Origin of the sequence: Nocardioides sp., assembly GCF_030150155.1 — a bacterium.
GTDB lineage: Bacteria > Actinomycetota > Actinomycetes > Propionibacteriales > Nocardioidaceae > Nocardioides.
In genome coordinates, this window is sequence record NZ_JASLGR010000034.1 from 114,697 (window position 1) to 171,782 (window position 57,086).

Genomic DNA, 57,086 nt, shown 5'->3' on the forward strand with positions numbered 1-57,086 from the left:
GGTGTTCGGCTCGGTGAGCCGCGGCGAGGCCACTTCCGACAGCGACATCGATCTGTTGTACGAGCTCAAGCCCGGAACCATCGCGACCTGGGACTTCCTCGGCCTCGAGGACGAACTATCCCAGATCCTCGGACGGCCCGTGGATCTCGTCGACCGCAGTTCGGTGAACAAGTACCTCCGCGAGCAGGTGCTTCACGACGCACGGCCGTTCTATACGGCGTGAGGACCTACTCCTCCGGGAGATGATCGACGCTGCCACGACGATTCAGAATGTGATCGGCGATCTGGATGTCGAGAGCCTTGGCGTGGACACGCTCCGGCGCGATGCAGTCCTGTGGAACTTCATGGTCCTCGGGGAAGCCGCGAACCAGCTTCCTCGCGATTTCAAAGCCGCGCACCCAGAGATCGAGTGGTCCAAGCCCACGCAGTTGCGGAACAAGATCGTCCACGGCTACTGGAACGTATCGCTTCAGATCCTCCACGACACCGCGCGACAGGTCCTTCCGGCCTTCGTTGAACGGTTGACCGCCTCCCTCATGTTCCCTGACGCAGGAGCCGACGAACCTCACTCTGGGCATTGACGAGAGCGCACCCTGGCGCCGGCCATGAGAACCCAGATCACCAAGGGCGACTTCGGGTCGTGCGCAATCCGGTCGTAGTGGTGCCGAACAGCATCTGCAACTGCCCCCGAACGACTACCAAGGTCGGCCGAGTGCGCCAGCAACCCAAAGGAGAAACTCGCGTGCATGAGTTCTTCGCCCCAACCGCGAGCCCCGCCGCCAGCGCTCATAATCTGTCGCTTCTGCAGGATCGCCTCGGCAATGTCACGCGGCCGCATCGTCAACTTGCATGAAAAGGCAGCTGCGACACCGCTGACCAAGATTGCCGATTCGTCCATCAGATGGACCGGGTAGTCGGGCCGCAAAACAATGAGGTCTGTCTCACCGGTCTCGCCACCCGGGCCAACGATGTACCGTCGATTGACAACGGGCCAGCCGTTGCCCCAGCGTTCAAGCAGCTGCTTCCACGTCGCCTCGGCTTGATGGCCAGCGCGCTGAGGATCCCTGCGCCGCGCGGAGTCCCTAGCCTCCGCATAGTCTCGCTCCACGCCCTCGGCAAGCGATTGCACCAACCCATGGAAGCGGTTCCTCCGGGGAGTTTCCACTGTCGGCCACTCAGAATCGTCAAGCGCATCTCACTCCGCGGACCCCGGCATCATCTCGCCCATGTGCAAGCACCGTAAAGCGGCCCACCGACACTACGGTGGAGGCATGGACCTTCCCGTGATGCCGCCGCTCCTGCCGATGCTGGCCAAGCCCGCCGCGAAGGTCCCGACCACGGGTGGGGTGAGCTTCGAGCCGAAGTGGGACGGCTTCCGCTGCGTCGTCTTCCGCGACGGCGACGAGATCGAGCTGGCGTCGCGGACGGCGAAGTCGCTGACGCGCTACTTCCCCGAGCTGGTGGAGGCGCTGCGCGAGACCATCCCGGCACGGTGCGTGCTCGACGGGGAGCTGTTCCTCGCCCACGAGGGGCGCCTGGAGTTCGAGATGCTGCAGGAGCGGATCCATCCGGCCGCGTCGCGGATCGCGCGGCTGTCGGTGGAGCGGCCGGCGTCGTACGTCGCCTTCGATCTGCTCGCCCTGGACCAGGTCGACTGCCTGCCGCTGCCGTTCCGCGAGCGCCGGGCCGCCCTGGAGTCGGTGCTGAGCCACCTCGACGTCGGGGGCCGGATCCAGCTCGCCAAGATCACCGACGACCCGGCCGAGGCGCAGCGTTGGTTCACCGAGTTCGAGGGCGCCGGGTTCGACGGCGTGATCGGGAAGCGCGCCGAGTCGGCGTACACCCCCAACCAGCGCACCATGATCAAGGTCAAGCACGCCCGGACCGCCGACGTGGTGGTCGCCGGGATGCGTCCGCACAAGACGTCGACGCCGGAGCGACCGCTGCTCGGCTCACTCCTGCTCGGCCTGTACGACGGCACCGCACTGCAGCACGTCGGGGTCTGCGCGACCTTCACCGACGCCCGGCGTGCCGAGCTGTGGACCGAGCTGCAGGAGCTGGTCGTCGACCTGGAGGGCCACCCGTGGGACTTCCTGGGCGACACCGCCATCGCCAACCCCGATCGGGTGCCCGGCACGGTGTCGCGCTGGAGCGGCGGCAAGGACCTCTCGTTCGTGCCGCTGGCCCCGACGCGGGTGCTGGAGGTGGGCTACGACCACATGGAGGGACGCCGCTTCCGGCACACCACCCAGTTCAAGCGCTGGCGGCCCGACCGGGCTCCGGAGTCGTGCACCTACGACCAGCTGGAGACGGTCAGCGCGTTCGATCTGGCGTCGGTCTTCGCCGGGTGACTCCCCCGGCCTCGAACACCGCTAGATTGGGTCCATGACGTACGACGTGGTGCTCCTGGTCGAGCAGGCAATCTCCGAGGCCGACGCCGCACAGGTCCGCTCGCTGCACGAGGAGATCACCGACGAGGGCGAAGGCCCCGTCGTCTACCACGTGCTGTTCCCGATGGAGGACGCAGCGGCCCGGATCGAGGGCTCCTTCGGCACCATGTCCGGCGGCGGGATGATCGGTTCCCCCTCGCTGCTGCTGGACTCCGTGGACTTCGACGACGTCCGCAAGGAGTGCCTCGCCGAGGCCACCGAGGGGCTGAACACCTCCCTGGCCGAGCTGCGCAAGGTCGGCGCCACCGCCGACGGCCAGGTCGTCGACGTCTCCCCCGTCGACGCGCTGAAGGTCAAGGTCGCCGAGGTCGACGGTCGCGAGGCGATCGTGCTGACCCGCCCGCACGTCGTGGCCGAGTTCTTCCACATCGACTGGACCCACCAGGCCCGGCGCGCCCTCAACGTCCCGGTGCTGCACCTGCTCGAGCACGAGAGCTTCGACGAGCAGGCCGGCGAGGGCGAGGGCGTCTCCGGCTTCTGAGCCGGGCCCGCCCCACACCCTCACGCTCCACGCATCACCCGCACCACCGCATCCGCCAGGAGTCTTCGTGCCGCTCACGCGCACCCGTATGCCCTCGACCTCGCTTCAGCTCCCCCGCCGTCCCGACCTCGACCTCGATCTCTTCGGGGCCGGTGACGTCGCCGACCTGGACCGCAGCGTCGACCTGGAGTCCCTGGTCTTCGCCCAGCCCTCGGCCGGCGAGGTCGACCTCACCGACGCCCGCCTGGCCCAGGTCTCGATCACTCAGGCCCAGGTCGCCTCCCTGATCGCTGCCCGCGCGGAGTGGCACGACGTCGAGATCAGCGGTCGGTTCGGCAGCATCGACGGCGACGGTGCCCGACTGCGCTGCGTGCGGTTCGTGGACTGCAAGCTCGGCTACGTGAACCTGCGCGGCGCCGAGCTGCTCGACGTCACGTTCAGCAACTGCCTGATCGAGGAGCTCGACCTGCTCCAGTCCAGCCTCCGCCGCGTCCAGCTCGACAGCACCGAGGTCGGCACCCTCACCGTCCGCCAGGCCAAGCTGCGCGACGTCGACCTGCGCGGCGGCCGGTTCGAATCGATCGAGGGTCTGATGGAGCTCGGCGGCGCCACCATCAGCGCCGAGCAGGCCGTCGAGTTCGCCCCCGCCTTCGCCACCGAGCTGGGGATCCGGATCCAGGGCTGAGCCTAGGCTGGGGCTGCCGGCGAACGAAGGAGCTGACGGTGGAGCGACACGTGGGGCTGGAGGCCGAGTACTCCTCGACCTCCGTCGACGAGTTCAACCGCAGCATCAACGACAAGCTCATCTCCGCCACCGTCGAGACCCTCGACGCCCGGCCGTTCGAGATCGACGTCCGCACCGCGGTCGTCGGCCCGTATCTGATCCAGTCCTTCAGCGGGAGCGCCCACACCGTGCGGCGCGGCAGCCACGAGGTGGAGACCGACCCGCGCGACCTGATCTTCATCCTGCTCGTCCTCGACGGCACCGCGAGCTACTACTCCGAGGCGCACAGCGAGCTCGCCCACCCCGGCGAGGGGATCGTCTACGACCCGTGCGTGCCGTCGTCGATCTCGCTCAGCAACGGGATGCGGACCCTCACCATCGGGGTCCCCCGCGACGCGGCCGGTGCGACCACCGCCGTGCCGGTACACGCACGCCGGCTCTCGCTGCGCCAGCTCGAGCGCGCCGGGGTGGACGGCCCCGCCGCCCACCGGCTGCACCAGGAGTTCAGCCAGGGCCGGTACGGCGGCGCCGCACCGTTGGCGGCACGCCTGGCCGCCCTGGCCCGCGAGGTGTGCGTGCCACCACGCAGCGACCACGCCACCGTGGCGGCCGAGTTCGTCGAGCTAAGCTTCCCCGACCCGGGGCTGTCGGCAGCCGACGTCGCAGCGGCCGTCGGCCTCTCGGTGCGCCAGCTCAACCGGGTGCTCAGCCGCGAGGACCTGAGCATCGGCGCCCTGATCCTGCAGGCCCGGATGGCTCTGGCCCGCCAGCTGCTGCTGACGGGCCAGAGCGCGATCGCCGAGGTCGGGCGACGCTGCGGCTACAGCTCCGACGTCGCGTTCTCGCGGGCCTTCGCGAAGGTCCACGGGTGCAGCCCGAGCGCGTTCCGGGCCCGCGCCGGGGCAGGCTCGGGTCAGGAGAACTTGGTGCCCATGTCCCCGGCGGTGATGCCACCGTCGACGGCGAGGGCGTGACCGACCATGTAGGTCGACTTGTCCGAGAGCAGCCACAGCACCGCGTCGGCCAGCTCGGACGTCTCCGCCAGGCGCCCCGCCGGCGTACCGGCCCGCAGGTGGTCCACCACGGTGTCGGGCAGCTCCTCCATGAACTGGGTCCGCACCGCGCCGGGGCACACGCAGTTGATCCGGATGCCACGCTCGATGTACTCCAGCGCCGCCGACCGGGTCAGCCCGACCACGCCGTGCTTCGAGGCGTTGTAGGCGGCGTGGAAGTAGGTGCCCAGCAGGCCGCCGACCGAGGCGTTGTTGACGATCGTGCCGCCGCCGTTCTCCAGCATCAGGTCGATCTCGTGCTGGAGGCAGAGGAACTGCGAGGTGAGGTTGACCGTCAGGATCCGGGTCCACTCGGTCTCGGTGATGTCGTGCAGCGGCTCCACCCGGCCGTCGATGCCGGCGTTGTTGAACGCCAGGTCGAGCCGGCCGCTGCGCGCGCGGATCTCGTCGAACGCGGCGCGCAGGGCGGCGGCGTCGGAGACGTCGGTGACCAGAGCGTGGGCGGCACCGCCGGCGGCCTCGATCTCCCGCACCGCGGCGGTGACGGAGTCGCCGTTGATGTCGGCGGCGTAGACGGTCGCACCGGCGGCGGCCAGTGCCAGCGAGGTGGCGCGACCGATCCCGGACCCGGCACCGGTGACGAAGGCGATCTTGTCGGTGAAACTCATCGTGGACTCCCTGAGCAGTGTGCGTCGAACGCCGACCCGACGTCGGCGCCGCCACGCTAGGGCGGCCTCACCTGCTCCTGCCCGCACCGAACGGGACGCCCTCTGAACAGTTCGGGACACGGCCGTCCGCCGTGATCGGTGTAGTCGCACCGTCACCTGGTGACGGTGCGACTACACCGATCAGCCCTGATCAGGCCTGGTCAGCCCTGATCAGCTCTGGTCAGAGCCGGTTGCCCTCGTCGTCCCAGTGGTCGGCGCGCTTCTTGCTCGGCTGCACCCGCGGCGGCTCCCCCGGCATCTTCGGGTAGTCCGGCGGGAAGTTGAGCTCGACGCCGTCCCACAGCGCCAGCAGTGGCGCGAGGTCATAGGCGGTGTCGTTCATCTCGGCCCACGGGTCACGCTCGGCGGCCAGCGCCGGGACCGTGGTCAGGTTGTAGGTCCACGGATCCTCCAGGGCGTCGAGCTCGGCCCAGGTGATCGGGGTGGAGACGGGGCCGCCGGGGCGGGCTCGCAGCGAGTACGCCGAGGCGATCGTGCGGTCCCGGTTGTTCTGGTTGAAGTCGACGAAGATCCGCTCCCCGCGCTCCTCCTTCCACCAGTTCACGGTGGTGCCGTCGGGGTCGCGCCGGGACAGCTCCTGGCCGATCCCGATGGCGGCGTGCCGGACGTCCTCGAAGGAGTGCTCGGCCTTGATCCGGACGTAGAGGTGCAGGCCGCGCGACCCCGAGGTCTTCACGTAACCCGTCACGCCGTGCTCGGCCAGGAGCGCCTGCGCCGCGATCGCGACCCGCTTGGCGTCGGCGAAGGTGGTGCCGGGCTGAGGGTCGAAGTCGAGGCGCAGCTCGTCGGGATGATCGACGTCGGGACGGCGTACGGGCCAGGGATGGAAGGTGAGGGTCCCCATCTGGGCGGCCCAGACCAGGGCTGCGGCACTGGTCGGGCAGAGCTCGTTCTGGGTGCGTCCCGAGGGGAAGGTGACACGGGCCGTCTCGACGTAGTCGGGGGCGCCCTTGGGCAGCGCCTTCTGGTAGAAGCCGTCACCCGCCGTCGCCTTGGGCGAGCCGGGATGGCCGTCGCGGATCGGGGTGGCCAGCGTCATCGACTCCCGCCAGCCGTCGGGCCAGCGCTCGAGGGCGCAGGGGCGCAGCCCGATCGAGGCCATCATCGGGTCGCCGACGCTCGCGTAGTACTCGGCGACCATCAGCTTCGTGATCTCGGGAGTGCGCTCGGTGGCCTCGTAGATCACGCGATCAGGGCTCGACACCCGTACGTCGATCTCCCCGACCGTCACCATCGCTGCGGTGCTCTTCGCCACGACGCCACCCTACTGAGACCCGATCGCCCCGGAAAGTGTCGGCCGTTGGTCCCGATATTTGGCACTGCTGTGCCTGATGCGAACACTTTTCTTCTCGGTTTACTCTGGTAACTATGGGTTACGAGGTCGAGAAGTCCGACGAGCAGTGGCGTGCCGAGCTGAGCCCGGAGGAGTACAAGATCCTCCGGCACGCCGGCACGGAGCGGGCTTTCAGTGGTGAGTACACCGACACCGAGACGACCGGCACCTACGTCTGCAAGGCCTGCCGGGCCGAGCTGTTCGAGTCCGACGTCAAGTTCCACTCCGGGTGCGGCTGGCCGTCGTTCTACCAGCCGATCACCGACACCATCGAGTACATCGAGGACCACTCCCACGGCATGACCCGCACCGAGGTCCGCTGCGCGAACTGTGGCTCCCACCTCGGTCACGTCTTCCCCGACGGCTACGGCACGCCGACCGGCGACCGCTACTGCATCAACTCCCTCGCTCTGGTCCTGAACGAGAAGCAGGACTGACGCCTCTCCGCCAAAACGTTTAATATCTCCTCCGCGCACGCCCGTGCGCGGAGGAGAGAACGTGACCCACCACCACCTCGTCGGACGGCAGCGCCGCTCCATCGCCCTGATCGCGACCGCTGCCCTGACCGCCGCCCTGGTCCCCGTCGGCCTCGCCGTCGTGGCCGGCACCGCCAGCGCCACCCCCGCCAACGGCCCGGAGCGATCGGTGCAGGCGGCGGCCTCCAGCGCCGTCACCATCACCCGCGACCCGGACTCGGGCCGCGTCACGTTCGTCACCACTCGGGGCGACCTGGCCCCCGGCTCCTCGGCGGCGGCTGCCCGTTCGGCCACCTCGGCGAGCGCGAAGGCCACCGGCTGGCTCGACACCCACGCCGACCTCTTCGGCGTCACCGCCGACCAGCTCGTCGCCGGAGCCTCCACCTCCGACGCGGGCGGCCGCACGCTCTCCTTCTCCCAGTCGTACGACGGCGTGCCCGTCTTCGGGGCCGCCCTGAAGGTCAATCTCGACACGGGTGGGGACCTGCGCAGCGTCAACGGCTACGTGGTGCCCGACCTGACGCTGTCCACCACCCCGACCACGACGGCGGCCCGTGCCGAGGCCGCGGCGCTCGCCACGGTCAGGGCCGACCCGCCCACCGACGCCGCGGGCGAGCCCGCCGACGCGGCCACGCTGGCGGCGGCCACCGCCTCGGCCTCCCTGGTGATCTACGAGACCGGGTCGGTGCTGGGGCAGGCCGGGACGACGTACCTGGCCTGGCTGGTCTCGGTGACCTCGGGGCGGTCGCTGAGCGAGAACCTGATCCTCGACACGCACGCCTTCAAGCCGCTCAACCGCTGGAGCGGCACCCCGACAGCCCTGGACCGCGAGCTGCGCGAGACCAGCAACCCGGCCAGCAACACCACCGGTGACGGCACCACGGTGTGGTCCGAGGGCCAGGACACCTCATCGCTCAGCGCCAGCCGACAGAACCTGCTCGCCTCCGCCTCGGAGTCGTACTGGCTCTTCCGCAACGCCTTCGGGCGCGACTCCTACGACGGCGCCGGTGCCCGGATGATCAGCGTCGACGGACGCGGCACCGGCTGCCCGAACGCCTCCTGGATGGGCGACGTGATCTGGACCTGCCCCGGCGTCGACACCGACGACGTGATCGCGCACGAGTGGGGTCACGCCTACACCGAGTACACCTCCGGCCTGATCTACCAGTGGCAGGCAGGCGCCCTCAACGAGTCGTTCTCCGACGTCTGGGGCGAGACCGTCGACCAGATCAACGCGCGTGAGGACGACGGCGAGGACGACGCCGTCCGAGCCGACGGCACCTGCTCCCCTGCCAGTGCCGCAGGGGCGCGAGTCGCCGGCGTCGCCACCATCACCTCCCCCGCCGCGATCGCGAGCTCCTGCACCCAGGTCGTGATCGCGTCCACCGCAACCGGCATCACCGGTACCGCCCAGACGATCAGCGTGGTGGGCGGCCTGGACGCCGTGGATGCCTACGGTCCGACGAAGACCGACGGATGCTCGGCCTTGACCAATGCGTCTGCCGTCACCGGTCGCTGGGTCTACCTCGACCGAGGCACGTGCACGTTCGCCACCAAGATCACCCAGGCCCGCAACGCCGGCGCGATCGGGGTGGTCTTCGGCAACAACCTCGACACCACGCTCACCACGTTCACCACCGGCTCGACCTTCCCCGCCTTCAGCGTCTCGAAGGCCGACGGCACCAAGCTCAAGTCGGTAGCCACCAACGCCGTGATCACGATGTCGATCGCCACTGCCCCACTGACCGGCTCGACCCGGTGGCTGGTCGGCGAGCAGTCGACCGCGTTCGGCGGCGCGCTGCGCGACATGTGGAACCCCGACTGCCTCGGCGCCCCGTCGACCGTCACCGACGCGAACTACGTCTGCGACGACGGCGGCAACGACCAGGGCGGGGTGCACACGAACTCCTCGGTGCCCAACCACGCCTACGCCCTCTTCGTCGACGGTGGCACCGACAACGGCCAGGACGTCACGGGGGTCGGCCTCGACAAGGCCGCGGCCGTGTGGTGGCGTGCCAACACCTCCTACCTGACGCCGGTCGCCGACTTCGCGGACTTCGCCGACGCCCTGACCGAGGCCTGCACCACCCTGGTCGGACAGCCGCTCACCGCGCTCAGCACCAGCCCGAGCACCGCAGTGCCGCTCGGCAGCACGATCACCGCCGGCGACTGCGCCCAGCTGACGAAGGTGATCGCGGCCACCGAGCTGCGCACCGACCCGATCACGCGCTGCAACCTGACGCCGACGTTCAAGGCCGGCGAGCCGACGTACGACTGCGGCGAGGGGACCACCCCGACCACGCTGCTCGCCGCCGACTTCGAGCACGGCCTGGGCCAGTGGACGACCGAGCAGGTCGGCGCCACCCCGACCTCGACGGTCTCGCCGTGGACCGTCACCACCGCAGCGCAGGGCAACACCACGAAGGCGGCCTTCGTCGCCGACCCGGCCGGTGACTGCGCGACGAACCTGGCCGGGCGCTCCTCGCTGCTCAGCCCGACCGTGACGATCCCGGCCGACACGCTCACCCCGCAGCTGCGGTTCCGCCACGACGTCGCCCTCGAGCCGGGGTACGACGGCGCCAACGTGTCGATCAGCGTCAACGGGGGCGCCTTCACCGTGCTGCCGGCCGCGGCCTGGCTGTGGAACGGCCCGAACGCGACGATCACCGAGTGGCCGAGCGCCTGGGGCACCACCGAGAACCCGATGGTCGGCGAGCCGGCCTGGAACGGCCAGGTCCAGACCCTGAGCACCGGGTGGGGCACCAGCGTCGCCGACCTCGCCGCCGCGGGCGTCAGCCCGGGCGACACGGTCCAGGTCCGGTTCAACCTCGGCACCGACGCCTGCAGCGGCTATCAGGGCTGGTACGTCGATGACGTGTCGGTCATCGTCTGCGGGCCGATCCCGGCGCCGAGCCCGAGCCCGACGGCGACCGCGACCGCAACGGCGACGGCGACGGCGACCAGCAGCCCGACCAGCACCACCAGCCCGACGACCACCCCGACGACGAAGCCGACCACCAAGCCGTCGGCCGGCGCCCCCCAGGTGACGCAGAAGGCCACCCGGACCGCCCTGGCGCTCACCCCGAAGCGACCGAAGCAGAAGAAGCGGATCGTGCTCACCGCGACCGTCAGCCCGGCCAGCACCGGCACGGTGACGTTCTGGCTCGACGGCCGCAAGGTCGGCACCGCCTCGGTCCGGAGCGGGAAGGCGACCCTGCGGATCTCGGCCGCTGCCGCCAAGCGCCTGAAGAAGGGCAAGCACACCGCGAAGGCGACGTACTCCGGCAGCACCACGGCCCGCCCCAGTACGGGGACGGTCCGTTTCACCGCCCGCCGTTGACACACAACGAACCGCGGTACCCGACAGGCAGCCTGTGCCCGTCAGGTACCGCGGTCTCGGCGCTGACCTGGGTCAGTTGACCTTCCAGGCGTCGAGGTCGACCGGGTCCTTCTCCAGCTGGTGCGAGATCAGGAACTCGTTGGTGCCCTTCAGCAGGGCCAGGCCCTTCTCGGTGAAGGCCTCGCTGGGGTACAGGCTGACCGGCTGGGTCGCCTTGATCACGGCGGCGTCGGTGCCGGTCGCGGTCGCGGCGAAGGCGTAGTACTCGTCGGACTTGGCGGTCATGTCGGCGACCGCTGCGGCCCGGACCTTGTTCCAGGCGGCCGGGAGGTCGGGGTGGGCGGCCAACGCCTTCTCCGTGATCACCGTCAGGCTGCTGCCGAGCAGGTCGGGGTGCTGGGAGGCCTTGTCGATCACCGAGAAGCCCTGCTTCTCCAGGGCGGCGGTGAGCTGGCCGGCCGGAGCGGCGTAGGCGGCGATGCCGCCGGACTGGAGCGAGGCGAGCGCGTCGGTGGTGTAGACGTGGGTGACCTTGACCGAGTCCGACAGGCCGTTCTCCTCCAGCAGCGCGACCAGGTAGCGGTACATGTAGGAGCCCACCTGGGTGGCGACGGTCTTGCCCTTGAGGTCGGCCAGGGTGGTCGGGCCGCCCTTGGCGGCGAAGAGCCAGGCGTCGGTGCCGACCGAGCCCTGGTTGATCAGGCGGGTCGGGATGCCCGAGGCCTTGGCCGACAGCGCCGGGGTGTCGCCCAGGTTCGCCAGGTCGATCGAGCCACCCGCGATGGCCGCGGAGAGGTCGGGGCCGTTCTTGAACGGGACGAACTTCACCGCACTGATCCCGGCGTCCGTGAGGCCGGGCTCCAGGGTGCCGGTCTTCTCCGCCCAGCCCTCGGGGCCGGCCGGGGTCGCGGTGTTCGAGATGAACCCGACCCGCAGCGTCGAGCCGCCCTTGTCCCCCGCGGCACCGGAGTCGCTGGAGCCGCAGGCGCTCGCCCCGAGCAGGAGCGCGGCCAGGGCGGCGGCGACACCGACGGTGCGCAGTCGAGGGGTACGTCGGCGGGTGCCGGCTCCTGCGGTCGGGGCGGAGTCAGCGGGGGTGTGGGACATCGGGGTTTCCTTCGGGTGGGTGGGCAGGCAGCCGTACGGCGGCACCGGGGCGCGCCGGACGGCAGGACGGGTGCCACGGGGTGACACCGGGTGACACGGGGGCACAGGTGGTGGGACAGGAGCGGGACAGGGGTGCGGCAGGATCCGGCAGCGCCGGGAGCCGGGCGGCTACGCGGACGGCGCGCGCTGGGCGGCGTACGGCCTCACTGCACGGTGGCGCCGGGCAGGTGCTCGGCCATCAGCTCGGGCAGCCGGGCGTTGGTGTCGCGCAGGCTTCCCGGGCGACGGCCCTTGCCCCAGCCGATCCAGACCCGGTAGGCGCCCAGACGGCCGTCGGCGGCGAGGGTCTCCTCGTCGCGGTACTCCGAGCCGGCCGCGACCGGGAGCCGGTCGGGGGCGACGAAGAGGGCGTCGACGGGGCAGTACGCCTCGCACATGAAGCAGGACTGGCAGTCGCTCTGCCGGGCGATCACCGGCGGGCCGTCGGGGGCGGCGTCGAAGACGTTGGTCGGGCAGATCTCGACGCACTTGTTGCAGTCGATGCACCGGTCGGCGGACAGCAGCTCGATCATGAGACCAGCTCCTCGAGGTCGGTGTGGACGGCGTCGCTGAGCAGCGGCCGGTTCTCGTCGACGGCGACCCGGACGTGGTCCAGGCCCCAGGTCAGCAGCCGGTGCCCCTGGCGCGGATCGGTCCCCGGGTGGTCGTCGCGACGGTGCAGGCCGCGGGACTCGGGCCGGGCCAGGGCGGCGTGGTACATCCAGCGGGCGTGGGCCACCATCGCGGCGGCCTCCCGGGCACGCTGCGGGCTCTGGCGGGCGTCGAGGCCGGGCACGGCGACGTGCCAGAGGTCCTCGAGCCGGAGCAGCGAGTCGGCCAACCCAGCGGCGGTGCGGAACAGGTTGCGCTCCAGCGGCTCGACCTCGGCCTTGACCGCAGCGATCACCTCGCCCGGGTCGACGGTGCCCGCGCCGGTGCCGACGGTGGCGGTGCCCGCAACACCGGCAGCACCCGCAGCAGCACCGAGGCCACTCCGGCCCCGGGCGAACGCCGCCGCAGCGGCCCCGCTCCACGTCCCCGAGGAGATCGCCCAGGCACCGTTGTGGCTGCCGCCTCCGCTCATCGCGCCGGTGATCAGCTCCCGGGTGGCGGCGTCGCCGGCGGCGTACAGGCCCGGGACGGTCGTCTCGCAGCCCTCGCCGGTCAGCACCAGACCGCCGGTGCCGCGCACCGTGCCCTCCAGCACCATCCGGATCTCGAACAGGTCGGTGAACGGGTCGATCCGGGCCTTGTCGTAGGGCAGGAAGAAGTTCGGCTGCGCCCAGCGGACCTGCTCACGCAGGTGTTCGGGGACGAGGTCGAGGCGGGCAAAGACCCGCTCGGTGACCAGGGCGCGGTTGATCTGCGCCCGTCCGGCGAAGCCCGGCGCGACGTCGAACCGGGTGCCGTCCTCGCGGTAGTAGTGCGCGAACTGGTAGATCCGGCCCTTGGTCTGGGCGCCGAACACGGGCGCCATCCCGTAGGCGCTGGAGAACTCCATCCCGGAGAACGTCGCCCCTACCTCGGCGGCCATCAGGTGGCCGTCGCCGGTGTCGGGGTTGCAGCCGAGCGCCCCGGAGAGGAACGCGCAGCCCCCGGTCGCCACGATCACCGCTCCGGCCTCGACCCGCCACGGATCGTTCCCGCGCTGACGATGTACGCCGGCCGCGCCGCTGACCACGCCGTCGGCGTCGATCAACAGCTCCAGGGCGGGGCTCTGGTCCAGGATCGTGACCCCGGCGCGCTGCACCTGGAGTCGCATCAGCCGCATGTACTGGGGCCCCTGCAGCGAGGAGCGTCGTACGGTGCCGGCCGGGTCGGTCGGGAACGGGTAGCCCCAGGCGTCGAGCTGGCCGACCTGGCGCCAGGTGGTCTCCACCGTCCGCTCCATCCAGCGCCGGTCGGTGAGGTGCCCTCCGCCGACCTCCCGGGCACGGATGGACGCGTCCCGGGCCTCGCCCTCGGGGCCGACGTGCCAGACGTTGTTGCCGCCCGCCGCCGCAGCGCCGGAGGTGCCGACGTACCCCTTGTCGGCGAGCACGACGGAGGCACCGGCGCGGGCGGCGGCCACGGCCGCCCAGGTCCCGGCGGGCCCACCGCCGAGGACGAGGACGTCGGTGCGGAGCGTGGTCATGCGTGGACCCCCAGACGGGACAGGAGACGGGCGCGCAGATCGGCGTAGCCCAGGTCTTCGATGGAGCGGGTGGGGACGTCGACGTCGTCGACGTCCAGGTCGGTGACGATCGCGCCGGCGTCCATCACGAGGATCCGGTCGGCCAGCCGGATCGCCTCGTCGACGTCATGGGTGACCAGCAGGACGGCGGGGTGGTGGCGCTGCCACAGGTCGCGGACGAGGTCCTGGGCGGTCAGCCGGGTGAGGGCGTCGAGGGCGCCGAACGGCTCGTCGAGCAGCAGCAGCTCGGGCTTGCGGACCAGGGCGCGGGCCAGGGAGGCACGCTGCGCCTCACCGCCGCTGAGGGTCAACGGCCAGGCGTTGGCGCGGTGCCCGAGCCGGACCTCGGCCAGGGCCGCCTCGGCCTCGGCACGGGTGGCCGAGGTGCCCAGGGTGACGTTGCGCCAGACCCGCTTCCAGGGCAGCAGTCGCGGTGCCTGGAAGGCGACGGCCCGGTGGCGTGCCACCTGGACGTCCCCCTCGATCTCGGGGTCGAGACCGGCCAGGATCCGCAGCAGGGTGGACTTGCCGCAGCCGCTGGCGCCGAGCAGGGCGACGAACTGGCCCGAGGCGATGGTGAGGTCGAGACCGTCGATGACGCGGGTCGGACCGAAGCTCTTGGACAGGCCGCGTACGTCGACCGCGATCGGGCCGCTCATCAGCGCACCCCGGCCGGACGCCAGCGCAGCAGCACTCGCTCCAGGCCCCGCACGACCTGGTCGGTCAGCAGGCCGAGCAGGGCGTAGACGACGAGGCAGACGATGATCGTGTTGGTGTGCAGCAGCTGCTGCGAGGTGGTCATCAGGTAGCCCAGTCCGTTCACCGCACTGATCTGCTCGGCGAAGATGAGGGCCAGCCAGCTGACGCCGAGCCCGACCCGGAGGCCGACCAGGGCCTGGGGCAGGGCGCCGGGCACGATCACGTGCACGATCTGCTGGATCCGGCCCAGGCCCAGGCTGCGTCCGGCCTCGATCAGGGTCGGGTCGACGTGCCGGATGCCGGCGGTGAAGTTGATGTAGATCGGGAAGACCACGCCCAGCGCGATCAGGGCGACCTTGGGGGTCTCCCCCACGCCGAGCCAGACGATCAGCAGCGGCACCAGGCCGACGAACGGCACGGTCCGCAGCATCTGCATCGGTGCGTCGATCAGGTCCTCGCCGATCCGGGAGAGGCTGGCCAGCAGCGCCAGGGCGGTGCCGATCACGAGGCCGAAGGCGAGACCGGCCAGGACCCGCTGCAGGCTGACCCCGATCGCGGAGAACAGCGAGCCGTCGCGGAGCAGGTCGAGTGCCTCGGAGGCGACCGCGTGCGGGGAGCCCATCACCAGCGGCGAGAGCGTCCCGGTCGCGCTGGCGATCTGCCAGGCGGCGAGCAGGACGACGACACCGCTGAGCCGGGTGATCGCGCGCGGAACGGCCCAGCGCCGACGTCGGGCGCCTCCGAGCCGTTCGAGGTGGCTGCGGGCCGCGTCGGAGGGTCCCTCCCAGGCGGCGGAGCGGGCCGACAGGACTGTGCTGGTCATGGCGACCATCATGGCAGTATCTCGACTTAGTTACTGGACTTTATCAATCAGTGAGACAACTGCCTGCGGAGTGAGACGCCGATCACGGGAGCCGAAGCGGGGCGGGAAGCCTGGAGCCGGAAGCCGTCGACCCGCACAACGACGCTGACCCCGGAAGGAGCGACGCCACACGGCGCCGCTCCCCCCAGGGTCAGGTATCAGCGTGGACCCAGGTGAGTGAGGACCCAGGTCAGTGGGTGACCTTGAACCCCACGTTCCGCGTGCGGTGGTGGCCGCTCGCGTCGACGTACATCACGGTGTAGCGGTGCTGGCGCCCCGCCTTGAGGTGCTCGGTGGCGACCTTGATCACCGCGGTGCCGTCGGCGCCGGCCGTGACGTGCCCGACCACCGCCCCGTGCGCGTGCCGGACCACGACCCGCGAGGACGGGTGCGCTCCGACCACCGTGACGGCCGCGCGGCGCCCGACCCGGACCGAGCGCGGGGCGCTGACCGAGCTGGCCGCCGCGGTGGCAGCCGCCGAGGGCACCACCGCAGCCGCAGCCGCCGACCCCGAGCCCGAGGCCGAGGCCGACGGGGAGGCCGTCGCACTCACCACCGGGTTCTGGTGCGGCATCGTCTGCACCGCTCCGGGCCGCACCGGCATCGGCAGCGAGGAGGCGTTCAGCTGGGCCTGGTAGTTCGCCTGCCGGGTGGTGGCGGTCTTGAACTCGGTGTCGGCCGGGGCCGCCTGCGAGACCGGCTGGAACGCCCCGGCGAGGTCGTCGAACGTCTCCCGGCGCCACGCGGTGATGTCGGAGAACGTCACCGGACCGTGGCCCGACAGGCCGCCGGCCGCGGTGATCGCCTCGATCAGCTGGAGCGGCGAGGTGTGATCGGCGACCTGGGAGTAGACGTGGCCGCCCACCGTCCACGGCGAGACGATGATGCACGGCACCCGGAACCCGGCACCGGCCGGCAGGCCACCACCGGGCGTCCCCCGGGGCGAGGGCATGTCGACGTACTCCTCGGCATGCAGCGTCGGGTCGGGGACCGGCGGCGGCACGTGGTCGAAGAAGCCGTCGTTCTCGTCGTAGTTGATGATGAAGACGGTCGAGGCCCACAGGTCGGGGTTGGCGGCCAGGGCCTCGAGCTTCGAGGCCAGGAAGTACGCGCCGGCGGCGGGCGTGTTCGGCGGGTGCTCGTCGGAGGCGTAGGGCCCGTCGGGGAAGAGCCAGGTGACGTCGGCCAGGGTGCCGTTGGCGCAGTCCTCCTCGAAGCCGAGGTAGCCGACCTTCGCCTTGGTCGGGTTCGCGGGGTCACCCGCTCCCCCGACGGTGCCGTTGCCGAAGAGCGTCCCGGTGGTCATCACCCGGTTGTAGAGCGCGGTGGAGACCAGGTTCTCCTTGAACTTCTTCCACCACTTGAAGTAGTTGTACGACCCCGCGCTGGAGTAGGCCTTGACCGTGTAGCCGGCCGCGTCGAGCACCTCCGGCGCCGAGGTCCAGGTCAGGGTGTTGGGCGCGACCGTCTCCAGGATCGGACCACCGCGCTCCCCGGTCGGGTCGTTGGTGCCCGACATCCAGATCGCCCGGTTGGGGTACGTCGGCCCCATCACCGAGCAGTGGTAGTTGTCCATCAGGGTGAACTTCTCGGCCAGCGCCCAGTGGAACGGGATGTCGGCCTGGGTCATGTAGCCCATCGTGTAGCTGCCCTTGGCCGCGCCGTCGGAGGCGAGGTGGGTGGTCATCCAGCCGTCCATCTTGCCCTGGTTCCACGAGGCGTGCTGGTCGCGCCAGTCGTGCGAGAGCGACGGGATCGCCGCCGCCCCCGTGGTCGCGGTGTCCATGTGGAACGGCATCAGGTAGCCGTTCGGGTTGGCCGGGTCGGGCTGCTGGAAGACGGAGTTGCCGTTGGCCAGCGTCATCGCGTGCGGGTCGTCGAACCCGCGCACGCCGGGGAAGGTGCCGAAGTAGTGGTCGAAGGAGCGGTTCTCCTGCATCACCATCACGACGTGCTTGATCTGGGCCAGGTCGAACGTCGCGGTCTCGGCGGCCGCGGCGGCGCTGAGCCGCTCCGGGAGGATCCCGGACATGCCCGCCATCCCGGCGACGGCGGCGGCCCCCATGATCACCGTACGGCGGTTGGCCTGCGGGTTGAGAGGGTTGGTCTGCTCACTCATGAGTGCTGTCTCTTCTTCGTTCGTGATCGGGACGTGGGAGGAGGTCATCGGACCGGCCGGGTGCGGCCCGAACCGACGGTGACGGTGGTGTAGCCCGCGTAGGAGCCGGTGACGGTGACGGTGATCCGCCGGTGCTTGACCTTCCGTCCGACCTTGTAGGCGGCCTTGGTGGCACCGGCGATCCGCTTGCCGTTGGCGTACCACTGGATCCGCAGGTGGGTGCCGCCCAGGGCGACCGTGCCGGCGCGCCAGGTGCCGACGGTGACCCGCAGGGTGCGACCCACGCTTGCCTTGCCACTGATCCGGGGCTTGGCGGTGGTCAGCGCGCCCGCCGCGACGGCGTGCCCCGCGGACTGGACCGAGGCGGTGGTGAACCCCGGGTAGGAGCCGCTCACCCGGACCGCGAGGCCGGCACGCAGGTCGGTCGCGGTGAGGGTGTACGTCGCCCGGGTGGCGCCCGGGATCGCGACGCCGTTACGCAGCCACTGGTAGGTGAAGCTGGTCACCGTGGCCGCGTCGGCCTTCCAGGTGCCGGGCTTGGCGGTGAGCACCGAGCCGACCGTGTACCGACCGCTGATGCTCGGCGTGGCGGTGGTCAGGGTGGTGTTCACCACCGGCGGGACCGGGATGCTGACCGCGGCCGAGGTGACGCTGGTCGAGGCGTAGTCGACGTTGAGCGCGGTCACCGCGACGGCGATCACGTGGCCGCCGTCGGCACTGCTGGTGGTGTACGTCGACCCGGTTGCCCCCGCGATGGCGACGCCGTCACGCAGCCACTGGTAGGTGTAGCCCTCCGGAGCCGGGGTCCAGGTGCCGTTCTGGGCCGTCAGGGTCGAGCCGACCGCCAGGGTGCCGGTCACGCTCGGGGCGCCGGTGGAGACGATCGGGCCGTTGGTCAGCGCCGCGCAGGCGGTGAACGCCGTGCCCGAACCCGTGATGGCGACCTGGGCGGCCGGCTCGATCGGGCCCGACGCGGTGCCGGACTGGGCGGCATTGGCGACCTGGGCGACCGCGTTGTTCTTCGTGTCGGCGATGTAGACGACGTTGGTGGAGCGGTCGACGGCCACCGCGATCGGGGTGTTGAGGTGGGTGTTCCAGGGGTACTGCCCACCGGTCAGGGGCAGGTTCTCCTTGCCCGAGACCGCCGAGGAGTTCGCCAGCGTGCTGATCGTGCCGTCGGGGCTGACCTGGCGGACCGCGTGGTTGAAGGTGTCGGCGATGAACAGGTTGCCGGCGCCGTCGAGGGCGATGCCCTGCGGGTCGTTGAGCTGGGCCGAGGTGGCCGGGCCGCCGTCGCCGGCGAACCCGCCGAGGCAGCCGTGGGCGGCCTGGTCGGCGGCGTAGTCACCGGCGACGGTGGTGATCACACCGGTGCCCGCGTCGACCCGACGCACGACGTTGTTGGAGGAGTCGGCGACGTACACGTTGTCGCGGGCGTCGACGGCGATTCCGGCCGGGAAGGAGAGCCGGGCGGCGGTGGCGGCCTTGCCGTCACCGGTGTAGCCCGCCTTGCCGGTGCCCGCGACCAGGGTGATCACGCCTGCCGGGGTGACCTTGAGGATGCGGTTGTCGTAGGTGTCGGCGATGAAGACGTTGCCGGCCGCGTCCACGGCGACACCGGTGGGGTGCCACAGGTTGACGCTGGTGGCGGTGCTGGTCGCGGTGACCGCGGCGGCGTCGCCACCAGACAGGCCGGTGCCGGCGAAGCGGCGGATGACACCGTCGGTGCCGACCACGCGGATCACGTTGTCGCCGGAGTCGGCGATGTAGAGGTTGCCCTGCGCGTCGGAGGCGGTGCCGCCGGGCTGGTAGAGCTGGGCGTCGGTCGCCTTGCCGCCGTCACCGAGGTCGCCGTACCCGGTCAGCGAGCCGGCCACCGTGGCGGTGACGCCGGCGGTGATCGAGGCGAGCACGTTGTCACCGGTGTTGGAGATGTAGACGGTGCCACCGGCTGCGGAGATGCCGCCGGGGCGGTAGAGGCCGCCGGCGGGCGGCAGCGGGAGGCCGGTGGTCTCGTCGATCACCGGGTCGCCGCCCGTGGAGGAGTCGTAGGCGACCGCGGAGAGCAGCGGCCCGGTGGAGTCGATCAGGCCGATGCCGTCGTTGTAGGCGTAGCCGCGCGGAGCCAGCAGGCTGACCCAGTTCGAGCCGCCCACGCTGAAGCCCAGGTCGGCTGCGGAGATCGTCAGCTTCGCTCCGGCGGCCAGGGTGGTGCCGGCGGGAACGGTGTAGTCCTGCCCGGCCTTGTTCTCCAGGGCGTAGCCCGACAGGTCGAGGGTCCCGGTGGCGGTGCTGGTCACGGTGGCGCCCGCGCTGGTCGCGGTGATGCTCAGCGCCCGGCTGAAGCCGAGCTGCTCCAGGTCGACCGTGCCGGGGTTGTTGACCGCCTTGGCCAGGGAGTGGCCGACGGTGTCGCCACCGGCGTAGATCGAGTTGTACCAGACCGCTGCCTCGGCGTTGGTCCGGTCGGCCGGGACGGCGTAGTGCTCGGCGTAGTTGCCGTTGGTGGCGGTGCAGACCGCCTTGCCGTTGAACGTGTTGGCCGCACACGGGGTGTCCACCCAGGCGCGGGTGATCGGGTCGGTGCCGTGGAAGACCGAGATGTCGTAGCTCCGGTCGCCACCGGAGTTGGCCATCGAGCTGAAGCCCATCACCAGGATCACCGGGGTGGCGGCGTCCAGGCCGTAGTTGCTGCGGAACTGGGCGGTGGTCTTGACCCCGAAGTACTGGTTCTCCACCCACCAGAAGACCTGGGTGCCGTGCGCCGGGATGACCGGGTCGACCACCGGCGAGGCGGCACTGGTGTCCGACGGGTCGTGGAACGTCATCGTCACCCCGCTCTTGGACATCGTCAGGCCGTAGGCCGAGAAGTCGATCGGGTGGTCGGTGGTGTTCGTGACCTCGCTGTACTCGTAGTAGTCGGTGGAGTTGTTGTCGTAGTTGACCTCGCTGACCAGCAGGTCGTTCGGCTTGATGGTCGGCGGACCGGCGTTGGTCGCCCCCTTCGTCGGGTACGCCGACACCTCGAAGTCACCCGTGGCGTCCGGGTAGCGCGCCCAGGTGGTGGGCACCGAGTCCCAGCTGGTCTCGTCGATGGAGGAGTCGTCGGCGGCGACCAGCTCGACGCTGCCCTTCGCGCCGAGGTCGAGGCCGGCGCGGTGCAGGTCGGCCCCGTCGATCACGACGCGGGCTCCGGCGGCGATGTCCTGGGTCGGCACCGTGTAGGAGTCCCCGGCGGAGTCGGTCAGGCTGACCGAGGCGGCGCTGATCGCGGCACCGGTGTTGACCAGCTCGACCCAGTCCTGGGCCGGGGTGGCGCTGGCCTTGACCTCGTTGATCCGCAGGGTCGACGTCGTACCGCTGCCGGAGGTGGCCGAGGCGCGTCGCACCACCACGGTGGCGTCGACGGAGGCGGACTGGGCCTCGCTGCCGGCGCCGGAGTCGGTCACGGTGACGTGGGCGGTGTAGCTGCCGGTGGCGACGCCCGTCGCGCCGCTGACCACGCCGGTGGCGGCGTCGATGGTGAGGCCGTCGGGCAGTCCGGTGGCGGCGTACCGATAGGGCTTGGTGCCACCGTGCGGGTGGACCTGGATCGGGGTCAGGGCGGCGTTGCGGCGCACCGACGTGGCAGCGATCGGGTCGACGCTCAGGGTGCTGCTGACCGTCAGGGTGAAGGAGGTGGTCACCGACTCGGCACCGGTCGGCGAGGAGTCGGTGACGGTGACGGTGACCGGGTACGCGCCGAGGCCGACGGTGGCGGGCGGCGTACCGCTGATGGCGCCGGTGGCGGGGTCGATCGTGACTCCGGCGGGCAGGCCGGTCGCGGAGTAGCCGAGCGCCCCGGTGCCGCGGGAGCCGACCACGGTCAGCGGCGTCATCGCCTCGTCGCGGCTGATGGTGGTGTCGGCCACGGCGGCGACCGCGACGTGGTCGCTGATCTGGGAGTGGACGGTGTACGCCGAGGGCGTGGTGGCGGTGAAGTCGGTGGCGTTGGTGTTGGTGTCGACCGGCACCCCGTCGGTGAAGGTGCGCGCGAGCACGCAGCCGTTGGAGGTGCCACCGCTGGCGCCGGTGATCGTCGCCGAGCCGTTGGTCTCAGCGGCGTTGGGCTGGGTGACGGTCGGCGAGACGTAGTTCGTCCAGCCGACCGCGTCCACGACGCCGGCCGCCGTCGCCGCCGTGCTCGACAGGTCACCGGTGAGGGTGGCGGCACCGCCGGTGGTGGAGTTGAGCAGCAGCAGCTGGCCGCCGGTGGTGCACCCGCCCATGTCGCTGCCGACCTGGTTGCCGTTGGCCGTCGACTTCTTGGCGACGTCGATGTCGGGGGTGAGACCGTCGGGGTAGGTGTAGGTGACCCCGGTGGTGTTCTTGCTGGGGTACCAGACCAGGAAGTAGTGGTGCGCCTTGACCGTGCCGTAGAGGCCGACCGTGGTGGTGCACTTCTGCGGGGAGGTCGTCACACCGCGGTAGCACTGGTAGTAGTTCGACGTCACCGTCGAGCCGTTCTTGGTGCCCAGCACGATGTCGGCGTCGGTCGGGTTGTAGAGCTCGACCCAGTCGTTGGTCCACTGGGCGGTGTCGCCGTTGGCACCGTAGACGGCGGCGATCACCAGGTGGCCCGGTGAGGCCGCCGCTGCCTGGGCGGGCTCCCCCGTCACCAGTGCGGCTGTCGTGGCCGCGAGGCCTGTCGATAGGACTGCGGCCACCACGCGGCGCCAACTCTTCACGAATCTCACGAACCGTGACCTTCTCGGTCCTGGCCGAACGCTGCGGTCCCAGAAGGTGAACGGCGGGGGCCCCGGACATGATAGTTAGGTACTCGATGCATCTCGTGTCACAGTGACGCCCGTGGCCACCCTCCAGGACCTCGAGCACCTCCTCATCGTGATCGCCGAGGAGGTCCCGGCGACCTCGCTGTCGGCCCTGCCCTCGCCGGTGACGAGCTGCCGCAACTACCACCTCACCCCCGAGGGCGAGGAGCGCGCCGAACGGCTCTGGCCGGCCTTCGCGGTCGCACTGCGCGAGGCCGACGTGACCGTCCAGCTGCGGGCCTCGATGCCCGACACCCTCGGCGATGTGACGGTGGTCGAGGCCGATCAGGCCGGGGTCGAGGCCGTGCTGGCCCGGCTCGACGACCTGCCGCCGGCCACCCTGGTCGCGATCGCCCTGGGCGGCGGCGACGCCGACCCGGTCGAGGAGAGCTGGGGCAACGCCCTGGGCGCACCGGGCACCCTGCTGCTGCACACCCCGTGGACCACGCGGGACTGGACCAGCGACGAGGTCTGCGACCACACCTCCCTGATCCAGCTCTGCGAGCGCTGGGTGGCCGAGCGCGGCGGCGAGGCACGGCTGTGGGTCTCGGAGTGGCGCCGGCGGGTCTGCGGGGACCTGGTCGGCGCCGTCGTACTGGAGGAGGACGGTGCCGCGGCGGACGGTGCGGGCGGGGGCGAGCGGCCGCTGCCCTACTCCCCCGACGCCGACCTCACCGTCGACGACGGAGTGGTCACGCTCCGGCTCAGCAACACCGGAGCGAGCAAGGCCGTGCACGTCCGGGTGGCCGACGCCGACGGCGTCCGCGGCGTCACCGTCACCCCGTCCTCACCGATCCGCCCCCGCACCGTGAGCGTCCCGGTCACCCTCACCGACGGCGGGTACGACGTCACCGTGACCGCCCCGGGAGGGTTCCGGCGCCGCTTCGCGAGCGTGGCTCAGTAGCGGAACGTCCCGACCAGGCCGTCGAGGGTCGTCGCCATCGCGGCCAGCTCCGAGGCGGCCGACGAGGTGCCCTGGGCACCGCGCTGGGTCTCGGCGGCGGCCCCGGCGACCTTGGTGATGTCGGCGGCGATGCCGTTGGCCCCGGTCGCGGCCTCGGTCACCGAGCGGGCGATCTCGTTGGTGGTGGCGGTCTGCTCCTCCACCGCGCTGGCGATGGTGCCGTTGATGTCGTTGATCCGCCCGATCACGCTGGTGATCTGGGTGATCGCCTCGACGGCGTTGGTGGTGTCGCCCTGGATCGCGTCGATCCGGCGGCCGATCTCCTCGGTCGCCTTGGCGGTCTCCGCCGCCAGCTCCTTGACCTCGTTGGCGACCACCGCGAACCCCTTGCCGGCGTCCCCGGCACGCGCGGCCTCGATGGTGGCGTTCAGGGCCAGCAGGTTGGTCTGCTGCGCGATCGAGGTGATCAGCTTGATCACCTGGGAGATCTCGGCCGAGGAGGCGTCCAGGGAGGTGACCGCTCCCCTGACCTGCTCGGCGACCTGGACCGCGTTGGCCGCGACGCTGGAGGCGTCGGCGGCGTTGCGTGCGATCTCGCGGATCGAGGACGACATCTCCTCCGCGGCGGTCGCGACGGTGGCGATGTTCGCCGAGACCTGCTCGGCGGCGGCCGAGACGTTGCCGGCCAGGTCGGAGGCCTGCGAGCTGGAGCTGGTCATGTCGTCGCTGACCCCGGCCAGCAGGTCGGAGGCCGACGACATCGAGGTCGAGGTCTGACCGATCTGGGCGATGCTGGTGCGCAGGGCACCGGCCAGGCGGCGCAGCGCCTCGGCGACCTGGCCGAGGCTGTCCTCGCCGTCGACGTCGAGACGACCGGTGAGGTCACCGGCGGCCAGCGCCTGGGCGTAGGTCAGCATCACCGCGACCCGGCGGGCGTCCTCCTCGGCCTTGGCGGCGACGGCACCGGCACGGAGCCGCTCCTCCTCGGCGGCAGCCTGCTCGCGACGACGCTCGGCGTCGGCGGAGGCCTGCTGGGCGTCGCGCTGCTCGCGCTCGATCTGGGCCTCACGGGCCACCCGGTCGGCCTCGGCGGCGGCCTTCTCCTCCGCGGCCCGGGTCTCTAGGGCGGCCTTCTCGATCGCGGCCCGCTGCTCGGCGGCCGCGGCGGCCTCACGCTCGGCCTGGGCGGCGGCCTGGGCGTGGTCGGCCTCGTTGAGGGAGTCGATCACCTGGTCGATGGAGTCGGCGATCGAGCCGATCTCGTCGGCGTTGCGGTGCTCGACCCGGCGGCTGCGGTCACCGGCCGCGATCGAGCGCAGCACCGCCACGACGCGGCCCAACGGCCGGGTGATGGAGCGGACCATGACGTACGCAGCCACGATGAAGATCAGGGCACCGGTCAGCGCCACCAGGGCCAGGCTGAGGCGCAGATTGCTCAGGCTCGTGTCGCTGACGCTGAAGACCCGCTCGGTCTCGACGTTGGCACCCTTGACCAGGTCGTCGAAGCCCTTCTCGATCGCGGTGTAGCGGTCGAAGGCCTTGATGATCGCGATCTTGGAGGCACCGCGCTCGTCGCCGTCACGCATCGCGCCGATCGCCTTGAGCTGGATCTTGGCGTGGTAGTCGACGATCTCGGCCCGCAGCGCCGTCAGCCGGTCGAGGGTGTCGGTCGCGGCGGCGTTGCCGCTCAGCATCGCGATCGCCTCGTCCAGGGAGTTCAGGCTGGCGCGGTAGTAGTTGGTCACCGAGTCGACGGTGGACTGGGTGATGCCCGGCGAGAGCGACTCGATCGGGGCGGCGTTGAGCGCCGACTCCATCATGTCGTCGCTGGTGATCCAGGCGGCGTGAGCGGCGTTGACCGCGGCGACCGAGCGGGTGGTGCCCGCACTGGTCTTGTTGTCGGCGATCAGGGGTCCGACCCGCAGCACGCCGATCACGGTCATGATGATGAAGACCAGGACGGCGATGGCGACCATCGCCCACAGCCGCTGCTTGATCGTGATCCGGTGCAGGAGGGACGGTCGGCCACCCTGGTCCGGCTCGCCACCGGCGTACGGCGAGCTCTCGGCAGGGCGGGCGATACGGCGACCGGCGAATCGGGGGGTGACCCGCTCGCCCTCGCGCTCGAAGGCCGCAATGGCCATGGGTCCTCCAACGTGCTGATCCAGAAATACAACCAGCAGAACATCGTCAGCAGAACGCCGTTTCCGAGTGATTCCGGCGTGCGTCTCGCACGCTGAGCCACCACGACCGGCCCGCAAGCGGGCCGGTCGTGGTCAGGAAAGAGGGTCGATCAGGGCAGGACCGTGACCAGGTCGGTGATCGCGATCCGGCGGCCGGTGTAGAACGGCACCTCTTCGCGGACGTGGCGACGCGTCTCCGAGGCGCGCAGGTGACGCATCAGGTCGACGATGCGGCCCAGGTCGTCGGCCTCGAAGGCGAGGATCCACTCGTAGTCGCCGAGGGCGAAGGACTGCACCGTGTTCGCCCGTACGTCGGGGTAGTCGCGGCCCATCTGACCGTGCTCGGCCAGGAGGCGACGGCGCTCGGTCTCCTCCAGCAGGTACCACTCGTAGGAGCGGACGAAGGGGTAGACCGCGACGTAGCCGTGGGCGCGCTCGTCGGCGAGGAAGGCCGGCAGGTGCGAGCGGTTGAACTCCGCAGGGCGGTGCAGCGCCATCTGCGACCAGACCGGGGCGAGCCGGGAGCCGAACGCGGTGCGGCGCAGCGCGTGGTAGGCCTCCTGCAGCTCGTCGGAGGTGGTGGCGTGCCACCAGATCATCAGGTCGGCGTCGGCACGCAGGCCGGCGACGTCGTAGATGCCACGCAGCACGACGTCCTTGCCGGCGAGCTCGGTGAAGAACTCCTCCAGCTCGGCCGCCTCGGCGTCGCGGGTGGCCGCGTCGGCACCGATCGGGCGCTCGACCTTGAACACCGACCACATCGTGTACCGCTGCGCGTCGTTCAGCTCGTTGATCCGGGCCGCGTTCGACTTGATGTGGGCCTGCGGGTCGTTGCTGGTCTCACTCATAGAACCAGTATCCAGCCCGCCCCGAAGGCGGCGCACGCGGGTCCCTCGGTCGCGCGCCGTCGGGTGACGTGCTGGTCGACCGGGCGCCGGGCCGGGCCTCAGGCCGCTTTCCCCAGCAGGTGACCCAGGTCCGCTACCCCAGGTCGGCGAGCACCCGCGCAGCAGCAGCGGTGGCCGAGGCGATCACCGCGGGGATCCCGACGCCCTGGTACGCCGCCCCGCACAGCACCACGCCGGGCACGGCCGCGACGGCGGCCTGCTGGGCGCGCATCGCGTCGAGGTGCCCCACGGCGTACTGCGGCAGGCCCTGCACCCAGCGCTGGACGTGGGTGTCGACCGGGGCCACCCGCAGGCCGGTGGCCTCGGCGAGGTCGCCCAGCGAGGCCGCGATCAGCTCGGTGTCGGTGCGGTCCAGGGCGTGCAGCTCGCGGTGGCGGCCGATGCTGGTGCGCAGGTGCACCACCCCGGCGGCGGCACCGGCCTCACGGACCCAGTCCCACTTGGCGAAGCTGAACGTGGAGGCCTTGATCCGGCGGCCCTCGATGGGCGGCACCAGGAAGCCCGAGAGGCTGCCGTCGAGCGGGGCGCCGGGCAGGTCCTCGATCCGGAACGCGTGGGTGATCACGGCGACCGAAGCGTGGTCGACGTGGCGCAGCTCCAGGGCCTCGCCCCCGGTGAGCGCGCCGATCAGCTCGGGTGCCGACCAGGCCGGCACCGCCACCACGACGGCGTCGGCGAGGAGTCGGTCGGTCGGGGTCGCGACCCACCAGCGGCCGGCCTCGCCCGCTGCGGCCGGGCCGGCGGCCACCACGGGCTGCCGGGTGCGGACGTCGAGGGCGGCGGCCAGGGCGGCCGGCAGCGTGCCCATCCCTCCGGCGATCCCGGCGAAGACGGGTCCGCCGGTGCCGCGCGGGATCGCGGACAGCTGCGGGGTGAGCGCGCCCCGGCTGAGCATCGCCGCCAGCTGCGGTACGGCGGCACGGACCGAGATCTCCCGCGCGCGACCGGCGTACACGCCACCGAGCAGGGGGTCGACGAGCTTGTCGACCACCTCGGCGCCGAACCGCTCCTCGAGCAGCACCCCGACGGCGACATCGCGGTCGCCGTCGTCGTCACTGTCACTGTCGCTGCCGGTGGTGAGCGGCAGGTCGGCCTCGGCGCGGACCCGTTCCAGGGCGGCGTCGGTGAGGATGCCGCTGGCCTCCAGGGCGCTCAGGTCGGTCGGGGCACCCATCACCGAGGGCGGCATCGGGCGGAGCGCGTCGCGGGTCCAGATCCGGGACGTGGCGGTGGTCGGGTGGACCAGCGGCAGGCCGAGCGCCTCGATCAGGTCGACGGCCTCGGGACGTCGGGCCAGGGCGGCCTCGGCGCCGACGTCGACCCTGACCCCGGCGACCTCGGCCAGGCGGAGCTTGCCTCCGATGTGGTCCGAGCCCTCCAGGACCACGACCTCAGCACCTGCACGCGACAGCTCACGGGCGGCCACCAGGCCTGCCACACCGGCTCCGATGACGACGACCTTCACCCCGCCAGTCTCCCACCCGGCGTCGGCCTCCCTCAGGGGCGGCGCTCCAGAGTGCCGAACGCGCTGCGATGGAAGACCAGGGGGCAGCCCTCCTCGGGGTGCTCGACGGCATGGATCTGGAGCAGCACGATGATGTGGTCACCGGCCTCGACCTCACGGTAGATCGTGGTGTCGAAGTGCGCGACGCCGTCCTCGATCACCACCGCACCGTCGTCGGACACGCTGACCGACAGGCCGGCGAAGCGGGTCTCCGGGACCCCGGCGAGCTGACGGGCGACGTCGCCGTGGTGGGCGGCGAGCACGGTCACGCCCAGGTGCGAGGCCCGCCGCAGCTGCGGCCAGGTCTTGGACGAGGCCGCTACCGAGAAGGAGACCAGCGGCGGGTCGAGGCTCTCGGAGCGGAACGAGGACGCCGCGAGCCCGACGGGCTCACCGTCGACGACCGCAGCGACGGCGACGACGCCGGAGGGGAAGATACCGAACGCCTTCCGCAGCCGCGCGGGCTCGAGATCCTGGTTGGTCGCAAACGTGCTCATCTCGTCCTCTCAGAGCTGACCGTGTCGGGGCGGCAGCAGCCCCTCGACCGCCCAGCGACCCAGGTGCTGCAACTTCCATGCTGCCGGATCGTGCAAGGTGTGGACCCGCGCGTTCCGCCAGTGCCTGTCAAGACTCTCACCTGTCAGGGCCGAACGGGTGCCGGCGACCTCGAAGAGTCCGGACGCGACCGCGACCGAGACCTCGGTGGTCGAGGCCCGGGCGGCGGCCACGGCAAGGGTGGCGGCCGAGGCCGTCTCCTCGGTCAGATCGGCGTTGGCGGCGTCCACGGCGGCTCCCGCCACGCTCAGCAGCGCCTCCGCGGAGCGGACCCGGAGCTCCATCTCGCCGAAGAGTCGGACGATCACCGGGTCCTGAGCGGCCCGCTCGACGCCGTACACGGCGACCGCGTCGGGGTAGGGACGGGACTTCGAAGTGACGAATCTCGCAGCTTCGTCGAGGGCTGCCCGGGCGATGCCGGCGTCGATCGCCGAGTGCATCAGCTGCGCGTAGGAGCCGTACGTCGTGGGGCCGGTGAAGGTGTCGGAGTAGTTCGTGATCCACTCGTCGCGCACCTCGACCTCGGTGAACCGCACCGTGCCCGAGGCGGTGGTGCGCTGCCCGACGGCGTCCCAGTCGTCGATGATCTCGACGCCGGGAGCGTTACGGTCGACCCAGGCGACGTGCATCGGGCCGTCGATGCCGAGGTGGGTCAGGACGGGGATGCGGTCGGCGAAGATCGCGCCGGTGCAGTAGAACTTCGTGCCGTTGAGGTGCCAGTGGTCACCGACCTCGACCAGGGTGGTGCGGTAGTCGCGGACGTGCTTGGTGCCGACCTCGGACTGGGCGTTGCCGAAGAAGGTCCCGGCCAGCACCTCGCCGAAGAGCAGCGCCTGCTGAGCACGGCTGCCCTGCAGCCGGAGCTGGTTGAGGTAGACGAAGTGGCTGTGCGGGATCTGGCCGATGTTCGGGTCGGCGACGCTGATCCGGCGGATCACCTCGGCCACCACCGAGAACGGCAGGTCCGCTCCCCCGAAAGCCGCCGGGACGGTGATCGCCAGCAGGCCCGAGGCCGCCAGCTGCGTGATCTGGTCGTGCGGCAGGATCCGCTCGCGGTCGCGCAGGGCGGCCCCGACAGCGAAGTCGGCGGCGAGGCGGGACGCCTCGGCCAGCGCCTCGTCGGCGCTCAGCACCGGAACCTGCACCCGTGTCACATCAAGCTCGGTCATCGTGACTCCCCGTTCCAAAACTCTAGTGTCTAGATAGACTTTATCAGGAAGGTGTCGGGGCGGCGACACCCGCCCGCACCGACGACCCGAACGGCACCGACGCGGCCTGGACCGGCACCGGCGCCAGCGGGCTGACCCAGCGGCCACGCCGGGCCAGCTCGGGCAGGACGCCCTCGCCGAACCAGTAGGACTCCTCCAGGTGCGGGTACCCCGACAGCACGAACTCCTCGATCCCGACCGCGGCGTACTCCTCGATCAGGTCCGCGATCTCGGCGTACGAGCCGACCATCGCCGTGCCCGCACCGCCGCGGACCAGGCCGACTCCCGCCCACAGCCCGGGGTGGATCTCCAGGTCGTCGCGCGAGCCGTGGTGCAGGTCGAGCATCCGACGCTGCCCCTCGGACCCGCTGCGGCGCAGCCCCTCCTGCATCCGCGCGATCTCGGCGTCACTGATCCCGTCGAGCATCCGGGCGGCCTCGTTCCACGCCGCCGCCGAGGTGTCGCGGGCGATGGTGTGCAGCCGGACCCCGAAGCGCAGCTCGCGGCCGTAGCGTGCCGCCGCCTCACGCGCCCGATCGATCTTGGCCGCGACCGCCGCCGGCGGCTCGCCCCAGGTCAGATAGACGTCGGCATGCTTGGCCGCGACCTCGATGCCGGCCGCCGAGGAGCCACCGAAGTAGACCTGCGGGATCTCGTGGGGCAGGTGCTGCAGCGAGGAGTCCTCGACCGAGAGGTAGGTGCCGGCGAAGTCGACGGTCTCGCCCCGCCACAGTGCTCTGACGATGGTGAGGAACTCGTCGCAGCGGGCGTAGCGCTCGTCCTTGCCCAGGAAGTCGCCGTACATCCGCTGGTCATGGTCCTCGCCCCCGGTGACCACGTTGAGCATCAGCCGACCGCCGGTCAGATTGGCGTACGACGTCGCCATCTGCGCCGCGACATAGGGAGCGACAGCGTCGGGCCGGAAGGCGACCAGGAACTTGAGCCGCTCCGAGACCTGGGTCAACATCGCCGAGGTCACCCAGGCGTCCTCGCACCACGGCCCGGTCGGGATGAGCGCCCCCTCGAAGCCGAGCTGCTCGGCCGAGCGGGCGATCTGCCCGAGGTAGGGCACCGTCGCCGGCCGGCCACCCGACGCCATCGCGACGCCGTGACCGCCGCCGAGGACGTGGCGCCCGTCGCCGCCGTTGGTCGGGATGAACCAGTGGAAGGTCAGCGCGTTCTCGGTCATGGTCGGCTCCTTCGCCAGGCGGACTGCTCGGTGTCGACGGGAGGACCCATCCACGTAATGTCCACTAGTTTTATGCACTAAAGCGAGAGGGACAAGCCCTACGAGGCTCGGCATCGACGATGAAGTGCGAGGCCCTGCCTTTCACTAGATCCAGTAACACCATAGACTTTGTTGTCATGCGGATCGAACAGCTCGACTATGTGGCCGCCGTCGCCGAGCACGGCTCACTGCGCCGTGCTGGTGAGCACCTGCACGTCTCCCAGCCCGCGATCAGCGAGGCGATCACGAAGCTGGAGCGCGAGCTCGGCGTGACGCTGCTGGACCGGCGCCGCTCCGGCGCCCGGATCTCGGCCGCCGGACGCAGCCTGATGCCCTACCTCACCGACGTGCTCGACGGCGTCGCGCGGCTCGCCCACGCCGCCAGCGGCCACACCGGTGCGGGCCGCACGATCCGGATCGGCACGGTCAACACCGGCACCTCGCACGTGCTCCTGCCCGCCGCGCACGCCCACCAACACGGCCCGGCGGCCTCCCCTGTCGAGATCCGCCAGCTCCAGCAGGGCGAGATCCAGGTCGGGCTGGCCGAGGGCACCCTCGACCTCGGCCTGGTCAACCTGCTGGTCGAGGACGAGCTCCACCCCGACCTGCACGGCGTGGAGCTGATGCGCGGCACCGCCGTCGCCGTCCTCCCCCGCGACCACCCGCTCACCGGCCAGGAGAGCGTCAGCGCCGCCGACCTGGCCGGGGCCGACTTCATCGCGATGCGCGAGGGCTACGTGATGTACCGCGTCGCCAAGCGGCTCTTCGGCGACGCCACTCCCCCGGCCCTGCACAGCACCGACGGCGCCGACATGGGCTCGAAGATGGTCGGCTCGGGCCTGGGCGTCACCGTGCTGCCGGACTTCAGCGTGCACGACGACCCGCTCGCCGTCGCCGGGATCATCACCACCCGGCCGCTGGCCGTCGACCCGATCGTGGTCCGGATGGTGCTGCTCACCCGCAAGGGCGCACGTCACCCCGAGAGCGTGCGCGCCCTGATCGGGGCGCTGCGCTCCCGGGCCTCGCAAGTCTGAGGCTGGCGGGGCCTCTCAGACCTCGCGACGCTCCTCGACGTGCCGCGTCTCACCACGCTGCTTGTTCATCACCAGCGACAGGACGATCGCCAGGACGCCGACGGCGACCAGGATCCATCCCAGCGTGTCCGACGCGATGTACTTGTCCATCCCGTCGATCTTGATCGCGCCGAACCCGAAGATCAGTCCGACGGCCAGCAGAACGATGCCAAGTCCGATACCCATGACGGCTCCCTTGCCTCGAAAGTGGTGCCTTGCCCTAGCACCGACACTCTTCCCCGGCTGGGAGCCTTCAAACCGTGCTCAGAGCGGGTAGGCCTGGACGAACTCGGTGAGCGCCTTGAGCTGGTCGGGGTCGGTCGACGGGATCACGCCGTGACCGAGGTTGAAGATGTGCCCCGTGGCCTGCTTGCCGATCTCGATGATGGTCGCGGCACGCTCGAGCATCACCTCGGTCGGCGCGAAGACCAGCGCCGGGTCGAGGTTGCCCTGCACCCCACGGTCGGGCCCTGCCGCAGCGATGCCGTGCTCCAGCGGCGTACGCCAGTCGACACCGAGTACGTCGGCACCGGCCGACGCCATCTCGGGCAGCAGGGACGCCGAGTTCACCCCGAAGTGGATCCGCGGCACGCCCAGCCGCCCCGCCCGCTCCAGCACCTGGGCGGAGTACGGCTGCACGAAGCGGACGTAGTCGGCCGGGTGCACCGCGCCGGCCCACGAGTCGAAGAGCTGCACGGCGCTCGCACCGGCGGCCACCTGGACCTCGAGGAAGCTCGCGGAGATGTCGGCGATCTTCGTCATCAGGGCGTCCCAGATCTCAGGGGCGCCGAACATCAGGGCCTTGGTCTTGGCATACTCCTTGGACGGACCGCCCTCGACCAGGTACGACGCCACCGTGAACGGTGCGCCGGCGAAGCCGATCAGCGGCGTGCCGTGCTCGCCCACCCCGGCCAGCTCCGCGGTCAGGTTCTGCACCGCCGCGGTGATGAAGGGGACGTCCTCGGGCGTCAGCGACGGGATCGCCTCGACGTCGGCCAGGGTGCGCACCGGGTTCGCGATCACCGGGCCGACGCCGGGCTTGATGTCGAGGTCGACACCGACGGCCTTGAGCGGCAGCACGATGTCGGAGAAGAAGATCGCCGCATCCACGCCGTAGCGACGCACCGGCTGGAGCGTGATCTCAGTGATCAGGTCGGCGTCCATGCACGAGTCGAGCATCGCGACGCCCTCGCGGACCTTGAGGTACTCCGGCAGCGAGCGCCCCGCCTGCCGCATGAACCACACCGGCGTGTGGGACGGCTTCTCCCCGCGCGCGGCACGGAGGAACGGGCTCTGCTGGAGGTCGCGCATGACGTGATCGTCCCATCGCTCCCGGCGTGGGTGCACATTTCAGGAGTTATTCAGTTTTATGGTGTGCGGGTGGTGGTTCGGAAGGAGGCTCAGCCTCGTGAGTTCGAGGCGGCGATGGCCGCGATGCGAACCGCGACCCTGAGGCCCGAGATCGCCTGCGAGGAGATGCCCGCTCCGCAGCGGATCGCCCCGTACGCGACAGCGCTCAGTGCCGACGTCACCGTCGAGGAGACCGAGGTCGCCACCGGACGGCTGATCCTGCTGCACGACCCCGACGGCAACGACGCCTGGGCCGGCGGCACGTTCCGCTGCGTCGCCTACGCGCGCGCCGACATCGACCCCGAGATGATCAACGACGCCCTGCTCGGCGGCGTCGGCTGGTCCTGGCTGACCGAGGCCCTGGAGGCGCACGACGCCCCGTTCGCGGCCCCGTCGGGCACCGTCACCCGGGTCGTCACCGAGAGCTTCGGCGCGATGGACGAGGAACCGCCCAGCGCCCAGATCGAGATCCGCGCGTCGTGGACCCCGGTCGCCACCCCGAGCGGCGTCTTCGACGTCCGCCCCCATGTCGAGGCGTGGGGCGAACTGCTCTGCACCGCAGCCGGCCTGCCGCCGGTGCCCGAGGGCGTGGCCATCATGCCCAGCCGCCGTGGACAGCGAGGCTCATGACCGACGTGACACCCGAGCCCGACCAGGCCGCCGAGGCGCCCCAGGTGCCCCTGCTGACCCTGCGTGACGGCCTGCCGAGCGTGGTCGACACCGACGAAGCACTGCTCCGCGCCGCCGAGGCGATCGCCGCCGGCACCGGCCCGGTCGGCCTGGACGCCGAACGTGCATCGGGCTACCGCTACTCCAACCGTGCCTACCTGGTGCAGCTGCGCCGTGAGGGTGCCGGCACCTGGCTGATCGACCCGATCGGGCTGAGCACGATGCAGCCCCTGATCGACGCGCTGGCCGGCACCGAGTGGATCCTACATGCGGCCACCCAGGACCTGCCCTGCCTCAACGAGATCGGGCTCTACCCGACGAAGCTCTTCGACACCGAGCTGGCCGGACGCCTGTTGGGCTATCCCCGGGTCGGCCTCGGCACCCTGGTCGAGACGGTGCTGGGCTTCGGCATGCTCAAGGAGCACTCCGCCGCCGACTGGTCGACCCGGCCGCTGCCGGAGTCGTGGCTCGAGTACGCCGCTCTCGACGTCGAGGTCCTGGCCGAACTGCGTCTGGCGATGATCGACCAGCTCAAGGCCGCCGGCAAGGACGAGTGGGCCCGCCAGGAGTTCGACGCGCTGCGCTTCTTCGAACCCAACGTCAAGGTCGATCCGTGGCGTCGGGTGTCGGGCAGCAACAAGATGCGGGGCCGTCACCTGGCCGCCGTACGGGAACTGTGGATCGAGCGCGATGCGATCGCCGCGGAGCGGGACTCCACGCCCAGCCGTCTTCTCCCCGACGCCGCGATCGTGGTCGCGGCCACCGCGATGCCGACCGACAAGGCGGCGCTGCTGGGGCTGCGTGGCTTCCACGGCCGCGGCGCCTCGCGCTACGCGACCCGCTGGCTGGACGCCATCGGGCGGGCGATCCAGACCCCCGAGTCGGACCTGCCCGGTCGGGCTGCGCGCCACGACGGACCGCCCGCGGCCCGCGCCTGGGCCGACCGCGACCCGGTCGCCTCGACCCGGCTGACCCTGGCCAAGGAGTCGATGGCCGAGCTCGCCGAGGAGCGCCACCTGCCGGTGGAGAACCTGCTCACCCCCGACACCATGCGTCGGGTGCTGTGGACCCCTCCGGCCACCCGCGAGCCCGGTGACCTGCTCGACCAGGTCACCGGTCAGCTCTCGGGCTACGGGGCCCGTGGCTGGCAAATCGCGCTGACCGCGCCGCTGCTGACCTCGGCGATCCTCGACGCCGAGGCCTGAGCCGGCTACCCGCCGGCGGCGATCAGGGGGTCGCGGTCGGCGTCGGGTTGGCGGCGATGCTGGCCTGGGCCAGCAGTGGCGCCGCGGCAGCGTCGACCTCCTCGGCAGCCTGCTGTACGGCGACCGGGATCTGCCCCGGGACGAAGAGCCGGTCCACGGCGCTGCGGGTGGCCTCCTCGATCGCGGACCACTGCTCGGTGAACGGCAGGATCGCCATCTTGCGGACCGTGTAGGTGAAGACCGAGGAGTGCAGCGGCGCCTGGTCGGTCTGGAGGAAGTCCTCGGTCAGGGCGACCTGCTGGTTGACCGGCACCAGGTAGCCGGTCGCGGCGAGCGGCTTGACGCCCTCCTGGGAGGAGAGCCCGACGAGCAGGTCGGCGGCGGCCTCGATGTGCTCGGACTTCGCCGACAGGCACAGGGCGGTGTAGTCGCCGGTGGTGGTGGCGTCGTCGATGGTCGGCATCGGCAGCACGTCCCAGCGCAGTCCGCTGACGGCCCGCAGCGCGGGCACCAGCGAGCGGTCGCCGACCATCATCGCGAGCTTGCCGTTCTTGAACCAGCGCAGCTGCTGGTCGGCCGAGGCGGTGGTGGTCACCGACGGGTTGGCCAGCACCGGCAGCACCTTGTCCAGCGCCTCGACGCCCTGGTCGTTGCCCAGCGTCATCTCGTACTTGGTGACGTCGGCGAGGGTGCCGCCCGCGGACAGGAAGAACGGGGCGAGCGCGGTCAGGGTGGAGTCGATCGCGAACGGCTTGACGCCGTCGTGGGTGGCGGCCTGCTGGGCGGCGAGCTGGAACTGCTCCCAGGTCCAGCTCTTCGAGGTGCGGATGTTGGGCACGTCGATGCCCTGGGCCTGCATCCGGGGGAAGTCGACCAGGTCGGTGTTGTAGTAGACCACCGACGGGTTCACGCCGTACGGCATGCACTCCAAGCGCTGGTCCTTGCTCAGCGCCTCCAGGGCGTCACGGGAGTACTTGTCCCCGATGTCGACGTTGCGGGCGTCGAGGTAGTCGTCGACCGGCTCGACCTTCTTGCCCGCCTCCAGCTTGGACAGGTCGGCGCGCGAGATCAGGAAGACGTCGGGCAGCGTCGTCTTCGGGTCGTTGATCGCCGTCATCATCGCGGCGTCGCTGGACCAGGAGGTCAGGTTGACCGAGGCGAGGTCGGTGCCGGCGTTGTAGTTCGCCACCGCCGTGCCCCAGGCCCGGACCTCAGCGCTGTTGCCCCACACGCCGAGGGTCAGCTTCGCCGGGGTGGTGACCCCGGTCGGGCTCGGCGTCGGTGTCGGTGTCGCCTTCGTGGACGAGGTGGAGGTTCCGCAACCGGCCAGGACGAGCACACCAGCAACTGCGACAACCTGCTTCAACACGAACACCACTCTAACGAGGGGTGTCTCAGCCCTCCGAAACGAGTAGCGCACGCCGGACCGGGAGCGCCTCACGGCGCAAGGCCGCTCTAGGCGGCTAATTTTGGGACCCGGGGCTGCCGCGGCCCGGCGTGCTCTCCTATTTTAACCGTTCACACCAGGCCATGTGCCAACTCGACGTGCGCGGCCTCTTCCAGCTGCTCGGCCAAGAGCAGCATCTGCTTCGGATCGCGGTCCAGGTGGGCCCTGCCGGTGGCCACCACCCGGGCGAAGGCCGAGCCACGGAAGAGCACGTCGGCGAAGTCGGAGCCCGCGATCCCGCGCAGCACCTCGTCGACCATCGCACGGAGCTGGTCGGGGCCGGGCGGGTCGGCGACACCGGCGACGACCCGGGCGACCTGGGCGGTGCGCCCCTCGGCGTACTCCTGGGAGACGCCGACCGGGTCACGGTGCACCCACTGGCGCAGCAGGAAGAGTCGCCACAGGCAGCCGGCGAGGGTGTCGGCAGGGGCGCCCGACCAGACCTGGGCGATCGTCTCGATACCCTCCTCATCGGCGAGGTGGAGCAGCCGGTCGGCGACCTCGGGGTCGGCCGACTCCCGCGCACCGCGGACGAGCAGGGTCGCGGCCTGGTCCCCGGCCTCCCGCAGGAGCGCCGGATCGACCCCGGACTCGATCGCCTCGAAGTACCGGTCTCCCGGCTGCATCGGCCGGTGGTGGCGGCGTGGCGTTGGCTCCCTCACCCGCCCGAGCCTAGCCGTTCTCCACAGGGGCCAAAGTCCTCTAGCGAGGGGTGTGCGGAGCGGGTTAGCCTCGGCCAGCCCCACTGGTCGGGGGCTCACTCGGGAAGGCCAGATCATGAGATGCACTCGCCTGTACGCCGCCCTCGGCGCGCTCCTCGCAGCCCTCACGCTCGGCGCCTGCGGCTCCGATCCGGCCCCGCCGACACCGTCCCCCTCGACGACCTCCGCGACGGCCTCGCCCTCCGCCACCGCGTCGCCGTCGGAGACGACAGCGCCGGTGCTGCCGGAGGCGGCCAAGGCGCACACGAAGGCAGGGGCCGAGGCGTTCGTGCGGTACTTCTGGGAGGTCGTGAACTATGCCCAGGAGAGTGGGGACACGAAGCCGCTCAAGGCGTTGAGCCTTGCAGGCTGCACCGCCTGTTCCGCCGGGGTCCGCGGCATCGACGACATCCACTCCCGCGGCGGCCGAGTCATAGGCGGCAGGGCCATCCCGACCGTGACGTCAACGCGGCTAACGAGCGGCAAGCACGATGGCCAGACCATCACATTCGCAACCGTAACCGTGCGTGTCGGCTTCGCGCCCGAGAAGATCGACTATCCAAACGATGCGTTGGACGTTCGCAAACCAGCGTCGACTGCGGTTGACGTCTTCACTCTCACCAGCGCCACGCCCGGTTGGAGCGTCAGCCACCTAGAGGCCACAAAATGAGGTGGCCAGCCGTCGCAATCCTTCTGCTGTTGCCGAACTTCGCCTTCCTCGGCACCTCCCCTGCGATCGCTGGCGGGTGCGGCAGTTCGGACGTCAGTGTGGGAACGGGATCGAGCGACTTTCAAACGAGCGTCGAAGAGCAGTCCGGGGGCTGTGACGAACCCACGACCAATTCCGGCAGCGGCAGCAGCGAGCCGACCCACGACGTAGTCATCACGGTGTGTGCCGATGCACTCCAGGGCAATCAAACCTGCGACCAAGCCGCTCACTGCCCCGATGGAACGCCCGAAACGCACACTCTCGTCTACACCGAGTCGGGAGCCCTGGTTGGCGAGTCAAGCAACTGTCCCTCCGACCCCACCGCCCCACCCGGCCCCTCCGTCGCCGACATCGTCACCGCCTTCCGGCGCATCCCCCTCCCCCGCTCGACCCTCCAGATCCAGCCGCCGGACGGGGAGACGCTGGTGAATTTCACGACGAACTTCCTCACCGAGGCCGAGGCCTTCTCCACCAGCGTGACCCTGATCGGGCACCGGGTGGACTTCCGGATCACCCCGTCACGGTTCCGGTGGTCCTACGGTGATGGCAGCGGGGCGACGACGGCGAAGCCGGGGGCGCGGTACCCGACGATGGGGGTGACGCACGTCTACCGGAAGCGGGGTGCGGTGAAGGCGGCGGTCGACACGACCTGGTCGGCGGACTACCGGGTGGACGGCGGCGGGTGGGCCGCCGTGCCCGACACCGTGACGATCGCCGGGGCCGCCCAGGCCCTGACGGTGCGCAGCGCGACGCCGCTGCTCGCGGGCGCCGACCGCTAGCTGTACCCGGCCATGAGGTTGGTAGCAGTGCCTGGCCATGGACTTGATCGACGCCGCCTCGATCGAGTTCGAGCTTGCCGTGCGGCAGTTGCCGCCCGATTCCTGGGGGCGGGGAAGCCGACGCCGTCCGAGATGACCGCCAGAGAACTCGTCGATCACGTTGTCAGGGGAAATCGGTTCAGCGCTCTGATCCTTGCCGGCATGGGCCGGGACGCTGGATTCAATCGTCGTCGAACGCCTCTGGGCGACCGTTGAACCGCATGTGACCGAGATGCTTGCGTTCGGGGCATACGGCGACGGCCCCAGCGGAACTGTTCCTCCAGACGCCCGATCACCTAGCCCGGCTGCTCGACGCCTTCGGCTGGAGGCCGAGACCAGCCAGACGGGGAGATCCTCGTGGCCACCTGAGACGTCAGGTTTTGTCGGTGGCTTCCCATACTGTGATGGGTATGAAGCCGAAGGGCGGAGCGGGAGTGACCAGCAGTGCCGAGGCACTGTTGGAGGGCTGGCGTGCCGACCAGGCCAAGGCCCGTCGCCGTGAGGTGAAGGCCTTGGACAAGGCGATCCGCTGGCTGACGGTGGTGGCAGATGCGGGTCCGTCGGAGCAGCGGTACGGCCTGGAGATGCCCGTTGGTGGCGATGGCTGCCCTCGCATCGGGGAGGAAGCAGTGGCGGAGTTCGCTGCCTTCGCTCAGATGAGCCCACGCGCCGCACTGGCCTATCTCGCTGATGCGTGGGACCTGGCCTGGCGGTTCCCCGAGACTCTGGCTGCCGTCCGTGAAGGCAGGGTGGAGGTGTGGCGGGCCCGTCAGGTCGCCGCGACGCTGCGCGGTGTCCCGGCCGAGGGTGCGCGGTACGTCGACGAGGCCATCGCCCCGATCGCGCATCGGGTCGGGATGGCCCGGCTCCGACGCATGGTCATCTTCGCCGAGATCCTGAGTGACCCCGACGCAGCGGTCGCCCGGGCGAGGGCGGCAGCCGAGGGCCGGGCGATCAGTGTGTCCGGGACCGGGCAGCCCGACGGCCTCGCGGACGTGTTCGGACGCTTGGATGCCGCTGACGCGGCGGACTTCGAGGCAGCGATCCAAGACGTCGCCGCCGAACTCGCCGACCTCGACGCAACCGACCCGGACTCTGAGCCCGAGTCTCTGGACGTCCGCCGTGCGAAGGCAGTCGGGGTGATCGCACGACGCCACCTCGCTGGGGAGACCCCCGGTGCCGTGACGCGGGTGGTGCACACCTACGTCCACCTCACCCCCGACTCACCTGTCGCCCAGGTCGAAGCCGGGAACACCCTCGCCCCCGTGGAGCGGGTCACGGAGTGGTGCCGCACCGCGGGCACGAAGGTGATCATCCGCCCCGTCCTCGACCTCGCCGCACCTCACACCCGCGACGGCTACGTCCCCACCGAGACCATGCGGGAACAAGCCATCCTGATCAACCGGACCTGCGTCCACCCCTGGTGCGACCGCCCCGCGAGAGCCTGCGACCTCGACCACATCACCCCCTACAACCCCAACGACAACACCGACAGCCCGCCCGGCCAGACCACCAGCACCAACCTCGCACCCCTGTGCCGCCACCACCACCGCCTCAAGACCCACAGCGGATGGCAGTACCAACACCTCGAACCCGGCCTCTACCTCTGGACCAGCCCCTCCGGCAGGACCTACCTCCGGACGACTACCGGCACCACGACCCTCAGCGAGCTGCCCCGGCCGGTCTAGCTGACCCGGCCAGCCGACCGCAAGGGACACGACTCAGCCCCGGGACCTACGGAGATCCCCGTACATCTCCGTGGGCCTCGGGGCCGATGCCACGTCTTCTACCCCGAGCCCACAGCGGCGAAACCTAGGCGTCGAGGATTTTTCGGATCCGCGCGTCCGAGACCGGCACCGCCGTGCCCAGGTTCTGCGCCCACAGGCTGACCCGCCACTCCTCCAGCAGCCAGCGCACCTCGCGCAGCCGCGCCCCGGCCGGACGACCGGCCGGCAGTGCCGCCATCGCCTGAACGTAGCGTGCCTGGAGGTCGGCCATCTGGATCATCAGCGTCTGGTCGGCTCGCAGCCCGGCGGCATCGGCGATCCGCTCGCGGCGCTTGAGCAGCGCAGCGACGTACGTCGGATAGCGCCGCAGGTGCGGTCCCGACTGCGAGATGAAGCCGCGTGAGAAGAGCCGGGCGACCTGGTCCTTCATGTCGGTGACGGCGGGCAGCTGGTACATGTCCACCCGGCCGGTCAGTGCCTTCTCCGCCTTGCGCTGCGCCTCCAGCGCCCGCAGTGCGTCGTCGAGGGTGGCACGGATCCGCGGCTCCAGATCGCGCCGGTAGGCACTCAGCACGACGGCGTACGCCTCAGGATCACGCGGCACCGGGTGGGCGTCGATGGTGGCCCGGGCGACCGCGGCGCGGCAGTCCTCGATCAGGTCGGCGGCCGACGGGTACGGCGTCGCGGCCAGCGCCAGCTTGTCGCTCATCGACAGGCCGTCACCGATCCGCTTGACCAGCTCGGCGCCGGAGTCCAGGAGCAGCAGCCGGGCGACGCCGAGCCGGTGCCGGGCCTCGGCCTCGTCGGCGGTGCCGACCACGGCCAGCCCGACGCTGGTGCGCTCGTCGACCAGGCAGCGGTAGACCGTCACCTCGTGCCCGGCACGCTTCTCCGTCACCGTCGGCGCGATCGCCCCGAACGTCCAGGCGGTCTGCCCGGTCGCGGTCAGCCCCGCATCGGAGGCGACCTCGGCGATCGCGCGCCGGAACTCCCCGGCCAGGGGCTTCTTCAGCGCCTCCAGGTCCTTGCCGCGGGCCTGCTCCGTGCCGGTCGCATCCAGCACGCGGTACGTCGGCCTCAGATGCTCCGGCAGCGGTGCCCACGCCTCCCGCGGCACGACCACGCCCACCGTGGAGCGGATCCACCGCTCCAGGGCGTCGAGCAGCGGCTCCTCCCCCGGCGAGACGGCGGCGAGGAAGTCACGGGCCCGGTCGGGTGCGGGCACCAGGTGGACCCGCAGGTTCTTCGGAAGCCCCCGGATCAGGGTGGTGACCAGCTCCTCGCGGTGTCCGGGCACGTTCCAGGAGAAGTCGCCGTCGTCGACCCGGTTGAGGGTGGCGACCGGGATGTCGATCGTGATGCCGTCGTCCGTCGCCCCCGGCTCGAAGTGGTAGCTCAGGTTGAAGGTCAGCGCCTCGGACTCCCAGGCGTTGGGAAACTCGGTGACGTCGACGTCGCGCGCCAGCCGCGACGGGTCGAAGACCAGTAGGGACTTGTCCTTCTGCTTCTTCCACCAGGAGTCGAAGTGCGCGCCGGAGACGACGTTGGCGCCGACGCGGGCGTCGTAGAAGTCGAACAGGGTCTCCTCGTCCACCACGATGTCGCGGCGGCGGGCCTTGTGCTCCAGCTCCCGGGCCTCGTCCAGCAGGCGGGCGTTGGTCTTCAGGAAGGCGTGGCGGCCGTTCCACTCGCCCTGCACCAGGGCGTGCCTGATGAACAGCTCGCGGGCGACGGGCTTGTCGACCCGGCCGTAGTTCACCAGGCGGTCGGCGACCAGCGGGACGCCGTACAGGGTGACCTTCTCGTGCGCCATCACCGCGGCACGGCGCTGGCTCCAGTGCGGCTCGGAGTAGGTCCGCTTGACCAGGGTCGGGGCCAGCTCCTCGGCCCACTCCGGCTTGATCGAGGCGACCTGGCGGGCCCAGAGCCGGCCGGTCTCGACGAGCTCGCCGGCCATCACGAACGGGGGGTTCTTCCGGGCCAGGTCGGAGCCGGGGAAGATCGCGAACCGGGTGCCACGGGAGCCGAGGTACTCCCGGGGACCGGGGCGCTTGCCCTTCTCCCGGGGGCCTCCGCGCTCCCGCTTCTCCTCGCGGACCTCCAGGGCCCCGATCTGGCTGAGCAGACCCGACAGCAGCGAGCGGTGGATGCCGTCCTCGTCGGGGGCGTCGGCGACCTGGCCGCGCAGCCCCATCTCCTTGCAGACCTGACGCAGCTGGGACTCGAACTCCTGCCACTCCCGGACCCGCAGGTAGTGCAGGTGCTCGGCACGGCACATCCGCCGGAACGCCGAGGAGGAGAGCTCACGCTGCTGGGTCTTGATGTAGGTCCACAGGTTGAGCCAGGCCAGGAAGTCGCTGCCCTCGTGCTTGAACCGGGCGTGGGACTGGGCGGCCTGCGCCTGACCCTTCGGGTCGTCGGCGCCGGGGCGCTCGCGCGGGTCCTGGAGCGACATCGCCGCGGCGATCACCATCACCTCGCGCAGGCAGCCGCGCCGCTCGGCCTCCAGCACCATCCGGCCCAGCCGCGGGTCGATCGGCAGCCGGGCGAGCTGACGCCCCAGGTCGGTCAGCTGCGGACCGCGACCGGCCCGCTCCTCGCCGCCGGCGCGCAGCGCACCGAGCTCCTCGAGCAGCTGCACACCGGAGGTGATGTTGCGCTTGTCGGGGGCCTCGACGAACGGGAAGTCGGCGATGTCACCCAGTCGCAGCGAGGCCATCTGCAAGATCACCGAGGCGAGGTTGGTGCGCAGGATCTCCGGGTCGGTGAACTCGGGTCGGCCCTCGAACTCCTCTTCGGAGTAGAGCCGGATCGCGACGCCCTCGGCGACACGTCCACACCGGCCCGAGCGCTGGTTGGCCGAGGCCTGGCTGATCGGCTCGATCGGCAGTCGCTGCACCTTGGTCCGCGCCGAGTAGCGCGAGATCCGGGCCACGCCGGTGTCGATCACGTAGCGGATCCCCGGCACCGTCAGCGAGGTCTCGGCGACGTTGGTGGAGAGCACGATCCGGCGTCCGGTGTGGGCCGAGAAGACCTTGTGCTGCTCGGCGGCACTGAGCCGGCTGAACAGCGGCACGACCTCCAGCGTCCCCTTCGACGGGTCGATCCGGAGCGCGGAAGTGAGGGCGTCGGCGGTGTCGCGGATCTCGCGCTCGCCGGGCAGGAAGACCAGGATGTCGCCGGGGCCGACGGCGGAGAGCTCCTTGACCGCGTCCACGATCGCCTCGGTCTGGTCGCGGACGACGGGCTCGCCGTCCTCGTCGGACTCCGGCAGCTCCATCAGGGGCCGGTAGCGCACCTCGACCGGGAAGGTCCGGCCGCTGACCTCGATGATCGGCGCGGGCTTGCCGGTGGTCACGTCGGCGAAGTGCTCGGCGAACCGCTCGGGGTCGATCGTCGCCGAGGTGATGATGATCTTGAGGTCGGGTCGGCGCGCCATCAGCCGGCGCAGGTAGCCCAGCAGGAAGTCGATGTTGAGGCTGCGCTCGTGGGCCTCGTCGATGATGATCGTGTCGTAGCGGCGCAGGTCGCGGTCGCGCTGCAGCTCGGCGAGCAGGATGCCGTCGGTCATCAGCTTGATCCGCGACGCCTTGGACGTGCGGTCGGTGAACCGGACCTGGTAGCCGACCAGGTCGCCCAGCTCGGTGCCGAGCTCCTCGGCGATCCGCTCGGCCACCGCGCGCGCCGCGATCCGGCGCGGCTGGGTGTGGCCGATCATCGTCCGGCCGAGCTCGAGGCAGATCTTCGGCAGCTGGGTGGTCTTGCCCGAGCCGGTCTCACCGGCGACGATCACGACCTGGTGGTCGCGGATCGCGGCAGCGATCTCGTCGCGGACCGCGCTGACCGGGAGGTCGGGGTAGGTGATCACCGGCAACTCGGACATAACCGCCCAAGTCTCGCAGGCGGTGGGGTGGGGCTCAAACCGACTTTCCCCGGTACGCCGTCACCGCACCGCCCCACCGAGCCGGTGGCCCGAGCACCACCAGCACCACCGGGGTCAGCTCGACGGCGAGGCCGAGGGGGCCTGAGGCGTGCTCTGCGAGCCGTTGCCCGAGCCCTGGTTCATCATCGGGCCACCCATGCCGCCCATCCCGCCACGGCCACCGAAGTCGCCACGCTGGGACATCCGGCCGCGGTCGCCGTCGTGGTGGTCCCCCACGACGTACCCGATCGCACCGCCGAAGACGCCTCCGACCCCGAGGCCGACGACGAGGCAGGCAGCACCGACGACGACGGTCTGCCACATCTTGACCAGCCGCGCCGGGCGCGGGGCCGTGGTGGGAGCGGGCGCGGTCGGCACCTGCTCCGTGGGGGCAGCCTGCTCGGGCTGCCAGGTCGGCGGTTCGCCCGCCGCGGGCGTCGGGTTCTCAGTCATGCTCCCAGGATGCGTCGGGAACCTGAGCGGGACAGGCGCGAAGGCTGAACGGGAACTATGTCTCTGAGCCGGCGGTGACGGCACCCGCGGCCAGGGCGGTCGGCTCGGTCAGGCCGAGGGCCAGGTGCGGCAGCGACTCGGTCACCAGCCGGAGCAGCTCGGCGCGCGAGACCTCCCCCGAGCGCTTCCACTCCAGGACCAGCTCCTCGGCCATCGCCGACCAGCCGCGCACCAGCAACCGGGCCGAGGCGGAGTCGGGCAGCAGGGTGCCGGCGTCGGCGACGAAGATCCTGTCGATCAGCGCCGACCTGACCTCGTCGTAGATCCGGGCCAGGGTCTCGTTGCCGCTCTTGGCCCCGGTCAGGAGCGAGAGGTAGCCCTCGTAGTTCTCGTCCACGAAGTCGATGTAGGCCTCCATCGAGACCGCCAGGCGCTGCAACGGGTCCTCGAGGGGCTGCGGGGCGGTGCGGGCGATCAGATCGTCCGCCGCTCGGCGTACGACGGCCTCCTGGAAGCCCGCCAGGCCACCGAAGTAGTGGTAGAGCAGCCCGCGGGAGATCCCCGCCGCCTCGGCCAGCAGGTCGATCGAGATCTCCGACAGCGAGCGCTTGGCGAACAGCCGCACCCCGAGGTCGAGGAGCTGCGAGCGCCGCTCCTCGGAGGTGAGACGGGTGCGTGAGGTCACGGCCCCACTCTATTGAAAGAGTTTCAATAACGCTATTGACGTTCGTTCAACAACGCCCTTAGCGTGGCGGACATGAGCAGCGAGACCACGTCACGGACCCGGGTCACCGAGGTCGACCACCTGATCGTGGGCGCCGGATTCGGTGGCCTGTGCGCCGCGATCAAGCTCGACGAGGACGGCGAGCGCGACTTCGTCGTGATCGAGCGCGGCGACGACGTCGGCGGCACCTGGCGCGACAACACCTACCCCGGCGCGGCGTGCGACGTGCCGAGCCAGCTCTACAGCTACTCGTTCGCACCCAACACCGAGTGGTCGATGAGCTACTCCCCCCAGCCCGAGATCCACCGCTACATCCAGCAGGTCGCCAAGCACTGGGGCGTCACCGACCGGTTCGAGTACCGCACCACCGTCACCGACGCCGCCTGGGACGCCGACGCCGAGCGGTGGATCGTCACCACCGCCGGGCCGCGCGGGGTGACGACGTACGCCGCGAAGACGTTCGTCGTCGGCCCCGGTCCGCTCTCCGAGCCGCGTCTGCCCGAGATCGAGGGTCTGGAGACCTTCGGCGGCGAGATCTTCCACAGCGCCCGGTGGCGTCACGACCTGGACCTGACCGGCAAGCGCGTGGCGGTGATCGGCACCGGCGCCAGCGCGATCCAGCTGATCCCCGAGATCCAGCCGATGGTCGCCCACCTCGACGTCTACCAGCGCACCGCGCCGTGGGTGATCCCGCGCAACGAGCACCACTACACCCGGGTCGAGAAGGCGGCGTTCCGGCACGTGCCCGGGCTGCAGAAGCTCGCCCGAGCGGCGATCTACTGGGGCCGCGAGGCCTACGTCCCGGCCTTCGCCTGGAGCCCGAAGATCGCGCTGCCGGCCAAGCTGACGGCGCTGCGCAACATCCGGCGCGGCATCGCCGACCCCGCACTGCGGGCCGCCGTCACCCCCGACTACGAGATCGGCTGCAAGCGGATCCTGATCAGCAACCGGTACTACCCCGCGCTGGCGGCGCCCAACGTCGACCTGATCACCGATCCGATCCAGCGCGTGACGCCCACCGGGATCGTCACCGCCTCGGGCGAGGAGCGGCCGATCGACGTGCTGATCGTGGCGACCGGCTTCGAGACCACCGACATCCCGATCGCCCACCACGTCCGCGGCGTCGACGGCGAGCTGATGTCGGACCGGTTCGCCCGGACCGGCGCTGCGGCGTACAAGGGATCGACGGTGCCGGGGTTCCCGAACCTGTTCTTCATCATCGGCCCCAACACCGGGCTGGGGCACTCCTCGATGGTCTTCATCATCGAGTCCCAGGTGCAGTACCTGCGCGACGCCGTCCGGACCATGCGCCACCACCGCTTCGCGACCGTCGAGCCGACCGAGGCGGCGTTCGAGGAGTGGAACGCGATGGTCCAGCGGCGGATGGCGCCGACCGTGTGGAACACCGGTGGCTGCTCGTCGTGGTACCTCGACGAGCACGGCCGCAACACCACCCTGTGGCCGAGCTTCACCTTCCTCTTCCGGCACTACCTGCACACCTTCGACGTCCACCAGTACGTCGTCACCGGAGCCCCCGACCCTGACCAGGAGCTGATCGACGCATGAAGCACATCGCGAACAAGGTGGTCGTGATCACCGGAGCCGGATCCGGCATCGGCCGGGCGCTCGCCCTCAACCTCGCCGCCCGCGGGGCGCGGCTGGCGCTCTCCGACGTCAACGCCGACGGGCTGGGCGAGACCGCCGACGCGGCCCGCGCCGCCGGTGCGGCCGAGGTCGTCACCGAGATCCTCGACGTCGCCGACCGGGAGGCCTTCAGGGCCTATGCGGCCGGGGTGATCGCCCACTTCGGCACCGTCAACGTCGTGATCAACAACGCCGGGGTCGCGCTCTCGGGGCGGATCAACGACCTGGACTGGGACGACATCGACTGGATCATCGGGATCGACTTCTGGGGCGTCGTGCACGGCACGAAGTTCTTCCTGCCGGCTCTGATCGCCTCCGGCGACGCCCACATCATCAACATCTCCTCCCTGTTCGGGCTGGTGTCGATGCCCGACCAGGGCTTCTACAACGCCGCGAAGTACGCCGTCCGCGGCTTCACCGAGGCACTGCGCGAGGAGATGCTGATCGACGGCCACCGGGTCGGCGTCACCTCGGTGCACCCCGGCGGGATCAAAACGTCGGTCGCCCGCAGCGCCCGGGTCTCCTCCCGCGACGACCAGGCCGCGACCGCCAAGCTCTTCGACGAGAAGCTGGCCCGGATGGAGCCGTCCAAGGCGGCCGAGATCATCGTCAGCCAGGGACTGCTCAAGCGTCGCGCCCGCGTCCTGGTCGGCGTGGACGCGCACCTGATCCACAACTTCGGCAAGTTCACCGGCTCGAAGTACCAGGACATCGTCGCCCTGGGGGCAGGATGGGTGCTGCCGAAGAAGCGGGCCTGATCCGCCGAGATCCGGGTTCACCACCGCCGAGATCCGGGTTCGCCACCGGTGAGATCCGGGTTCACCACCGGTGAGGGGTCAGAGGATGCCCGCGGCCCGCGCCGGCTCGGCGTACTTCTCGGCCAACGACGCCACCGTCTCGTGCGCGTTCAGCCCTGACGGATTCGGCACCACCCAGACCTCGGCGTCGCCCCAGAGCCCGTCGAGCACCAGCGGCTGCAGACCCGGCACCGCCTTGGGCAGCCCGAACGCCGCCCGGTAGGCGGTGATCCCGGCGATCGCGACCACCGGCACGTCCAGGTCACGGACCCGGGCCGCCAGATCGGCACCGCCGGCGACGTACTCGGCGCGAGAGAGCTCGTCGGCACGGGCGGTGGCGCGGCGCACGATGTTGGTGATCCCGATCCCGCGCTCGATCAGATGCGCCCGATCCTCGTCCGACATCCCCGTCGGCGGGATGTCGCGGGTGATGATCCCCGCGGCCCGCAGCGCCGGGTAGAACCGATTGACCGGGTGCGCGAAGTGGGTCTGCGTCGCGGCCGTCCACAGCCCCGGATTGATCCCGACGAAGAGCAGCCGCAGCCCCGGACCGATCAGGTCAGGCACCTCGGCGTCCCGGAACTCCTCCAGCTCGGCCCGCGTGAACCTGCACCGCTCCATCGTCATGGCCCTATGAAACACCGCGCCAGCGACCCCGAACCCCTAGGGTCGGAGGGTGCGCGTGTGGAACACCTTCGTCGAGGGCGACAACCTCGACGTGCTGCACGGGCTGGACGACGCCAGCGTCGACCTGATCTACATCGATCCGCCGTACAACACAGGCAACGACTTCGCGTACGCCGACAAGCACGACGACTGGGTCGGGATGATGCGGCCGCGCCTGAGCGAGGCCCGCCGGGTGCTGGCCGAGACCGGTGCGATCGCGATCTCCATCGACGACAACGAGCAGGCCGCGCTGCGGGTGCTGATGGACGAGCTGTTCGGCCGCGCGAACTTCCTCGCCCAGGTCGTGGTCAACCTCAATCCCAAGGGGCGCCAGCTCGGTGGCGGCTTCGCGACGTCGCACGAGTACCTGCTGATCTTCGCCCGCGACGCCCGCCGGTGCGTGCTGGAGGCGTCCTCGGCGACGCTGGTGGCCGAGAGCGACTTCCCACACGTCGAGCGCGGCCGCCGGTTCCGGTATCTGCCGCTGCGCAACACGAACAAGAAGTTCAATCCGATCAGTACGCCGACGATGCACTATCCGCTGTACGGCAACCCCGACACCGGGACCGTGCGAGCGACCCGGTTCAAGGGGTCGACCGAGGTGCTGCCGGTCTTCGGTGACGGTTCACCGGCAGTGTGGCGATGGTCTGCCCCGGTGGTCACCGACCGGCCCCGCGACCTGGTCTGTCGCCGGATCAAGGGCACCCTCGGCGAGCGGGTCGACATCTTCCAGAAGGACTGGCTCGACAGCGCCGGCGGGGCACCGCGACGCAAGAAGCTGCGCACCATCTGGCTGGCCGAGGAGATCGGCTCGACCGACGTCGCCGTCGCCGAGCTCAAGTCTCTGGCGGGGCACGTGTTCGAGTCCCCCAAGCCGACCGGACTGATCCTGCGGCTGCTGCTGACCATGCCCGCCGACTGCCGGGTGCTGGACTTCTTCGCCGGCTCCGGCACGACCGGCCACGCCGTCGCGCTGGCCAACGCCGCCGACGGCGGCACCCGGACCTGCCTGTCGATCAACATCGCCGAGCCGGTCCGGCCGGGCTCGAACGCGGACCTGGCCGGGCTGGAGACGGTCGCCGACATCACCCGGGCACGGTTGCGGGCGGTGGCGGAGCGGATCGGCGGAGGCCTCGAGATCCGGGTTCACCACGGCTGAGATCCGGGTTACTCACCCGCGAGATCCGGGTTCACCACCAGCGAAGTCCGGATTCATCACGGCCGTGGTGGCGAACCCGGAACTCGGCCGTGGCGAACCCGGAAGTCGACCGTGGCGAACCCGGAACTCAGCGGTGGTGAACCCGGAAGTCGACCGAGCCCCGCCTTCAACGGGAGCGAAGGCGGGGCTCGGCGGACTGGTGGGCTGCTACCGGGACTGATCTCTGGCGAGGAACGCCGTGGAGTGACGGTTGGCGTCGAGCGTGACCCCCGACGCAGCCGGGTCGGTCGGGATCACGTAGTCCTTGTTGCAGTTGAACGTCCCGCGCTTGGCCGGGAAGACCTGGGTGAACTCACCACCGGTCAGCTTGACCACGAGCGCGCAGTCCGGGGGCATGTTGTTGCCCGGATCCGAGGCGGCGTGCAGCCCGCCACCGGTCCAGTCGTGCACCTGGGACAGGCCTGTGACCATGCACTCGCGGGTGAGGTCGGAGCCGCACTGGTGCGCTACGTCGGCCCAGAGCAGGAAGGCCGAGACGGCCTGCATCCCGAGCAGACCCGGCTTGGCGCCGGCGCCCTGGACGATGTCGAGGTAGTCCTTCACCGCCGGGTTGACGTCGGCATTCTCGAAGGGCTGGAAGACCATCCCGGTGATCATCCCGTCAGCGGCGTGGCTCTTGGCGTTCCACGCCTTGGCCTCCTCGGTGTACCAGGTCGACTCGAACACGTACTTCATCGACGTCTTGGCGCGCTGCATCGCCTCGAGCAGGCCGAAGGTGATCGGGCTGGCGCTGGAGGAGAACCAGACCGCCTTGGCGCCGCACTTGTTGAACTTCTCCGCGAACGGCATGTAGTTCGCCTCGCCGTCCTGGCTCAGCGCGACACCGCATTTCTGCACCGACGCACCGAGGTGGCCGAGCGCATCGGCGACGACCTTCACCCCCTGCTGGACCGCGGGCGAGGTGGAGCCGAGGGTGGTGACGCTGCTCTTGAACTCCGGGTAGACCTCCATCGCGCTGGCCAGGTTGGCGGCGTTGTAGTGGTCGACCGGCAGCGGCACCGACTCGAACTTGTCGGGCCCCATCGTCGCGTTCGGGCCGATCACGAAGCCGGCCACGACCGGCATCCCGCAGCCGACCCGGGTCTGCTCAGCGGCCTCGTCGTACGCGAATCCCTCGCCGACCAGCATGAAGTCCTTCTTGCAGGCCTTCTGCATCACGGCGGCGGCGTTCGTCATCGCGGCGTCGTACTGATCGCCGACCAGGGTGCGGCCGTTGATCCCGCCCTGCTTGTTGCACCACGCGATCATCGCCTTGACCGCGTCGCCCATCTCGGCGTTGAGGCCGGGCATGGCCGAGAAGCCGCGGTCGTCGCCGAACCCGATCGTGATCGAGGTGTCGGTGACGCCCTGGGCGGTGGCGCCCTGGGCGTCGCCGCTGCCACACGGGGAGGCGAGGTCGCCGAACGTCGTCGGCGTGGCAGCGGTGCTGGAGCCGGCGTCGGAGGGCCCCGAGGCCGGGTCCGAGCCGGTGCGGCTGGAGCCACACGCCGAGGCGACCAGGGCGATCGCGACGCCGGTGACGGCGAGCCGGGCGAGGCGCCGACGGCCCCGGGGCCAGGCCCCTCGGGGTGCGCGAGGCGGGACGGTGGTGTTCATCGGTCGTTCCTTTCGTGAGGTGCGGCTGGTGTGGACGGTGCCTGTGCGGTCGCCTTGATCTCCAGGCGTACGCCGGGCAGCCCGCCCCCGAGCTGGGCTGCCCCGATCGCGGTCCAGGCGGGCCACGGCGCGGCGAGGTATCGGTCGCGGCCCTGCATGAAGGCGGGAACCTCGGTGGCGAGGTCCCGATGGAAGGTGAGCAGGTCGACGACGTGGGCGAGCTCCAGGCCGGCAGCGGCGAGCACCTCGGCGAGGTTCTCGAACGCCTGCGCGACCTCCTCGGACAGGTCTGCGGGCACGCTGCCGTCGGGGCGGGTGCCCAGGACGCCCGAGCAGTACACCGTGTCACCGACCCGGACGGCCGGGGCCAGGTGCCACTCGGCGTACTCGCTCTCGCGACCTGCTGGAACGATCGGCTCGTGGGCGGGCCTCATCGGCCCTCCTCCCAGGCGGCGGCGAAGACCTCGTGCGGAACGGTGTCGCTCCACCGGCCGGTCAGGGCCAGCGCGGCGCCGAGGCGGCCGATCTCGTCGGCGGCCATCGCGCCCCGCTCCCCCTCGATCAGGACGACGGTGCGGTCGTCGGCCCAGTCGATGTAGGGCCGGTCCGACGGCGTCGCGCAGACCAGGCAGGGGCGGGTCCGCATCGCGCCGAGCGGGAGGTCGGGCAGCAGGTCGGTGAGCAGCTCGCGGGCCTCGTCGAGGTCGGCGGCGTCTCCTCCGGTACGCACCCAGGCGGCGATCTCCTCGCGGGTCTCCAGCGGGTGGGCGAGCAGGCTGGAGCCCGACGTCTTGAGGTACCAGCGGCCGTCGGGGTAGGCCACCGGGGCCATCACGATGCCGCCGTACGCCATCTGTCCGTCGCGGACCTTCATCATCATCATGGTCGGCATCGCGACAGCGTCGGGGCCGTCGACCTCGGTGAGCACCACGGTGGCGCCGTACGTCTGCATCGCGAGTCGGCGCTGCAGCAGTCCGGTGGCGTTGGTGGCGGCGCCGGTGGCGACGACGGCCTTCGCCGCCGACCAGGTGCGTCCGTCGGCGGTGGTCAGCCGAACGCCGGGACCGTCGTGCTCGAGTACGACGACCTCGTCACGGACCAGGGTGGTGCCGGCGCTCAGCGCCGCGGCGAGCTCGGCCTCGACCAGACCGCGCGGGTTGAGGATGAAGGCGCCGGGCTCGCGCAGGCCGACGTGTCCGGGCTCGAAGGTGAGTCCGGGGTAGGCCGCTGCGAGCTCCGTCTCGTCGAGCTCGTCGACGGCGACGCCGAGGTCGCGGGCGTTGCCGGCCAGCACGTCGCGGTCGAACCAGAGCGCGCTGGTCGAGCTCGGCTGGACGTCGGGCAGCACGGTCACGGAGTGGGTCGGGGTGAGGAAGTCGATGCCGGTGCGCGCGATCAGGTCGGCGAAGCGGCGACGGCTGCGCATCGCCAGCAGCGAGGTCATCAGCGGGACCTCGAGGACGTGGCAGAGCCGGCCCTGGTCGTAGTAGCCGGCCCAGGTGCCCAGATGGTCGGCCGGGTCGGCGGGCTCGGCCGGTCCGAGCAGGAGCACGGAGGCACCGGACTCGGCGGCGTGCCGCGCGGTGGCGGTGCCGAGGGGCCCGGCGCCGATGACGGCCAGGTCGTAGACGGGGGTGTCGCTCACGGTTCTCCTTCAGCGGGTGACGTGTGTCACAGCATGGAGGACCGAACGCCTTAAAGCAACAGGTTGTGACTTTAAGGTTGATGGAGGGGGTGCCGCCGGCGGTGGCTCGCCTAGACTGACGCCGCGATGAGGGGCACACGATGACGGTCAAGGAACGCCAGCGCAGCGGAGGACGCAGCGCTCAGGTGCGCCTCGCGGTCGGCCGAGCCGTCCTGGAGATGCTCGGCGAGGGCCAGTTCCCCTTCACCACGGTCGAGGTCGCGGAGCGTTCCGGGGTGAATCGACGCACGCTGTACCGGTGGTGGCCGACGCATGACCTGCTGCTGGCCGAGGCCCTGACCCACCACGCCGAGAGCGTCGAGGTGCCCGACACCGGTTCCTGGGCCGAGGACCTGCGCACGTTCGCCCACCGGGTCGCGGTGTTCGCCGCGAACCCGGTCGACCTGACCATGACCCGGATCATGGTCTCGGGCATGCACCCGGAGTTCAACGAGGCCGTGCTGGCCCACTTCGAGCCGATCATGGCCGGCTGGTACGCCATGCTCGACAAGGCCGTCGAGCGCGGCGAAGCCTCGGCGGCGCACGCCCCCGAGACGGTGATCAACGCCTGCGTCTCGCCGCTCTTCCTGGCCCCCTTGACGCGTGGCGAGGCGGCCCCGGCGAGCACGGTGGACCGGGTGGTCGATCTGATCCTGGACGCGACCCGCCCCTAGCCGAATTCCGGGTTCACCACGCGCGAGATCCGGGTTCACCACGCGCGAGATCCGGGTTACCCACGCACGAGATCCGGGTTCCTCACCACCCTTGTGGCGAACCCGGAAGTCGGTGGTGGCGAACCCGGAAGTCGGCGGTGGCGAACCCGGAAGTCGGCGGTGGCGAACCCGGAAGTCGGCGGGGCTCCCGACCGGCCCCGTAGGCTGGGCCGCAGCATGAACACGCCTGGCTTCCTTCCCCCGTTCCTTGCCGAGCCGGCGCAGCGCGGCTGGTCCAAGCTCCGCGACCTGTGGGCCGAGGGCGCCTCGCCGATGGCCGCGCCGAACTGGGCTGTCCGCAAGCGCCGCGCCGCCGCCCGCTGGCGGGCCCGCCGCTTCCAGGTAGCCCAGTGCGCTCTGGCGGCCGGGATCGCCTGGTGGATCGCCCACGCCCTGCTCGGCCACTCCTCCCCGGTCTTCGCCGGCGTCGCTGCGGTGATCGCGCTCGGGACGTCGTACGGCCAACGGCTGCGACGCGTCATCGAGGTCACCCTCGGCGTCGCGCTCGGCGTCCTGCTCGGGGACCTGCTGGTCTCCTGGCTTGGCGAGGGACCGGTGCAGATCACCCTGATCGTGGCGCTGGCGATGTCGATCGCGCTGGTCGCCGACGGCGGACAGGTCTTCGTCAACCAGGCCGCGGTGCAGGGCATCTTCGTCTCCGCGATGGTGCCCGGGCCGGGCTCGGCGTGGACCCGCTGGACCGATGCGCTGGTCGGCGGCGCGGTCGCCCTGATCGCCGCCGCGATCGTGCCCGCAGCGCCGCTGCGCCGCCCGCGCGAGCAGGCCGCGGTCGTGGTCCGCAAGATCTCCACGCTGCTGCGCGCCGCCGGCGAGGTGATCCGCCAGGCCGACGCCGTGCACGGCATGGCGGTGCTCGCCGAAGCCCGCTCCACCGACCCGCTGGTGCGCGAGCTCCAGGCGGCTGCTGCCGAGGGGATGTCGGTGGTGGCCTCCTCGCCGTTCCGGTTCCGGCACCGGGTCGGCGTACGGCAGATGTCGGATCTGATCGAGCCGCTCGACCGCGCCCTGCGCTCGACCCGGGTGCTGGTGCGTCAGGTAGCCGTGGCCGCCTATCGCGGTCAGCCGATCCCCGAGGGGTACGCCGAGATCACCGACGAGCTGGTCGAGGTGACCGCCCAGATCGCCGAGGAGCTGCGTGCCAACCGGATGGCCGACTCCGTCCGCCCAGCCCTGATCGCACTCGGCGAGCGGACCAGCCAGGTCGACCGCTCCTCGGTGATCAACGCCGAGGCGGTGCTGGTCCAGATCCGCGCGGTGATCGTGGACCTGCTGCAGCTCACCGGGATGGGGCAGTTCGAGGCGACGGACGCGCTGGCGACCCTGGACTGAGAATCCCGGGCGGGATTGCCGGGAGGGTCAGGCGAAGTTCGGCTTCTCCTTGGCCAGGAACGCCCGCACACCCTCGTTGAAGTCGTCGCCGGTGTAGATCTCGCGCAGCCGGGCCTCCTCCTCGGGGCCGACCTCCAGGGTGTCCACCAGGTGCGCGAGCTGGGCCTTGGTGTGGCCGATCGTGACGCGCGACATCGCGCTGATCCCGGCGATGATCGTCTCGAGCTCGTCGTCGATCGCGTCGCCGACGTACGCCAGCGCGCCGACGTGGTGGGCCCGCTCGGCGCTGATCAGCCGGGCGGCGAGCAGCATCTCGCGGGTCAGCGCCTCGCCGAAGATCGTGTTGCAGCGGTAGAGCACCCCGGCCGAGAGCGCGTTGCCCAGCGTCTTGCCGATCGGGTAGCCGAACCGCGAGCCGGGGGTGGCGATCCGCAGGTCGCAGTGGGTGGCCACGGCGAGGCCACCGCCGACGCAGACCCCGTCGACGACGGCGATCGAGACCTGTGGGAGCCGCTGGATCTTGGTGAAGAGGGCCGCCAGCCACTCCTCGTAGTCCACCGCGTCGCGGGCCAAGAAGTCCGAGATCTCGTTGCCCGCGGCGAAGGCCCGACCGCCGGCACCGCGCAGCACCAGCACCTTGACCGAGGCGTCGGTGGCGAGCGCGTCGCACAGCTCGTGCAGGGCGCCGTACATCGCGGCGGTGAAGGCGTTGTGCCGGGCCGGCCGGTTGAAGGTCACCTCCACGACGGTGCCGTCGTGGCTGCGGGAGATCAGGAGCTCGTCGGACGCGTCGGTTCTGTCGGTCACGGGTGTGAGACTAGCCAGCGCGAGATCAACGTGGAATCGATCTCGACCAGTGCCGCCAGTTCCAGGGGTACGTCGCTCAGCGGACCGCCCACGATCCGGCGGCCGTCTCCCGCAACCAGGTGAGGGGTGAACGTCAGGCAGAGCTCATCGACCAGTCCGGCCCGCAGCAGGTCGCCGAGCAGACTGGGGCCGCCCTCGGTCAGAAGCCGGGTGAGGCCCTCGGCGTGCAGCTCCGCGATCAGGGCCCGTAGAGCCTCGGCGTCACCGCCGGGGTGGAGCCGGACGCCTTCGGCGCCGGCAAGCGTGTCGGGCAGCGAGTGCCCGATCACGATCAGCGGCTTGCCCGCGCCCCGGTAACCCTCGGCCCGCGCCGTCCCCGCCCCGACGATGATCGCGTCGGCGCCCTCGCGGAGCTGGTGGAAGACCTCGCGGTCGGCGGCGTTGTTGATCGAGCCCGACAGCCCGTCGGAGCCGGTCGCCGCGCCGTCGAGGGAGCTGACCATGTTCGCGCGCGTCCAGGCGTGCTCGGGCCAGGACCAGTCGGCCTCGCCGATCAGGGCTCGCATCACTGCACCTCCCAGCGGATGACCCAGTACTTCACGCCGTACGGGTCGTCGTCGTAGTCGACCCCGATCAGCCGGACCTGGGGCCGCTGCGGGCCCTGATCGGTCTCGGCGGGGGCGAAGTCGGCGGGCTTGGGGCCGGTCAGCAGGTCGGACAGCGTCCCGAGCGCCTCGACGTCGGCCCACAGCTCCTCGGCCAGGGCGTGGTCGAGGTGGGCGAGGTCGCCGGGTGCGACGGTGAGCGCCTCGCGGAGCCAGTCGTCGAACGCCAGGGCCCGCTCGTCGAAGTGCCCGGGGGCCTTCTCGGTGCGCTTGGCCGAGCCGTTGGCGACCACCACCACGCCGAGATCCGGGTTCGCCACCGCCGAGATCCGGGTTTCTCCCCGCTGAGATCCGGGCTCGCC

50 protein-coding genes (2 of these 50 only partly in view) are annotated in these 57,086 nt (G+C 70.9%); 20 read left to right on the top strand and 30 right to left on the bottom strand.

The window, feature by feature from the left end; translation table 11 throughout:
• A protein-coding gene (locus tag Q1V88_RS10715) for a nucleotidyltransferase family protein (RefSeq protein ID WP_300681179.1) crosses the window boundary here: on the top strand, positions 1-223 show its 3' portion. Its footprint begins 65 nt before the window's first position; the window shows 223 of its 288 coding nt (coding positions 66-288); its start codon lies off the left edge, out of view; it ends in the stop codon at positions 221-223.
• 19 nt (positions 224-242) lie between these two features.
• Positions 243-581 carry a HepT-like ribonuclease domain-containing protein gene (locus tag Q1V88_RS10720; RefSeq protein ID WP_300681180.1) on the top strand — a complete coding sequence of 113 codons (339 nt, stop codon included), beginning with the start codon at positions 243-245 and terminating at the stop codon, positions 579-581.
• Here Q1V88_RS10720 and Q1V88_RS10725 read toward each other — a convergent pair.
• Entirely contained in the window at positions 566-1,129 is a 564-nt protein-coding gene (locus Q1V88_RS10725; RefSeq protein WP_300681181.1) for a DUF6602 domain-containing protein, read from the bottom strand. The two genes, Q1V88_RS10720 and Q1V88_RS10725, sit on opposite strands and share 16 nt — an antisense overlap.
• 142 nt (positions 1,130-1,271) lie before the next feature.
• On the opposite strand from Q1V88_RS10725, the gene Q1V88_RS10730 reads away from it, so the two are divergent.
• The 4 genes from Q1V88_RS10730 to Q1V88_RS10745 all read left to right on the top strand — a co-directional run bounded on the left by Q1V88_RS10730 (position 1,272) and on the right by Q1V88_RS10745 (position 4,629).
• Complete coding sequence (locus Q1V88_RS10730; protein WP_300681182.1) at positions 1,272-2,351, top strand: ATP-dependent DNA ligase; 1,080 nt, start codon at positions 1,272-1,274, stop codon at positions 2,349-2,351.
• A 34-nt stretch (positions 2,352-2,385) separates the two neighbouring features.
• Entirely contained in the window at positions 2,386-2,931 is a 546-nt protein-coding gene (locus Q1V88_RS10735; RefSeq protein ID WP_300681183.1) for a hypothetical protein, read from the top strand.
• A 67-nt stretch (positions 2,932-2,998) separates the two neighbouring features.
• Positions 2,999-3,616 carry a pentapeptide repeat-containing protein gene (locus Q1V88_RS10740; RefSeq protein ID WP_300681184.1) on the top strand — a complete coding sequence of 206 codons (618 nt, stop codon included), beginning with the start codon at positions 2,999-3,001 and terminating at the stop codon, positions 3,614-3,616.
• 38 nt (positions 3,617-3,654) lie between these two features.
• Positions 3,655-4,629: an AraC family transcriptional regulator gene (locus Q1V88_RS10745; RefSeq protein ID WP_300681185.1), complete on the top strand. Its 975-nt coding sequence runs from the start codon at positions 3,655-3,657 to the stop codon at positions 4,627-4,629.
• Here the strand turns inward: Q1V88_RS10745 and Q1V88_RS10750 are convergent.
• Both Q1V88_RS10750 and Q1V88_RS10755 read right to left on the bottom strand, forming a co-directional pair.
• Entirely contained in the window at positions 4,569-5,336 is a 768-nt protein-coding gene (locus Q1V88_RS10750) for a glucose 1-dehydrogenase (protein WP_300681186.1), read from the bottom strand. The genes Q1V88_RS10745 and Q1V88_RS10750 overlap by 61 nt on opposite strands.
• A gap of 220 nt (positions 5,337-5,556) precedes the next feature.
• Complete coding sequence (locus Q1V88_RS10755) at positions 5,557-6,651, bottom strand: DNA primase small subunit domain-containing protein (RefSeq protein WP_300681187.1); 1,095 nt, start codon at positions 6,649-6,651, stop codon at positions 5,557-5,559.
• Positions 6,652-6,764: 113 nt separating this feature from the next.
• Here Q1V88_RS10755 and msrB point away from each other — a divergent pair, with 113 nt between their 5' ends.
• Together msrB and Q1V88_RS10765 are read left to right on the top strand one after the other, a co-directional pair.
• The gene (msrB, locus tag Q1V88_RS10760; RefSeq protein WP_300681188.1) at positions 6,765-7,166 is read left to right on the top strand and encodes a peptide-methionine (R)-S-oxide reductase MsrB; all 402 of its coding nucleotides are present in this window, start codon (positions 6,765-6,767) and stop codon (positions 7,164-7,166) included.
• Between the two features lie 61 nt (positions 7,167-7,227).
• Positions 7,228-10,545, top strand: coding sequence for a M4 family metallopeptidase (locus Q1V88_RS10765; protein WP_300681189.1), 3,318 nt, complete (start codon positions 7,228-7,230; stop codon positions 10,543-10,545).
• Between the two features lie 72 nt (positions 10,546-10,617).
• On the opposite strand, the gene Q1V88_RS10770 is transcribed toward Q1V88_RS10765, so the two are convergent.
• From Q1V88_RS10770 to Q1V88_RS10800, 7 genes are all read right to left on the bottom strand, one after another.
• On the bottom strand, positions 10,618-11,652 hold the full coding sequence (locus Q1V88_RS10770; protein ID WP_300681190.1) for an ABC transporter substrate-binding protein: 1,035 nt from the start codon (positions 11,650-11,652) through the stop codon (positions 10,618-10,620).
• A gap of 203 nt (positions 11,653-11,855) precedes the next feature.
• A complete protein-coding gene (locus tag Q1V88_RS10775) occupies positions 11,856-12,224 on the bottom strand; it encodes a ferredoxin family protein (protein WP_300681191.1) in 369 nt (122 codons plus the stop codon).
• Complete coding sequence (locus tag Q1V88_RS10780) at positions 12,221-13,825, bottom strand: FAD-binding protein (RefSeq protein ID WP_300681192.1); 1,605 nt, start codon at positions 13,823-13,825, stop codon at positions 12,221-12,223. Before Q1V88_RS10780 ends, Q1V88_RS10775 begins: the two co-directional genes overlap by 4 nt.
• Positions 13,822-14,523, bottom strand: a complete 702-nt coding sequence (locus Q1V88_RS10785; RefSeq protein ID WP_300681193.1) for an ABC transporter ATP-binding protein — start codon at positions 14,521-14,523, stop codon at positions 13,822-13,824. The genes Q1V88_RS10780 and Q1V88_RS10785 overlap by 4 nt, the downstream gene beginning before the upstream one ends.
• Positions 14,523-15,386: an ABC transporter permease gene (locus tag Q1V88_RS10790; RefSeq protein WP_300681194.1), complete on the bottom strand. Its 864-nt coding sequence runs from the start codon at positions 15,384-15,386 to the stop codon at positions 14,523-14,525. The genes Q1V88_RS10785 and Q1V88_RS10790 overlap by 1 nt, the downstream gene beginning before the upstream one ends.
• Before the next feature lie 229 nt (positions 15,387-15,615).
• Positions 15,616-17,544, bottom strand: coding sequence for an alkaline phosphatase family protein (locus Q1V88_RS10795; protein ID WP_300681195.1), 1,929 nt, complete (start codon positions 17,542-17,544; stop codon positions 15,616-15,618).
• 44 nt (positions 17,545-17,588) lie between these two features.
• Positions 17,589-22,202: a putative Ig domain-containing protein gene (locus Q1V88_RS10800; RefSeq protein WP_300681196.1), complete on the bottom strand. Its 4,614-nt coding sequence runs from the start codon at positions 22,200-22,202 to the stop codon at positions 17,589-17,591.
• A 190-nt stretch (positions 22,203-22,392) separates the two neighbouring features.
• Between Q1V88_RS10800 and Q1V88_RS10805 the strand changes: the two genes are divergently transcribed.
• Positions 22,393-23,259, top strand: coding sequence for a phospholipase domain-containing protein (locus Q1V88_RS10805; protein WP_300681197.1), 867 nt, complete (start codon positions 22,393-22,395; stop codon positions 23,257-23,259).
• On the opposite strand, the gene Q1V88_RS10810 is transcribed toward Q1V88_RS10805, so the two are convergent.
• From Q1V88_RS10810 to Q1V88_RS10835, 6 genes are all read right to left on the bottom strand, one after another.
• A complete protein-coding gene (locus Q1V88_RS10810; protein ID WP_300681198.1) occupies positions 23,253-25,403 on the bottom strand; it encodes a methyl-accepting chemotaxis protein in 2,151 nt (716 codons plus the stop codon). The genes Q1V88_RS10805 and Q1V88_RS10810 overlap by 7 nt on opposite strands.
• A gap of 149 nt (positions 25,404-25,552) precedes the next feature.
• Positions 25,553-26,290: a hydrogen peroxide-dependent heme synthase gene (gene hemQ / locus Q1V88_RS10815; protein WP_300681199.1), complete on the bottom strand. Its 738-nt coding sequence runs from the start codon at positions 26,288-26,290 to the stop codon at positions 25,553-25,555.
• Positions 26,291-26,423: 133 nt separating this feature from the next.
• The gene (gene hemG / locus Q1V88_RS10820) at positions 26,424-27,815 is read right to left on the bottom strand and encodes a protoporphyrinogen oxidase (protein ID WP_300681200.1); all 1,392 of its coding nucleotides are present in this window, start codon (positions 27,813-27,815) and stop codon (positions 26,424-26,426) included.
• A gap of 32 nt (positions 27,816-27,847) precedes the next feature.
• On the bottom strand, positions 27,848-28,351 hold the full coding sequence (locus Q1V88_RS10825) for a flavin reductase family protein (protein WP_300681201.1): 504 nt from the start codon (positions 28,349-28,351) through the stop codon (positions 27,848-27,850).
• Positions 28,352-28,360: 9 nt separating this feature from the next.
• Positions 28,361-29,578: an SfnB family sulfur acquisition oxidoreductase gene (locus Q1V88_RS10830; RefSeq protein WP_300681202.1), complete on the bottom strand. Its 1,218-nt coding sequence runs from the start codon at positions 29,576-29,578 to the stop codon at positions 28,361-28,363.
• Between the two features lie 43 nt (positions 29,579-29,621).
• Positions 29,622-30,806, bottom strand: a complete 1,185-nt coding sequence (locus Q1V88_RS10835; protein ID WP_300681203.1) for an LLM class flavin-dependent oxidoreductase — start codon at positions 30,804-30,806, stop codon at positions 29,622-29,624.
• 176 nt (positions 30,807-30,982) lie between these two features.
• Here Q1V88_RS10835 and Q1V88_RS10840 point away from each other — a divergent pair, with 176 nt between their 5' ends.
• Entirely contained in the window at positions 30,983-31,879 is an 897-nt protein-coding gene (locus Q1V88_RS10840) for a LysR family transcriptional regulator (protein ID WP_300681204.1), read from the top strand.
• Positions 31,880-31,894: 15 nt separating this feature from the next.
• Here Q1V88_RS10840 and Q1V88_RS10845 read toward each other — a convergent pair whose 3' ends face one another.
• Positions 31,895-32,104, bottom strand: a complete 210-nt coding sequence (locus Q1V88_RS10845; RefSeq protein ID WP_300681205.1) for a hypothetical protein — start codon at positions 32,102-32,104, stop codon at positions 31,895-31,897.
• A gap of 78 nt (positions 32,105-32,182) precedes the next feature.
• A complete protein-coding gene (hemE, locus tag Q1V88_RS10850) occupies positions 32,183-33,229 on the bottom strand; it encodes a uroporphyrinogen decarboxylase (RefSeq protein ID WP_300681206.1) in 1,047 nt (348 codons plus the stop codon).
• 69 nt (positions 33,230-33,298) lie between these two features.
• On the opposite strand from hemE, the gene Q1V88_RS10855 reads away from it, so the two are divergent.
• Positions 33,299-33,898 (top strand): DUF3000 domain-containing protein, encoded by a 600-nt coding sequence (locus tag Q1V88_RS10855; RefSeq protein ID WP_300681207.1) that lies wholly within the window; start codon positions 33,299-33,301, stop codon positions 33,896-33,898.
• Positions 33,895-35,142 (top strand): ribonuclease D, encoded by a 1,248-nt coding sequence (locus Q1V88_RS10860; protein ID WP_300681208.1) that lies wholly within the window; start codon positions 33,895-33,897, stop codon positions 35,140-35,142. The genes Q1V88_RS10855 and Q1V88_RS10860 overlap by 4 nt, the downstream gene beginning before the upstream one ends.
• 22 nt (positions 35,143-35,164) lie before the next feature.
• Here Q1V88_RS10860 and Q1V88_RS10865 read toward each other — a convergent pair whose 3' ends face one another.
• Entirely contained in the window at positions 35,165-36,511 is a 1,347-nt protein-coding gene (locus Q1V88_RS10865) for an extracellular solute-binding protein (protein ID WP_300681209.1), read from the bottom strand.
• 149 nt (positions 36,512-36,660) lie between these two features.
• Positions 36,661-37,215, bottom strand: coding sequence for a hypothetical protein (locus Q1V88_RS10870; protein ID WP_300681210.1), 555 nt, complete (start codon positions 37,213-37,215; stop codon positions 36,661-36,663).
• A 151-nt stretch (positions 37,216-37,366) separates the two neighbouring features.
• Here Q1V88_RS10870 and Q1V88_RS10875 point away from each other — a divergent pair, with 151 nt between their 5' ends.
• The 3 genes from Q1V88_RS10875 to Q1V88_RS10885 all read left to right on the top strand — a co-directional run bounded on the left by Q1V88_RS10875 (position 37,367) and on the right by Q1V88_RS10885 (position 40,505).
• Positions 37,367-37,960 carry a DUF6318 family protein gene (locus tag Q1V88_RS10875; protein ID WP_300681211.1) on the top strand — a complete coding sequence of 198 codons (594 nt, stop codon included), beginning with the start codon at positions 37,367-37,369 and terminating at the stop codon, positions 37,958-37,960.
• Between the two features lie 464 nt (positions 37,961-38,424).
• Positions 38,425-38,778, top strand: a complete 354-nt coding sequence (locus Q1V88_RS10880) for a hypothetical protein (protein ID WP_300681212.1) — start codon at positions 38,425-38,427, stop codon at positions 38,776-38,778.
• Between the two features lie 449 nt (positions 38,779-39,227).
• Positions 39,228-40,505: an HNH endonuclease signature motif containing protein gene (locus tag Q1V88_RS10885; RefSeq protein WP_300681213.1), complete on the top strand. Its 1,278-nt coding sequence runs from the start codon at positions 39,228-39,230 to the stop codon at positions 40,503-40,505.
• A gap of 124 nt (positions 40,506-40,629) precedes the next feature.
• Here the strand turns inward: Q1V88_RS10885 and hrpA are convergent, their stop codons facing one another.
• The 3 genes from hrpA to Q1V88_RS10900 form a co-directional block, all read right to left on the bottom strand.
• Positions 40,630-44,427, bottom strand: a complete 3,798-nt coding sequence (hrpA, locus tag Q1V88_RS10890) for an ATP-dependent RNA helicase HrpA (protein ID WP_300681214.1) — start codon at positions 44,425-44,427, stop codon at positions 40,630-40,632.
• Positions 44,428-44,541: 114 nt separating this feature from the next.
• Positions 44,542-44,919: a hypothetical protein gene (locus Q1V88_RS10895; protein ID WP_300681215.1), complete on the bottom strand. Its 378-nt coding sequence runs from the start codon at positions 44,917-44,919 to the stop codon at positions 44,542-44,544.
• A 55-nt stretch (positions 44,920-44,974) separates the two neighbouring features.
• The gene (locus Q1V88_RS10900; RefSeq protein WP_300681216.1) at positions 44,975-45,604 is read right to left on the bottom strand and encodes a TetR/AcrR family transcriptional regulator; all 630 of its coding nucleotides are present in this window, start codon (positions 45,602-45,604) and stop codon (positions 44,975-44,977) included.
• A 72-nt stretch (positions 45,605-45,676) separates the two neighbouring features.
• Between Q1V88_RS10900 and Q1V88_RS10905 the strand changes: the two genes are divergently transcribed.
• Together Q1V88_RS10905 and Q1V88_RS10910 are read left to right on the top strand one after the other, a co-directional pair.
• Positions 45,677-47,209, top strand: coding sequence for an NAD(P)/FAD-dependent oxidoreductase (locus tag Q1V88_RS10905; protein WP_300681217.1), 1,533 nt, complete (start codon positions 45,677-45,679; stop codon positions 47,207-47,209).
• Positions 47,206-48,045, top strand: coding sequence for an SDR family NAD(P)-dependent oxidoreductase (locus tag Q1V88_RS10910; RefSeq protein ID WP_300681218.1), 840 nt, complete (start codon positions 47,206-47,208; stop codon positions 48,043-48,045). The genes Q1V88_RS10905 and Q1V88_RS10910 overlap by 4 nt, the downstream gene beginning before the upstream one ends.
• 78 nt (positions 48,046-48,123) lie before the next feature.
• Here the strand turns inward: Q1V88_RS10910 and Q1V88_RS10915 are convergent, their stop codons facing one another.
• The gene (locus tag Q1V88_RS10915) at positions 48,124-48,711 is read right to left on the bottom strand and encodes a mismatch-specific DNA-glycosylase (protein ID WP_366914079.1); all 588 of its coding nucleotides are present in this window, start codon (positions 48,709-48,711) and stop codon (positions 48,124-48,126) included.
• A 49-nt stretch (positions 48,712-48,760) separates the two neighbouring features.
• Between Q1V88_RS10915 and Q1V88_RS10920 the strand changes: the two genes are divergently transcribed.
• Entirely contained in the window at positions 48,761-49,909 is a 1,149-nt protein-coding gene (locus Q1V88_RS10920; RefSeq protein WP_300681219.1) for a site-specific DNA-methyltransferase, read from the top strand.
• Positions 49,910-50,116: 207 nt separating this feature from the next.
• Here Q1V88_RS10920 and Q1V88_RS10925 read toward each other — a convergent pair whose 3' ends face one another.
• Genes Q1V88_RS10925 through Q1V88_RS10935 form a run of 3 tightly spaced genes read right to left on the bottom strand, consistent with a single transcriptional unit; the run spans position 50,117 to position 53,210 of the window.
• Positions 50,117-51,565 carry an ABC transporter substrate-binding protein gene (locus Q1V88_RS10925; RefSeq protein ID WP_300681220.1) on the bottom strand — a complete coding sequence of 483 codons (1,449 nt, stop codon included), beginning with the start codon at positions 51,563-51,565 and terminating at the stop codon, positions 50,117-50,119.
• Positions 51,562-51,999 carry a RidA family protein gene (locus tag Q1V88_RS10930; RefSeq protein ID WP_300681221.1) on the bottom strand — a complete coding sequence of 146 codons (438 nt, stop codon included), beginning with the start codon at positions 51,997-51,999 and terminating at the stop codon, positions 51,562-51,564. Before Q1V88_RS10930 ends, Q1V88_RS10925 begins: the two co-directional genes overlap by 4 nt.
• Positions 51,996-53,210, bottom strand: coding sequence for an FAD-dependent oxidoreductase (locus Q1V88_RS10935; protein ID WP_300681222.1), 1,215 nt, complete (start codon positions 53,208-53,210; stop codon positions 51,996-51,998). The genes Q1V88_RS10930 and Q1V88_RS10935 overlap by 4 nt, the downstream gene beginning before the upstream one ends.
• 140 nt (positions 53,211-53,350) lie before the next feature.
• On the opposite strand from Q1V88_RS10935, the gene Q1V88_RS10940 reads away from it, so the two are divergent.
• Together Q1V88_RS10940 and Q1V88_RS10945 are read left to right on the top strand one after the other, a co-directional pair.
• The gene (locus Q1V88_RS10940) at positions 53,351-53,923 is read left to right on the top strand and encodes a TetR/AcrR family transcriptional regulator C-terminal ligand-binding domain-containing protein (protein ID WP_300681223.1); all 573 of its coding nucleotides are present in this window, start codon (positions 53,351-53,353) and stop codon (positions 53,921-53,923) included.
• Positions 53,924-54,139: 216 nt separating this feature from the next.
• Positions 54,140-55,312 (top strand): FUSC family protein, encoded by a 1,173-nt coding sequence (locus tag Q1V88_RS10945; protein ID WP_300681224.1) that lies wholly within the window; start codon positions 54,140-54,142, stop codon positions 55,310-55,312.
• A 27-nt stretch (positions 55,313-55,339) separates the two neighbouring features.
• Here the strand turns inward: Q1V88_RS10945 and Q1V88_RS10950 are convergent, their stop codons facing one another.
• The 3 genes in view from Q1V88_RS10950 to Q1V88_RS10960 are tightly spaced (each overlapping or abutting the next) and all read right to left on the bottom strand, a layout consistent with a single transcriptional unit that may run on beyond the window.
• Positions 55,340-56,119: an enoyl-CoA hydratase-related protein gene (locus Q1V88_RS10950; protein ID WP_300681225.1), complete on the bottom strand. Its 780-nt coding sequence runs from the start codon at positions 56,117-56,119 to the stop codon at positions 55,340-55,342.
• Positions 56,116-56,685: a dihydrofolate reductase family protein gene (locus tag Q1V88_RS10955; protein ID WP_300681226.1), complete on the bottom strand. Its 570-nt coding sequence runs from the start codon at positions 56,683-56,685 to the stop codon at positions 56,116-56,118. Before Q1V88_RS10955 ends, Q1V88_RS10950 begins: the two co-directional genes overlap by 4 nt.
• Positions 56,685-57,086, bottom strand: the 3' portion of a protein-coding gene (locus Q1V88_RS10960) for a hypothetical protein (protein ID WP_300681227.1). It continues 228 nt past the right edge of the window; 402 of the gene's 630 nt are visible here — the last part of the coding sequence; its start codon lies beyond the right edge, outside the window — the gene reads right to left on this strand; its stop codon occupies positions 56,685-56,687. Before Q1V88_RS10960 ends, Q1V88_RS10955 begins: the two co-directional genes overlap by 1 nt.

Bases quoted from the DNA above. Each gene is read 5' to 3' on its own strand.
- Q1V88_RS10720 (WP_300681180.1), top strand. From the start codon at position 243: ATGATCGACGCTGCCACGACGATTCAGAATGTGATCGGCGATCTGGAT.
- Q1V88_RS10790 (WP_300681194.1), bottom strand. From the start codon at position 15,386: ATGACCAGCACAGTCCTGTCGGCCCGCTCCGCCGCCTGGGAGGGACCC.
- Q1V88_RS10945 (WP_300681224.1), top strand. From the start codon at position 54,140: ATGAACACGCCTGGCTTCCTTCCCCCGTTCCTTGCCGAGCCGGCGCAG.
- msrB (WP_300681188.1), top strand. From the start codon at position 6,765: ATGGGTTACGAGGTCGAGAAGTCCGACGAGCAGTGGCGTGCCGAGCTG.
- Q1V88_RS10780 (WP_300681192.1), bottom strand. From the start codon at position 13,825: ATGACCACGCTCCGCACCGACGTCCTCGTCCTCGGCGGTGGGCCCGCC.
- hemE (WP_300681206.1), bottom strand. From the start codon at position 33,229: ATGCGCGACCTCCAGCAGAGCCCGTTCCTCCGTGCCGCGCGCGGGGAG.
- Q1V88_RS10730 (WP_300681182.1), top strand. From the start codon at position 1,272: ATGGACCTTCCCGTGATGCCGCCGCTCCTGCCGATGCTGGCCAAGCCC.
- Q1V88_RS10825 (WP_300681201.1), bottom strand. From the start codon at position 28,351: ATGAGCACGTTTGCGACCAACCAGGATCTCGAGCCCGCGCGGCTGCGG.
- Q1V88_RS10925 (WP_300681220.1), bottom strand. From the start codon at position 51,565: ATGAACACCACCGTCCCGCCTCGCGCACCCCGAGGGGCCTGGCCCCGG.
- Q1V88_RS10795 (WP_300681195.1), bottom strand. From the start codon at position 17,544: ATGAGTGAGCAGACCAACCCTCTCAACCCGCAGGCCAACCGCCGTACG.
- Q1V88_RS10930 (WP_300681221.1), bottom strand. From the start codon at position 51,999: ATGAGGCCCGCCCACGAGCCGATCGTTCCAGCAGGTCGCGAGAGCGAG.
- Q1V88_RS10875 (WP_300681211.1), top strand. From the start codon at position 37,367: ATGAGATGCACTCGCCTGTACGCCGCCCTCGGCGCGCTCCTCGCAGCC.
- Q1V88_RS10810 (WP_300681198.1), bottom strand. From the start codon at position 25,403: ATGGCCATTGCGGCCTTCGAGCGCGAGGGCGAGCGGGTCACCCCCCGA.
- hemQ (WP_300681199.1), bottom strand. From the start codon at position 26,290: ATGAGTGAGACCAGCAACGACCCGCAGGCCCACATCAAGTCGAACGCG.
- Q1V88_RS10840 (WP_300681204.1), top strand. From the start codon at position 30,983: ATGCGGATCGAACAGCTCGACTATGTGGCCGCCGTCGCCGAGCACGGC.
- Q1V88_RS10775 (WP_300681191.1), bottom strand. From the start codon at position 12,224: ATGATCGAGCTGCTGTCCGCCGACCGGTGCATCGACTGCAACAAGTGC.
- Q1V88_RS10870 (WP_300681210.1), bottom strand. From the start codon at position 37,215: ATGCAGCCGGGAGACCGGTACTTCGAGGCGATCGAGTCCGGGGTCGAT.
- Q1V88_RS10770 (WP_300681190.1), bottom strand. From the start codon at position 11,652: ATGTCCCACACCCCCGCTGACTCCGCCCCGACCGCAGGAGCCGGCACC.
- Q1V88_RS10895 (WP_300681215.1), bottom strand. From the start codon at position 44,919: ATGACTGAGAACCCGACGCCCGCGGCGGGCGAACCGCCGACCTGGCAG.
- Q1V88_RS10860 (WP_300681208.1), top strand. From the start codon at position 33,895: ATGACCGACGTGACACCCGAGCCCGACCAGGCCGCCGAGGCGCCCCAG.
- Q1V88_RS10835 (WP_300681203.1), bottom strand. From the start codon at position 30,806: ATGACCGAGAACGCGCTGACCTTCCACTGGTTCATCCCGACCAACGGC.
- Q1V88_RS10955 (WP_300681226.1), bottom strand. From the start codon at position 56,685: ATGCGAGCCCTGATCGGCGAGGCCGACTGGTCCTGGCCCGAGCACGCC.
- Q1V88_RS10785 (WP_300681193.1), bottom strand. From the start codon at position 14,523: ATGAGCGGCCCGATCGCGGTCGACGTACGCGGCCTGTCCAAGAGCTTC.
- Q1V88_RS10830 (WP_300681202.1), bottom strand. From the start codon at position 29,578: ATGACCGAGCTTGATGTGACACGGGTGCAGGTTCCGGTGCTGAGCGCC.
- Q1V88_RS10910 (WP_300681218.1), top strand. From the start codon at position 47,206: ATGAAGCACATCGCGAACAAGGTGGTCGTGATCACCGGAGCCGGATCC.
- Q1V88_RS10915 (WP_366914079.1), bottom strand. From the start codon at position 48,711: ATGACGATGGAGCGGTGCAGGTTCACGCGGGCCGAGCTGGAGGAGTTC.
- Q1V88_RS10735 (WP_300681183.1), top strand. From the start codon at position 2,386: ATGACGTACGACGTGGTGCTCCTGGTCGAGCAGGCAATCTCCGAGGCC.
- Q1V88_RS10750 (WP_300681186.1), bottom strand. From the start codon at position 5,336: ATGAGTTTCACCGACAAGATCGCCTTCGTCACCGGTGCCGGGTCCGGG.
- Q1V88_RS10845 (WP_300681205.1), bottom strand. From the start codon at position 32,104: ATGGGTATCGGACTTGGCATCGTTCTGCTGGCCGTCGGACTGATCTTC.
- Q1V88_RS10940 (WP_300681223.1), top strand. From the start codon at position 53,351: ATGACGGTCAAGGAACGCCAGCGCAGCGGAGGACGCAGCGCTCAGGTG.
- Q1V88_RS10905 (WP_300681217.1), top strand. From the start codon at position 45,677: ATGAGCAGCGAGACCACGTCACGGACCCGGGTCACCGAGGTCGACCAC.
- Q1V88_RS10885 (WP_300681213.1), top strand. From the start codon at position 39,228: ATGAAGCCGAAGGGCGGAGCGGGAGTGACCAGCAGTGCCGAGGCACTG.
- hrpA (WP_300681214.1), bottom strand. From the start codon at position 44,427: ATGTCCGAGTTGCCGGTGATCACCTACCCCGACCTCCCGGTCAGCGCG.